The organism is Alcaligenes sp. Me129, assembly GCF_050487245.1.
Classification (GTDB): domain Bacteria; phylum Pseudomonadota; class Gammaproteobacteria; order Burkholderiales; family Burkholderiaceae_B; genus Alcaligenes; species Alcaligenes phenolicus.
This window is the reverse complement of the sequence record NZ_JBKQGX010000013.1, coordinates 57,672-115,342: the sequence shown is the minus strand read 5'-3', so window position 1 is coordinate 115,342 and position 57,671 is coordinate 57,672. Positions and strand designations below refer to the sequence as shown.

General features: G+C 57.2%; 49 protein-coding genes (2 of these 49 cut by a window edge). 29 read left to right on the top strand and 20 right to left on the bottom strand.

Annotation, left to right across the window (positions count from 1 at the left end):
- The 3 genes from ACLPGZ_RS14090 to ACLPGZ_RS14080 all read right to left on the bottom strand — a co-directional run.
- Positions 1-243, bottom strand: the 5' end (the start) of a protein-coding gene (locus ACLPGZ_RS14090; protein WP_239054535.1) for a hypothetical protein. 342 nt of this gene lie to the left of the window's left edge; 243 of the gene's 585 nt are visible here — the first part of the coding sequence; it begins with the start codon at positions 241-243; its stop codon lies beyond the left edge, outside the window.
- 120 nt (positions 244-363) lie between these two features.
- Positions 364-1,530, bottom strand: coding sequence for an MFS transporter (locus tag ACLPGZ_RS14085; protein ID WP_115633956.1), 1,167 nt, complete (start codon positions 1,528-1,530; stop codon positions 364-366).
- Between the two features lie 62 nt (positions 1,531-1,592).
- On the bottom strand, positions 1,593-2,108 hold the full coding sequence (locus ACLPGZ_RS14080) for a MarR family winged helix-turn-helix transcriptional regulator (RefSeq protein ID WP_060186383.1): 516 nt from the start codon (positions 2,106-2,108) through the stop codon (positions 1,593-1,595).
- A gap of 158 nt (positions 2,109-2,266) precedes the next feature.
- Here ACLPGZ_RS14080 and ACLPGZ_RS14075 point away from each other — a divergent pair, with 158 nt between their 5' ends.
- Entirely contained in the window at positions 2,267-2,791 is a 525-nt protein-coding gene (locus ACLPGZ_RS14075; protein WP_239054536.1) for a DinB family protein, read from the top strand.
- Between the two features lie 175 nt (positions 2,792-2,966).
- Here ACLPGZ_RS14075 and fauA read toward each other — a convergent pair whose 3' ends face one another.
- The 3 genes from fauA to ACLPGZ_RS14060 form a co-directional block, all read right to left on the bottom strand.
- A complete protein-coding gene (gene fauA / locus ACLPGZ_RS14070; RefSeq protein WP_239054537.1) occupies positions 2,967-5,165 on the bottom strand; it encodes a TonB-dependent alcaligin siderophore receptor FauA in 2,199 nt (732 codons plus the stop codon).
- Between the two features lie 106 nt (positions 5,166-5,271).
- A complete protein-coding gene (locus ACLPGZ_RS14065; protein WP_203145856.1) occupies positions 5,272-6,447 on the bottom strand; it encodes a Bcr/CflA family efflux MFS transporter in 1,176 nt (391 codons plus the stop codon).
- 147 nt (positions 6,448-6,594) lie between these two features.
- Positions 6,595-7,539 carry a helix-turn-helix transcriptional regulator gene (locus ACLPGZ_RS14060; RefSeq protein WP_239054538.1) on the bottom strand — a complete coding sequence of 315 codons (945 nt, stop codon included), beginning with the start codon at positions 7,537-7,539 and terminating at the stop codon, positions 6,595-6,597.
- 265 nt (positions 7,540-7,804) lie between these two features.
- Between ACLPGZ_RS14060 and fdnG the strand changes: the two genes are divergently transcribed.
- The 5 genes from fdnG (at position 7,805) to ACLPGZ_RS14035 (ending at position 14,525) form a co-directional block, all read left to right on the top strand.
- Positions 7,805-10,897: a formate dehydrogenase-N subunit alpha gene (fdnG, locus tag ACLPGZ_RS14055; RefSeq protein ID WP_429641570.1), complete on the top strand. Its 3,093-nt coding sequence runs from the start codon at positions 7,805-7,807 to the stop codon at positions 10,895-10,897.
- Positions 10,894-11,808, top strand: coding sequence for a formate dehydrogenase subunit beta (gene fdxH / locus ACLPGZ_RS14050; RefSeq protein WP_115633962.1), 915 nt, complete (start codon positions 10,894-10,896; stop codon positions 11,806-11,808). Before fdnG ends, fdxH begins: the two co-directional genes overlap by 4 nt.
- Positions 11,792-12,445 carry a formate dehydrogenase subunit gamma gene (locus ACLPGZ_RS14045; RefSeq protein ID WP_203145569.1) on the top strand — a complete coding sequence of 218 codons (654 nt, stop codon included), beginning with the start codon at positions 11,792-11,794 and terminating at the stop codon, positions 12,443-12,445. The genes fdxH and ACLPGZ_RS14045 overlap by 17 nt, the downstream gene beginning before the upstream one ends.
- On the top strand, positions 12,442-13,314 hold the full coding sequence (gene fdhE, locus ACLPGZ_RS14040) for a formate dehydrogenase accessory protein FdhE (RefSeq protein WP_268380171.1): 873 nt from the start codon (positions 12,442-12,444) through the stop codon (positions 13,312-13,314). Before ACLPGZ_RS14045 ends, fdhE begins: the two co-directional genes overlap by 4 nt.
- A gap of 305 nt (positions 13,315-13,619) precedes the next feature.
- Entirely contained in the window at positions 13,620-14,525 is a 906-nt protein-coding gene (locus ACLPGZ_RS14035) for an alpha/beta hydrolase (RefSeq protein WP_115633965.1), read from the top strand.
- Between the two features lie 51 nt (positions 14,526-14,576).
- Here the strand turns inward: ACLPGZ_RS14035 and ACLPGZ_RS14030 are convergent, their stop codons facing one another.
- The 10 genes from ACLPGZ_RS14030 to ACLPGZ_RS13985 all read right to left on the bottom strand — a co-directional run bounded on the left by ACLPGZ_RS14030 (position 14,577) and on the right by ACLPGZ_RS13985 (position 25,781).
- The gene (locus ACLPGZ_RS14030; RefSeq protein ID WP_268380173.1) at positions 14,577-16,328 is read right to left on the bottom strand and encodes a DUF4153 domain-containing protein; all 1,752 of its coding nucleotides are present in this window, start codon (positions 16,326-16,328) and stop codon (positions 14,577-14,579) included.
- Between the two features lie 193 nt (positions 16,329-16,521).
- Positions 16,522-17,226 (bottom strand): RES family NAD+ phosphorylase, encoded by a 705-nt coding sequence (locus tag ACLPGZ_RS14025; RefSeq protein WP_226349017.1) that lies wholly within the window; start codon positions 17,224-17,226, stop codon positions 16,522-16,524.
- Positions 17,219-17,893 carry a hypothetical protein gene (locus tag ACLPGZ_RS14020; RefSeq protein WP_239054544.1) on the bottom strand — a complete coding sequence of 225 codons (675 nt, stop codon included), beginning with the start codon at positions 17,891-17,893 and terminating at the stop codon, positions 17,219-17,221. Before ACLPGZ_RS14020 ends, ACLPGZ_RS14025 begins: the two co-directional genes overlap by 8 nt.
- 319 nt (positions 17,894-18,212) lie before the next feature.
- On the bottom strand, positions 18,213-19,367 hold the full coding sequence (locus ACLPGZ_RS14015) for an iron-containing alcohol dehydrogenase (protein ID WP_021446920.1): 1,155 nt from the start codon (positions 19,365-19,367) through the stop codon (positions 18,213-18,215).
- 11 nt (positions 19,368-19,378) lie between these two features.
- Complete coding sequence (locus tag ACLPGZ_RS14010) at positions 19,379-20,041, bottom strand: ABC transporter ATP-binding protein (RefSeq protein ID WP_083053200.1); 663 nt, start codon at positions 20,039-20,041, stop codon at positions 19,379-19,381.
- Positions 20,031-20,780, bottom strand: coding sequence for an ABC transporter ATP-binding protein (locus ACLPGZ_RS14005; protein ID WP_009459230.1), 750 nt, complete (start codon positions 20,778-20,780; stop codon positions 20,031-20,033). The genes ACLPGZ_RS14010 and ACLPGZ_RS14005 overlap by 11 nt, the downstream gene beginning before the upstream one ends.
- Positions 20,777-21,763 (bottom strand): branched-chain amino acid ABC transporter permease, encoded by a 987-nt coding sequence (locus tag ACLPGZ_RS14000; protein WP_021446921.1) that lies wholly within the window; start codon positions 21,761-21,763, stop codon positions 20,777-20,779. Before ACLPGZ_RS14000 ends, ACLPGZ_RS14005 begins: the two co-directional genes overlap by 4 nt.
- The gene (locus tag ACLPGZ_RS13995; protein WP_031232688.1) at positions 21,760-22,656 is read right to left on the bottom strand and encodes a branched-chain amino acid ABC transporter permease; all 897 of its coding nucleotides are present in this window, start codon (positions 22,654-22,656) and stop codon (positions 21,760-21,762) included. Before ACLPGZ_RS13995 ends, ACLPGZ_RS14000 begins: the two co-directional genes overlap by 4 nt.
- Before the next feature lie 252 nt (positions 22,657-22,908).
- Positions 22,909-24,207: an ABC transporter substrate-binding protein gene (locus ACLPGZ_RS13990; protein ID WP_009459234.1), complete on the bottom strand. Its 1,299-nt coding sequence runs from the start codon at positions 24,205-24,207 to the stop codon at positions 22,909-22,911.
- Between the two features lie 98 nt (positions 24,208-24,305).
- Positions 24,306-25,781 carry an NAD-dependent succinate-semialdehyde dehydrogenase gene (locus ACLPGZ_RS13985; protein ID WP_009459235.1) on the bottom strand — a complete coding sequence of 492 codons (1,476 nt, stop codon included), beginning with the start codon at positions 25,779-25,781 and terminating at the stop codon, positions 24,306-24,308.
- A 310-nt stretch (positions 25,782-26,091) separates the two neighbouring features.
- Between ACLPGZ_RS13985 and ACLPGZ_RS13980 the strand changes: the two genes are divergently transcribed.
- The 3 genes from ACLPGZ_RS13980 to ACLPGZ_RS13970 all read left to right on the top strand — a co-directional run bounded on the left by ACLPGZ_RS13980 (position 26,092) and on the right by ACLPGZ_RS13970 (position 29,375).
- A complete protein-coding gene (locus ACLPGZ_RS13980) occupies positions 26,092-26,880 on the top strand; it encodes an IclR family transcriptional regulator (protein WP_031232690.1) in 789 nt (262 codons plus the stop codon).
- 337 nt (positions 26,881-27,217) lie between these two features.
- Positions 27,218-28,618 carry an ATP-dependent RNA helicase DbpA gene (gene dbpA, locus ACLPGZ_RS13975; protein WP_428993894.1) on the top strand — a complete coding sequence of 467 codons (1,401 nt, stop codon included), beginning with the start codon at positions 27,218-27,220 and terminating at the stop codon, positions 28,616-28,618.
- A gap of 310 nt (positions 28,619-28,928) precedes the next feature.
- Positions 28,929-29,375, top strand: a complete 447-nt coding sequence (locus tag ACLPGZ_RS13970; protein WP_239054546.1) for an OsmC family protein — start codon at positions 28,929-28,931, stop codon at positions 29,373-29,375.
- A 45-nt stretch (positions 29,376-29,420) separates the two neighbouring features.
- Here the strand turns inward: ACLPGZ_RS13970 and ACLPGZ_RS13965 are convergent, their stop codons facing one another.
- The gene (locus tag ACLPGZ_RS13965; RefSeq protein ID WP_009459251.1) at positions 29,421-30,374 is read right to left on the bottom strand and encodes a LysR substrate-binding domain-containing protein; all 954 of its coding nucleotides are present in this window, start codon (positions 30,372-30,374) and stop codon (positions 29,421-29,423) included.
- Between the two features lie 385 nt (positions 30,375-30,759).
- Here ACLPGZ_RS13965 and hcaE point away from each other — a divergent pair, with 385 nt between their 5' ends.
- From hcaE to ACLPGZ_RS13905, 12 genes are all read left to right on the top strand, one after another.
- Positions 30,760-32,118, top strand: coding sequence for a 3-phenylpropionate/cinnamic acid dioxygenase subunit alpha (gene hcaE, locus ACLPGZ_RS13960; protein ID WP_009459253.1), 1,359 nt, complete (start codon positions 30,760-30,762; stop codon positions 32,116-32,118).
- Positions 32,115-32,663: a 3-phenylpropionate/cinnamic acid dioxygenase subunit beta gene (hcaF, locus tag ACLPGZ_RS13955; RefSeq protein ID WP_035272051.1), complete on the top strand. Its 549-nt coding sequence runs from the start codon at positions 32,115-32,117 to the stop codon at positions 32,661-32,663. Before hcaE ends, hcaF begins: the two co-directional genes overlap by 4 nt.
- A gap of 28 nt (positions 32,664-32,691) precedes the next feature.
- Positions 32,692-33,012 (top strand): 3-phenylpropionate/cinnamic acid dioxygenase ferredoxin subunit, encoded by a 321-nt coding sequence (gene hcaC, locus ACLPGZ_RS13950; protein WP_060186504.1) that lies wholly within the window; start codon positions 32,692-32,694, stop codon positions 33,010-33,012.
- Positions 33,009-33,824 carry a 3-phenylpropionate-dihydrodiol/cinnamic acid-dihydrodiol dehydrogenase gene (hcaB, locus tag ACLPGZ_RS13945; protein ID WP_239054547.1) on the top strand — a complete coding sequence of 272 codons (816 nt, stop codon included), beginning with the start codon at positions 33,009-33,011 and terminating at the stop codon, positions 33,822-33,824. Before hcaC ends, hcaB begins: the two co-directional genes overlap by 4 nt.
- Positions 33,824-35,110, top strand: coding sequence for a 3-phenylpropionate/cinnamic acid dioxygenase ferredoxin--NAD(+) reductase subunit (gene hcaD / locus ACLPGZ_RS13940; RefSeq protein ID WP_115633970.1), 1,287 nt, complete (start codon positions 33,824-33,826; stop codon positions 35,108-35,110). The genes hcaB and hcaD overlap by 1 nt, the downstream gene beginning before the upstream one ends.
- A 14-nt stretch (positions 35,111-35,124) precedes the next feature.
- A complete protein-coding gene (locus ACLPGZ_RS13935) occupies positions 35,125-36,072 on the top strand; it encodes a 3-carboxyethylcatechol 2,3-dioxygenase (protein ID WP_203145563.1) in 948 nt (315 codons plus the stop codon).
- A gap of 32 nt (positions 36,073-36,104) precedes the next feature.
- A complete protein-coding gene (locus ACLPGZ_RS13930) occupies positions 36,105-36,959 on the top strand; it encodes an alpha/beta fold hydrolase (protein WP_088450650.1) in 855 nt (284 codons plus the stop codon).
- A gap of 1 nt (position 36,960) precedes the next feature.
- Positions 36,961-37,758 (top strand): 2-keto-4-pentenoate hydratase, encoded by a 798-nt coding sequence (mhpD, locus tag ACLPGZ_RS13925; protein ID WP_429641564.1) that lies wholly within the window; start codon positions 36,961-36,963, stop codon positions 37,756-37,758.
- 25 nt (positions 37,759-37,783) lie between these two features.
- Positions 37,784-38,728, top strand: coding sequence for an acetaldehyde dehydrogenase (acetylating) (locus tag ACLPGZ_RS13920; protein WP_203145562.1), 945 nt, complete (start codon positions 37,784-37,786; stop codon positions 38,726-38,728).
- Between the two features lie 17 nt (positions 38,729-38,745).
- Positions 38,746-39,780, top strand: a complete 1,035-nt coding sequence (gene dmpG / locus ACLPGZ_RS13915; RefSeq protein WP_115634055.1) for a 4-hydroxy-2-oxovalerate aldolase — start codon at positions 38,746-38,748, stop codon at positions 39,778-39,780.
- 142 nt (positions 39,781-39,922) lie between these two features.
- Positions 39,923-41,167: a 3-(3-hydroxy-phenyl)propionate transporter MhpT gene (mhpT, locus tag ACLPGZ_RS13910; RefSeq protein ID WP_268380181.1), complete on the top strand. Its 1,245-nt coding sequence runs from the start codon at positions 39,923-39,925 to the stop codon at positions 41,165-41,167.
- 362 nt (positions 41,168-41,529) lie between these two features.
- Positions 41,530-42,150, top strand: a complete 621-nt coding sequence (locus ACLPGZ_RS13905) for a hypothetical protein (protein ID WP_238441753.1) — start codon at positions 41,530-41,532, stop codon at positions 42,148-42,150.
- A 42-nt stretch (positions 42,151-42,192) separates the two neighbouring features.
- Here ACLPGZ_RS13905 and ACLPGZ_RS13900 read toward each other — a convergent pair whose 3' ends face one another.
- Positions 42,193-43,365 (bottom strand): fimbrial protein, encoded by a 1,173-nt coding sequence (locus ACLPGZ_RS13900; RefSeq protein WP_081055412.1) that lies wholly within the window; start codon positions 43,363-43,365, stop codon positions 42,193-42,195.
- Between the two features lie 366 nt (positions 43,366-43,731).
- Here ACLPGZ_RS13900 and ACLPGZ_RS13895 point away from each other — a divergent pair, with 366 nt between their 5' ends.
- The 6 genes from ACLPGZ_RS13895 to ACLPGZ_RS13870 all read left to right on the top strand — a co-directional run bounded on the left by ACLPGZ_RS13895 (position 43,732) and on the right by ACLPGZ_RS13870 (position 54,634).
- A complete protein-coding gene (locus tag ACLPGZ_RS13895; RefSeq protein WP_009459276.1) occupies positions 43,732-44,295 on the top strand; it encodes a fimbrial protein in 564 nt (187 codons plus the stop codon).
- A 67-nt stretch (positions 44,296-44,362) separates the two neighbouring features.
- The gene (locus tag ACLPGZ_RS13890; RefSeq protein WP_429641560.1) at positions 44,363-45,118 is read left to right on the top strand and encodes a fimbrial biogenesis chaperone; all 756 of its coding nucleotides are present in this window, start codon (positions 44,363-44,365) and stop codon (positions 45,116-45,118) included.
- Between the two features lie 129 nt (positions 45,119-45,247).
- Positions 45,248-47,923, top strand: coding sequence for a fimbria/pilus outer membrane usher protein (locus ACLPGZ_RS13885; RefSeq protein ID WP_429641558.1), 2,676 nt, complete (start codon positions 45,248-45,250; stop codon positions 47,921-47,923).
- 26 nt (positions 47,924-47,949) lie between these two features.
- Complete coding sequence (locus ACLPGZ_RS13880) at positions 47,950-50,712, top strand: ATP-binding protein (protein ID WP_239054549.1); 2,763 nt, start codon at positions 47,950-47,952, stop codon at positions 50,710-50,712.
- Positions 50,713-50,808: 96 nt separating this feature from the next.
- The gene (locus ACLPGZ_RS13875) at positions 50,809-53,952 is read left to right on the top strand and encodes a hybrid sensor histidine kinase/response regulator (RefSeq protein ID WP_239054550.1); all 3,144 of its coding nucleotides are present in this window, start codon (positions 50,809-50,811) and stop codon (positions 53,950-53,952) included.
- Between the two features lie 22 nt (positions 53,953-53,974).
- Positions 53,975-54,634, top strand: a complete 660-nt coding sequence (locus ACLPGZ_RS13870; protein WP_035272032.1) for a response regulator — start codon at positions 53,975-53,977, stop codon at positions 54,632-54,634.
- A gap of 32 nt (positions 54,635-54,666) precedes the next feature.
- Here the strand turns inward: ACLPGZ_RS13870 and ACLPGZ_RS13865 are convergent, their stop codons facing one another.
- Positions 54,667-55,665, bottom strand: a complete 999-nt coding sequence (locus tag ACLPGZ_RS13865; RefSeq protein ID WP_082453639.1) for an EAL domain-containing protein — start codon at positions 55,663-55,665, stop codon at positions 54,667-54,669.
- A 160-nt stretch (positions 55,666-55,825) separates the two neighbouring features.
- Entirely contained in the window at positions 55,826-56,944 is a 1,119-nt protein-coding gene (locus ACLPGZ_RS13860; RefSeq protein WP_081055408.1) for a fimbrial protein, read from the bottom strand.
- A gap of 402 nt (positions 56,945-57,346) precedes the next feature.
- Between ACLPGZ_RS13860 and ACLPGZ_RS13855 the strand changes: the two genes are divergently transcribed.
- Complete coding sequence (locus tag ACLPGZ_RS13855; RefSeq protein ID WP_003803240.1) at positions 57,347-57,529, top strand: hypothetical protein; 183 nt, start codon at positions 57,347-57,349, stop codon at positions 57,527-57,529.
- On the top strand, positions 57,522-57,671 hold the 5' end (the start) of the coding sequence (locus ACLPGZ_RS13850) for an amidase (RefSeq protein WP_137431185.1). Its footprint extends 1,263 nt past the window's final position; 150 of the gene's 1,413 nt are visible here — the first part of the coding sequence; its start codon is at positions 57,522-57,524; its stop codon lies beyond the right edge, outside the window. Before ACLPGZ_RS13855 ends, ACLPGZ_RS13850 begins: the two co-directional genes overlap by 8 nt.

Here is a 57,671-nt window from a genome sequence, read left to right as displayed (position 1 = left end):
TTCAGCGCTGGGCAAGGGCCGATCCACCAGGTCCAAAGAGATATGCGCAAAGCCCTTCAGCCGCCCGGACTCAGACACTACAGAGCTGAAGTGCTCACCTTCCAAACCTGAATTTCGACCATCTTCACGCTCATAACGAGTCAATACAACGGCTTCACCATCCACGCTGACAGCCCGCTGGGCCACTTGAACGTAAGCCTCAGGAACAAAGGCGGCAGCCGGATTGTTGATTGTGGTACTCATGACATTCTCCGTAGTAGAAAGACTGTTCTGTGTCTGCACAGGAAAAGCCCAGGCAGCTTGCAACGTTGCAACAGCAAGCACAGCAGAAAGGGGAAGACGAACTCGCATCGTTGTGAACTCCTAGTTGGAAAAAACGGCGTAGATCGCGCAGATGGCCAATACACCGGCAAGCAGCAAATAGGTGCTGGCCAAAGTCATATCCGCAGTCTGTTGAGCCAGCCATGGCCCCAGACTTGCGCCAATAAACAGCACAAAGGTGTAGAGCGACACGGCCAATCCCCGCACCGAGATATCGCTGACTGCTGCCACTCGGGCAATCAGGCTAGGAACGCTGATGCCCAGCCCGGCCACAAACAGGAAACTGGCACCCAGCAAAGCCATCAGGTGCTCTTCCCCTGCCCATGCACTCAAGGCCAAGCCAGCAGCGGCACACGCTAATCCAGAGCATAAGGTTCGCTGAGGCCCTAGCTTCGGCATCACGACAGCCACCAGCAGGGGCATCAAAAAAGCAGGCGCCACCACAGCCCGTGTCATCAAAGGAGACATTCCCAACTGCGCAAATTGCATCCCGAGCTTGCTATCCAAAGTCATGTAGAAAGCAACGAAACACATCAGCAGGAAGAATGCAGGCAGGTAAACACGACGCAGTCGTGCATCAGCCAACAAGCCACCTATGGCTTTGTAATTGCTGAAAAATCCGCTTAAGCCTTGGCCCGCCTGCATATCAGCGGGTTTCTTCCACAGGCACCAGGCCGTCAAGGCGAATACAAGACACAGCGGCCAAAAGGCAGCCGCCAGCCCCCAAGGTCCAGCAACCAGTCCGCCATAAATCTGCCCCAGCAAACCAGCGGAAAGAAATGCCGTACTCATCCAGGCCACACTCCACACCCTTTGACGTGGGCTACCCCGCTCTGCCAGATAGGCAATCGCTACGGGAGGGAAAGAAGAAGCCGCCAAGCCCTGCAACACACGGCCGACCATTAGGGACCAGGAGGTACTTGCTACGGCCAGCACCACCGTCGCACCCACCAGGGCCAGCAGGCCTGCGACCATGACATTGCGACGCCCCACTCGATCGGACAGGGGACCAAAGATCAGAAACCCGGCTGCGTAGGCAAACCCAAAACTGCTCACCATGCCCGTCGCATCAATGCCATGGCTTTGCTTCAAGACTCCAAGAATGGGCAAAGGCAGGTAAAGCAGCGAAACAACCGCTAAAGCGCAGACAACCATCAAGGCACGCAAACCTGTCCCGACAGCTTGCGGATCACTAGCAGATACTTTCATGATAAATGTTCTTAGCTGTTATACAGCAAGCTACATATTTATTTAAAAAAAACGGCCGACAATCAACCGCCGCTTGTCTTGGGCAAGATGCCTTGTTGATTGAGCTTGAGCATCAAGCGCACAAGCACATCGCGTTCTTGCGCGTCGAAATGACTCATCAGCTCAGCAACCCACACATAGTGAGCCGGCAAGGCTTTACCCAAAACCTGGGCCCCATGCTCTGTCAGGCGAACCAACCAGGCACGACGATCCTGAGGGTGCTGCTCCCGATCACATAAACCGGCAACTTCCATGCGATCAATAATGCGAGTCATCGTCTGCGACGTAACCGACACCCCATCTGCCAGCGTGCCTATGCTCAAGCCATCCGGATTGCGTTTGAGCAGAATCAGCACAAAAAACTGTGTCTGCGACAAACCGGAAGTGCGATCAAGATTGGCCTCAAAAGCCGACAACATTTCACTGGTAGCCGAAGCCCAGATAAGCCAAGCCTGCAACCCATCCACATCCGGGTTGCGGTACTCGACGCCCATCTTTACCAGAGTGTCGTAGCTAGGAAGGTCCTTGAGTTCAAACATCGCGCTGCCACATAGTTATCATGGCTGAAATGTAGCTGACTACTTATATTTGGGTCAAGTGAATTAATGAGGCACAAGTCTGAAGAAGCAGATCCGTCTTGATCCATACTTCCTTTTAATCAAATAATCCTTGTACTGAACCTTGGCCTGGAAAAAACATGACACCCCAAACCGCCCCCCGCATGGCATCCTACAACAGCCAGATGAACCGCCGTCTTTACGATGCGGCGGCCAGTCTTTCAGCGCAAGACTTGTATCAGGAACGTAAGGCTTTCTTCGGTTCGCTGTTCAAGACCATGATGCACATTGCGGTGGGGGACACCGTCTGGCTGCACCGCTTTGCCGAGCATCCTGATGCTCACGCCTTGCGCGAGCAAATCGGCGTATTTGCCAAGCCACGCGCACTGGACCAGCAGTTGTTCGACACCTTGGCGGAACTGGATCAGTACCGTCACAAGCTGGACCGGATCATTATTGATTGGGCCGCCACGCTGACACCGGAGCAACTGGGCCAAACGCTACGCTACAGCAATATGGCGGGCCAGAGTATGGAGAAGGATTTTGCGCTTTTAGTGACGCACTTTTTTAATCACCAGACTCACCATCGCGGTCAGGCCAGCACCTTGTTGTATCAGGCAGGTGTCGATATTGGGGTGACTGATTTATTGGCTTTGGTGTCCTGAGTTTGTAGCCCGCAGGCCTCAAAGCAGACCGACAGCGCTGTACTTGTAGCTCAAGGACTACAAGATCTCGGTGTCCGAGATGCAGCAAGCAACCTATCCGCTTCCAATAAAAAAGCCTGCTTGGCGATGACAAGCAGGCTTTTGCATCAGGCTCTACTGCCTGCACCTTTCTCTCTTAATACTGCGCCCGCAAGGACAGCATCACGTTCTGGGGCGCCCCATACCAGCCCTGGTTATAAAACCCGATCTGCGAGTAGTACTTCTTGTCGAACAGGTTGTTCACGTTCAGCGTGGCGGACATGCGCTTGTTGAAGTCATAGCGCGCCATCAGGTTGACGATGGCATAGCTGCCCTGCTCTACCTTGACCACTTTACGGCCCGGTGCGGTCGCATCCTGGTACATGCGGTTTTGCCAGTCGATACCACCACCCACTGTCAGCCCTTGCCAATCGCCCTGCAAGCGATAGGTGGTGTAGAGCTTGAACAAAGTACGTGGTTTGCTGGTGTTGATGGGTTTGCCTTGTGCATCCTTGGCCGTGAAGGTCGTCAAGCTGCTGGCCAAGTTCCAACCGGGCATCAACTCCCCGCCCAGCTCCAGCTCGATACCTTCTACCTTGGCTCCCGACACGGGGCGATAGGCGGGGGTATTGGGCGGCGCGCCGATCACGTTATTGCCAGTGGCTTCGGCCAGATTGTCCTGGCGAGTCTGGAACACGGATACCGCCCCATTCAAGCGGCCATCCAGCCAGGCAGCTTTCAAGCCCAGTTCATAGCTTTTACCCGTGATGGGAGCCAGAAGATCACCCTGTTCGTTGCGGGCGTTCTGCGGTTTGAAGATTTCCGTATAGCTGGCGTAAGCCGTGTAGGTGTCGTCAAAGTCGTAGATCAAGCCGGCATAAGGGATGAACTCATTGCGGTTGCGATACTGGCGTTTGGCACCAAAGTAGGTCTGGTCCGTCTCCCAGTTACTCAAGCGTCCACCTACCATCAAGCGCAGATTATCCATCAAGGAAAAACGCCCTACGGCATAGGCACCAGACTGTCTGTTGTTCATGTCATCCGCCTGGGAGGGCTCGCCTGACCACACGGGTTCGGGCACGCGGCCCGGCTGATAAAAACTGCCCGCATCCGGCAAAGGTGCCAGGGCGCGATACTGCGGGAAGGAGACACGGTCCTGGGACATCATCCAGCCCACAGAGAACTCATGCTCTTTACCGAACAGCTCGAAGGGGCCGGACAAAGAGGCATTGAATGCCTTGCGACGCACATCCCCCTTGTAATAGGAATAGGAGTTAGCGGTACCCAAGCCGGTTTCCCGATCCGGGTAGCCGCCCCGGAAAATCTGTTTCATGGATGCATCGGTGTGCGACTGGTTATAAGTCAGGCGCAGCTTCAGCTCATTGGCGAACTGATGGCTTAAATCCAGAAAGCCCGTGGTGGTGTCATTCTCGATGCGCGACCAGTCCGTATTGTTGGAAACAGAGCGCTTGAAGTCTGTGCGCGAACCATCGCTATAGAACAGCGGAAAACCACTGCCAAAGCCATTGTTCGAGCTGGACTGATAGGCCACTCCACCGGTCAACTCCATGCCGGGCATCAGGTCAGCCGTAATCACGCCATACAAGGTGCGCGTCTTGGTGTCCTGCAAACTGGTGTAGCTGTTGGCCTTGCCATAAGCACCCACAATACGCCCGCGAATACGGCCATCTTCGGTAATAGGTGTGGAAACATCGGCATAACCACGGGCAAAGTCCCAGCTGCCTACGTCCACGCCCCCCGATGCCGCAAAATCACGCAAGGGACGCTTGCGTACATAGTTGACCGAGGCCGAGGGGCTGCCGGCCCCCGTCATCAAACCTGTCGCACCGCGTACCACTTCAACCCGATCAAACACCACCAGGTCCAGATTGCTTTCACCAAAAGCCCAGGGCGAGAGCACAGGCTGGGTCCAGCCATCAAACTGATAGTTATCGATGCCAAAACCACGCGAGGAAAAGGAATAACGGTTGGTATCGCTGCGCGTCACGGAAATACCCGGGGCGCTTTGCAGGGCATCGGCCGTTGTCTGCATACCGCGATCTTCCATCATCTGGCGGGTCACCACGCTGACCGACTGCGGTGTTTCACGAATGGACAGTGACAAACCCGTGGCTGTGCTCATTGCCTTGGTGGTGTAGGACTGGCTGGTTTCGGTCACCCCCGGATCTCGATTGCCTTTGATCGTAATTGTGGACAGCTCCACGGGAGATTGATCAGGAGCCTTGTCCTGTGCCCAGGCTGGGCTGCCCGCGGCCGCCAGCAGCATGGCGGAGCGAGTAAGAGGTGTCAGCAAACGCACTCGCAGGCGAGCAGAGCTGGAAGAAACGGCAAACATGAAGGTGGATCTCAGCAAAGGTTTTAGATGCGAACAATTATCATCTTCATGTTTTAGAGCGATGTATTCATAAACGCAAAAACGCTATGCCAAACATCAGTCCTGCCTATGACACGGCCCGATCTGCACGCTTTTGCAGCCAAAGCCAGGCGACAAGGCTGGCAACTACGGCCAACAGCATCGCGGCCGCCATGCGCACAGGCTGCCCGTAAACCCAAGGTACGCACCAGCCACTGACCAGGGAAAAGGTAGCCATCTGACAAAACCCCAGCAAGGAAGCCGCCAGCCCTGCGCGTGCGGGAACCTGCGCCAAGACCTGCATGGTCAACACCGGAAACAGCATGGCCAGCCCGGCGGCAAAGAATGCCGGCAACCCGACCGCCCACAGCAACGCGGGTTCTGCAGCACGTGCCAGGTAGGCGACATAGGCCAGGCAGCTCCCCAGCATCAAGCCATAGGCACAAGTAATCAGCTTGCGCGCTTCCCAAAGACGGGAGAGCTGAGCTGAGGCCAAGGCTCCCGCGCTGGCCCCAATCACCAAGGGCACGAACAAGGCCGCAAACGCGGTCTCGGGCAGCTTCAAGGTATGGGTAATGAAATCAGGCGCGGCACCAATCAAAAATGCCTGCGCACCGATCAACAAGCTCAAAGCCAGGCTCATCCCCATAAAAGGGATATTGCGCAACAAAAGCCATAGCTCGACCCGCAACTGCGACCAGACCAAAGGCTGACGTCTGGACGTCGGCAAGGTCTCTGGCAGGCGCAGCGCACACAAGCAAGCCGCCAGCGCGGCCAATACGGCCAGCATCCAGAACACCGAGCGCCAGCCCAGATGGGCGATCAACTGCCCGCCCACAATCGGCGCCAGCGCGGGCGAGACATTGAACACCAGCACGATATAAGAAAATGTGCGCTGCGCTTGCTGCCCCTGATAGCAATCACGCACCATGGCCTGCCCGATGACCAAGCCAGCTCCGGCGGACAAACCCTGCAAGACACGGCCCGCCAACAAGAACGAGAAGCTGGGCGCTACAGCCGCCATCACAGAACCAGCCACATAAACCAGCAAGGAAACCAGCACCACTGGCTTGCGTCCCCAGGCATCGGAGAAGGTACCGTGCAAGAGCAACATGGCCGCATACGCAGACATATACACACCCAGGGTCTGCTGCACGCTGTGTGGCGGCACATTGAATTCCTGTTCCAGAGCGCTGAATGCAGGTAAATAGGCATCAATGGTGGCCGGTGCCACGCAGGCCAGCAGGCCCAACATCAAAACCATCAAGGGATACGGAGGAAGCAGGAAAGGCGGCACAGTCAAATACAAAAAGAAGCGGCCCACAAGGGGCAGGGTCTTTCAGCATGAGCGATGCAAGCACCGTCGGGGAATGCGCAACGCTTGAAGAGCTTTGGGCAATGACGGGACAGCCTAGTTCAATTCGCTGGGTGAGATGCCATAGCGCTCACGGAATGCCGTGGCGAAGTTGGTGGCATGGCGATAGCCTACATAGTGCGCTGCCTGCTGTACGCTCCAGCCTTGTGCCAGATACTCTCGCGCCAGTTCCAGCCTGCGCTCACGCAGCCAGCCAAATACCGAGCATTGATAGACCGCCTGAAACTTCACCCGCAAAGTGCTGGGACTCATGCAGGCCAGTTTGGCCAGATCTGCCAAGGTGTAGTCCTCGCCAGGCGAATGGTAGAGGCGCTCTCTGACACGTTCGAGCAATTGCCGGTCGCGCGCGGAGACGGGGGAATCTTTTTCTGTTTCTCGGGCCAGGCCATCCAGCGCATGAGCCAGCACTTGCAAGCTGACCCCCTCCAGCAACAGATTGTGCAAGGTGCCCTGCCAGGGACTGTCTATCAACTGATCGATCGCGCTCAACAAATGCGGGGGCACCGCCCAGCGTTGCAATCGTATCCGCGAAGAACCCATGACGTTGGCCAGCATCTCTCCCAAGGGCGAATCAGCCAAGCTGTCAGGCGTATGTAAAGTGATGTTCAAGCCACGCAGGCGCTGCCCAGCAGGATGAGTTCCTGTCATGGCCACCGCGTCCGCATGTGCAATGGTGGCCCCACTTTGAGCCATCATGCTGACCGTTTTCTGGCTGGCGAGCTGAGTCTGCGCCCGACCCTGCAACATGACAATGGCCGAGAACTGCGGCGCGGCCAAAGAGGTCGCCTGGTATTGGTGGTGAGTGATGATGTCTGAAAGCACCATCTTCATGCCGGGCCGGACCTCGTATTCCTGCACGCGCCCTTCGGCAATACAAACCTGCTCCATGTCCTGCTTGGGACCGTTGTAATCCGGCAAGCAATAGCGAAAACCCGTCGGACTACCGAGTCGGTCAAAGTCCGATACCGTAAATCTGATCATAGGAGTGTGGGAGCAAGCAGCCCGAGCCAGGCCCGCAAATAATTCTTTAATGGCGCGGATGGCAGGAAAGAGTGAAATAGGCCACATGAGAATAGCACACATTCTCAATTATATGGCGACTTCCACATTCCCCTTTATGCCACAACTATTGCCTTTTCAAGGACCTATATGCCAATAGCCGGGCACCCTATAAGCATGCTGCTATAATCCGCCCCGGCAATTAGTGATCCTTTTGCCACTACCTTTTTTGCAAGAAGAATCCTTCATGAATAACACCGTGCCAAGTTTTGGTCGGCGTCAATTTCTCAAAATTCTTGGTGCTGGGGCAGCTGCGCTGTCAGCTACCGCGATGGGACTTTCGACAGCCGCCGCTCAAGTTCCTGCAGCCGTCCGGCCCTACAAACTGCTGCGCGCCAAAGAAACTCGCAACAACTGTACGTACTGTTCAGTCGGTTGCGGCATCCTCATGTACTCCATGGGCGATGGCTCCAAGAATGCGAAACCCCGTATCTTTCACATTGAAGGCGACCCGGATCACCCGGTCAGCCGTGGCTCGCTCTGCCCGAAAGGCGCAGGCCTGCTGGACATGATTCATTCCAAGAACCGGCTGCTGCACCCCGAATACCGGGCGCCCGGCTCCAAGGAATGGGTCAAGATCAGCTGGGAAGACGCTACGCGACGCATTGCCCGCTTGCTGAAGGACGACCGCGACGCCAACTTCATTGCCAGGAACGAGAAAGGTCAGGTCGTGAACCGCTGGCTGTCCTCAGGCTTTCTGGCCTCCTCGGCAGCCTCCAACGAAACCGGCTTGCTGGACTTCAAGTTCACTCGCGCTTTGGGCATGCTGGGTATCGATTGCCAGGCGAGGCTCTGTCACGCCCCCACCGTCTCGGCCCTGGCCCCCAGCTTTGGGCGCGGTGCCATGACCAATCACTGGGTGGACATCAAGAACGCCAACGTGGTGATCGTGATGGGCGGCAATCCCGCCGAAGCCCACCCGGTCGGTTTCAAATGGGTGATCGAGGCCAAGATCAAGAACAAGGCCAAGGTCATTGTGGTGGACCCGCGCTTTAACCGCACGGCGGCCGTGGCGGACATCTTCTCGCCCATCCGCGCTGGCTCGGACACCGCCTTTTTGATGGGTATGGTGCGCTGGCTGCTGGAGAACGACAAGATTCAGCACGAGTACGTGCGCTCTTACACCAACGCCTCCCTGATCGTGCGCGACGACTTCACCTTTGACGAAGGGGTGTTCTCGGGCTTCAACCCGCAAACCAAGGTGTACGACAAGTCCTCCTGGACCTATGCGGTGGACGAGAACGGCGAAGTGATGCGCGACATGAGCATGACGCATCCACGTTCCGTGCTGCAGCTGTTGAAAGCCCACGTGGACCGCTACACGCCCGAAGTCGTGGAGAACATTACCGGCGTCAAGCAGGCCGATTTCCTGCAGATTGCCGAAATCATTGGTTCCTGTTCGGCCAAGAACAAAACCCTGACCTGGCTGTATGCGCTGGGCTGGACGCACCACACGGGTGGCGCACAGATTATTCGTGGCGCTGCCATGATCCAGCTTTTGCTGGGCAATATCGGCATGGCTGGCGGCGGCGTGAACGCCCTACGCGGCCACTCCAATATCCAGGGCTATACCGACCTGGGCCTGCTGTCCTTGCGTGTGCCAGGTTATATGAACCTGCCCTCGGACAATCAGCAGACGCTGGCGCAGTATCTGGAAGAAACCACGCCCAAGGATGTGTTGCCCGGTCAGGTGAACTACTGGAAAAACACACCCAAGTTCTTCATCTCCTTGCTGAAGAACCTGTACGGCAAGCACGCCACGCCAGCCAACGATTTTGCCTTTGACCTGCTTCCCAAGTGGGATCGCAGCTATGACATGCTGGCCTACTTCGACATGATGTATGAAGGCAAGGTCAACGGTTACTTTGCGCAGGGCTTTAATCCGCTGGCCGCGATGCCGGACAAGAACAAGACGTCCAAGGCTCTGTCCAAGCTGAAGTTCCTGGTTATTGTGGACCCGCTGGTCACCGAGACCTCGAACTTCTGGCGCAATGAAGGCCAGTTCAACGACATCAAGACAGAAGAAGTGATGACGGAGGTGTTCCGCCTGCCATCGAACTGTTTTGCTGAAGAGGACGGTTCCATCGTGAACTCGGGCCGCTGGTTGCAGTGGCACTACGCCGGGCAGCAACCTCTAGGGCTGGCCCGTCATGACCCCAATATTCTGGGCGAAATCATGATGGAGTTGCGTCGCCTGTACGAAGAGGAAGGCGGTGCCTGTCCCGAGCAGGTTCTGAGCATGACCTGGGACGCCGATACTTATCACGACCCACACTTCCCGCATCCCGAAGAAGTGGCCAAAGAGGCCAATGGCTATGCGCTGGCTGACGTGTTCGACGACAACGGCAAGCAGATCCTGCGCAAGGGCCAGTTGCTGGACAACTTCGCGCAACTGCGCGATGACGGCACCACGCAAAGCTACTGCTGGGTATTTGCCGGCTCCTGGACGGAGAAAGGCAACCAGATGGCCAATCGGGACAATACCGATACGGGCCTGGGCAATACTCCCGGCTGGGCCTGGGCCTGGCCGGCCAACCGGCGCATTCTGTACAACCGTGCATCCATGGATGAGATGGGCAATCCCTGGGATCCCCAACGTCAAATCCTGCATTGGGATGGCAAGCAATGGACCGGGGCCGATATTCCGGACTTCCCGGCCAACCTGCCTCCCGGTAGCCCTGCTGCCCCGTTCATCATGCTGCCCGAAGGTCTGGGCCGCCTGTTCTCGGAAAAAGGCATTAATGACGGCCCCTTCCCGGAGCATTACGAGCCGGTAGAAAGCCCGATTGCCAAGAACCCGCTGCACGAAAAGGTGACACACAACCCAACGGCACGGATTCTGTCCAATGATGCCGAGCGCATGGGCAACCGTCACGACTATCCGTATGTGGCCACCACCTACTCCATTACCGAACTGTTCCGCCACTGGACCAAGCATTCCTATCTGAATGCCATGTTGCAGCCTGAACAGTTTGTGGAAATTGGCGAGCAACTGGCCGCTGAAAAAGACATCCGTCACGGCGACACCGTCAAAGTCACCACCAAGCGTGGCTACATCACAGCCAAGGCCGTGGTGACCAAGCGCATGCGGACCCTGACCGTTGCGGGTCAGGAAGTGCAGCAAATTGGTATCCCCTGCCATTGGGGCTTTGAAGGTGAAACCCGCAAGGGCTTTCTGGCCAATACCCTGGCCCCCGGCGTAGGCGATGCCAATACGCAAACACCGGAGTTCAAAGCCTTTCTGGTCAATGTCGAGAAAATGAAGGGAGCCACGGCATGAATTCGCAAAACATAGTGCGCCGTTCGGCCACCAACTCGGTCACGCCTGCGCCGCAGGTGCGTGATCACCAGATGGAAGTCGCCAAGCTGATTGACGTGTCCATCTGCATTGGCTGCAAGGCTTGCCAGGTCGCCTGCAATGAGTGGAACGACTTGCGCGGCCAGGTCGAGGAAAACGTCGGCGTGTACGACAACCCTAGCGACCTGAGCCCCGACAGCTGGACCTTGATGCGTTTTACAGAGCACGAGGACGAAGCCGGCAAGCTGGAATGGCTGATACGCAAGGACGGCTGCATGCACTGCGAAGACCCCGGCTGTCTGAAAGCCTGCCCGGTTCCTGGTGCAATTGTTCAATACGCCAATGGCATTGTGGATTTCCAGTCCGATCTGTGTGTGGGCTGCGGTTACTGCGTGGCGGGCTGTCCTTTCGACGTACCGCGTATCTCCAAGAAGGACAACAAGGCCTACAAATGCACGCTGTGCTCGGACCGCGTCACCGTGGGCCAGGCACCCGCTTGCGCCAAAACCTGCCCCACCGGCGCAATTGCGTTTGGCTCCAAGCAGGAAATGAAAGATCTGGCCTTGAGCCGTATCGAGGACCTGAACGAGCGCGGTTATGAAAACGCTGGCCTCTACGACCCGCAAGGCGTAGGTGGTACCCACGTCATGTACGTGCTGCAACACGCGGACGATCCCCAGCGCTATGCCGGTCTGCCCAAAGACCCGCACATCAGCTCGGTGGTCGGTGGCTGGAAAGATGTGCTCAAACCCGCTGCAGCGGTGGCAGGCGCCGTGGCTGTCGCAGGGATGGCAGCACACTTTATTGGCGTAGGCCCGAACAGTGTTGACGAGGACCACGAGGACACAGAGGCAAAGGCATCTGAAGGAGGCGATCATGGCCAAGAAAAATAATCTTGTTCTGCGCACCAAATTCCCCGAAAGACTGTGCCACTGGGCAGTGGTGCTCTGCTTCTTTCTGGCCGCAACGTCAGGGCTGTCCTGGTTTTACCCTTCTTTTTCCTGGCTCAGTTCCTTCCTGGGCACACCGCAACTGGCCCGCGTCCTGCACCCTTTTCTAGGGATCGCGGTTTTCGTCGGCCTTTGCTATATGTTTGTGCGTTTTGTGAAGTACAACTTGCCAGCAAAAACTGATCTGATCTGGTTCCGTAATGTCAAAGGCGTGATCCTGAATAACGCCAAACAGCCTTTGCGTATCGGTAAATACAATGCCGGTCAGAAAGTGCTGTTCTGGCTGATCATGCTGTCCATCGTCACGCTGCTGGTATCGGGCCTGATCATGTGGCGCGCGTACTTTGCCGAGTTCTTCAGCATTCCCGTGTTGCGCCTGGCCATCCTGATCCACTCGGTCGCCGGAATTGGTTTGATCTTGCTGATTCTGGGCCATATCTATCTGGCGATCTGGGTGCGCGGCTCCATCACCGGCATGGTGACCGGCTATGTCTCCAAAGCCTGGATACGTCATCACCACGACCGCTGGCATGATGAATTGCAGGCTGCAAAAAAAGATGCGAAGGAAGGCAAGGCATGAACGAAATCCCTATCGTCCGCTCCGTGCCGTCGGAAGCCTCCACCCGGCATTTTGATCCCATCCTGCGGCCCGAACTGCACGAGCTGTACACCGCCCGCGCAGCCCGTCTGCGCGAGCTGGCTCAAGGCCATGAGCTTGAGGCCTATCTGCAGCTGGCTGCCGATATTGCTCAGGCACAGGCCCAGGTTTCGGAACAAGCCCAATCGGATGCCGATGCCGTCGATCCTGTTGCCATTGCTCGTCAGGGTGCCTGGACAGCGCATCTGGACGCCCTGCTGGAGCAGCTTGCTCCCAGCGCCTCGCCCGCTATCAGCCCTCATCTGGATGCGCTGCGCGCCATGAGCACCCAGGCACGTCGCGAGGCAGGCCTGGCCTTGGCACAAAACCAGTTCGACGCCGTCTCCCAGGCACTGGCTCCGTTTTTATGGGCCGCCTTGTCTCTGGAAGTTGCCCTGGCCGCACGAGCTCTTCCCTTGCCTGCAAACAGCAAGGAAGAGTCTGCCAGTTGTCCGGTTTGCGGTGGCGCCCCTGTTGCCAGCCTGATCCACAAAGGCACGCGCCAAGGCTTGCGCTACTTGCACTGCTCCCTGTGCGAGTGTGAATGGCATATGGTTCGTGCCAAGTGCACGAACTGCGCCGACGCCGGCGATCTGGACTATCTGAGCTTTGAAACGACCGAGGCGGTCGTCCGTGCAGAAAGCTGTGGTCACTGCCATAGCTATCTGAAAGTCATCTCACAGGAACGCGATGCGGCAGCAGAAAGCGTCGCCGATGACCTGGCCAGCCTGGTGCTGGACGATGCTGCGACCGGAGAAGGTTATGGTCGCACGGGCTTGAACCCCTTCGCCTTGCCCGATCAGGCCCTGTAAAGAAACGCCCGGACTGGCCCAATGCTGATCCGGGCTTTTTATATATCCGTTTCGCTACCCGCCTCACACTCTGTGCCAAGCACACTCCATACCCTCCCCTCGTGGCTGCACCATCACAAGAACTGGCAGCCAAGCCCTGATACCGATGTGCAAACTCCAAATAGCCAGCAATGGGTCATCGACAGCAGAGCATTAGCGCCCTCATCATATAGATACGATTTGTAGTCCGGATATTTGTTTTCTACCAGTCGGCACACCCTATAATCAAGAATGATTCCTGTTCAGCATTCTATATTCCGACCCTGATGAAGACCTCCCTGCCCCGCTTTCTGATCAGTGCCGCCACGCTCTGCCTGGCGTTCACACTTCCCTCCCACGCCCAGCAAACCCAGCGCCCCTGGAACGAGGCAGCCGGTCCCTCCATCGTGGACCAGCAACAAAGCCTGTACCGCTTCGAGACGCTGATCATGTCCTCGGAAGACGGCAAGCGGCACTACAAAATACAGATAGGCACCCCGAACCGCCCCGCCCCCGCACGCGGTCATCCGGTGATTTATATGGTGGATGGCAATGCCGCCATGGCCAGTATTGATGTGGACGACCTGAAAGCCATCAGCGCCTTGTCTGCCCCGGTCCTGGTTGCCATTGGCTACGACACCGAAGCGCGCCACGATGTGATTGCCCGCGCCTTCGACTACACGCCTCCCGTTACGGAAAACGGCGTCAGCAAACCTGTGGAAGTACGGGGCCGTTCAGGCGGCGGTGCAGATATTTTTCTGGACTATATAGAAACCCACATCAAGCCTGCCGTGGAAGAACGCGAGCCTATTGATCGCTCCCGCCAGACCCTGTGGGGCCACTCTTACGGCGGCCTGTTCGCCTTGCACACCCTGTTCACCCATCCTGATCTGTACCAGCGCTACGTGGCGGGCGATCCCTCCCTGTGGTGGTATGACGGGATTCTGGTCAAGACGGCTCAGGCTTTTGATACAACGCTGGCCAAGGACAAGCGCATTGCCATCATGGTGGGCGGGCAGCGCCGCAGTACCTCCATGAGCAATGCTGCGGCTCAATGGTCCGCACAGGATATGGCCAAGCATTTGCAGGATGCAGGGCTGAACGTCAGCTACGAAAACTTCAGCGACTTGAACCACGGGCAGATGCTGGCCGCCTCCTTGAAGCCTGCTCTGCGACTTGCGGCCCAGCCGTGATGCCTTCAAACCAAAGGCATCACCACTGATCGCTCTATCAGCGCCCTGCCCTCAAGGGCGCTGAGCTGCACCTATAAAGCCGCCGTCCGGCAACTTCAAGACACTGAAAGGCGCGGGCTCAATGACCGCTCCCTTGGCGTGAATGCCATCAATGACGGCGCCCATATTATCCAGCGACAAACCGGGCGTGAAAGCGGTCGCCTTCTCCCATTCCCCATTAGCGGTCTGCACAAAGACAGCACCATTATTCATGGGGTTGTTGACCGACAGAACAATTGCTTCGTCTCCCGCTTCGCCCTGCAACAAATCCACAAATACCAGCAAGCAACCGGCGTGGTTACCCGGAGTTCGAGTCTCGCAAGCCTTGGCCAGATAGGCGATGTCCCAACCTGGATAGGTTTCGATAAAGGACTGACGTAAAGGATGGTCAGCCGGAGAGCTGGGCAAGGAGCCCAAGAGCATCTGCCGCGCCTTGTCCTCACCGATGTCCCAGACTTCGAGCTCTTGATCCGGCACAGCCTCCTCAGGCTTATCCTCGGACTTCCCGACCAGCAAGTTCTTCTCAACCACATAGTCCACGGCCTTTTGCCCTGGCAGTCCCCAATACATTCTCATTTCCGTATCCGGGAACTCATCCGCGCTTAGCGTGCCGGCCTCCAGCCGGGCCACTTGCGAAGCCGCCGAGATCGCTTCGGGAGAGCCGATGCGAAGCAGCCAGATAATGGCCAGCACTATCAGGGCCAACGCCATCCCCACATTCGAACGGCGTACTCGCGCCATCCAGTGTTGAGGGTGGCAGGCAGCCCAGAAGTAACTCAAACCATAGCCCGCTGCCACCAGCGCTGCTGTCATGACCAGAACACGACTGGGGGTCCAACCATATTGAGCAACCCGCGCCCAAATCGCCCACAAGGCAACGCCTGCCAGCACGGGCATGACAAAACCCAGTAAACGGGCCGAGGCGCGCAATAAAGGGTTTGCGCTGGCATTCGTATCCTCGTCCGCAACAACAGAAGACACCAGAGTCGACGCCCCCAGAACAGCCGCCACGCACAGGGCGGCCAGTGGCAAGCCCTCACCCGTACGCCAGGGCAAGGCGACGATGAACACCACCATCACCACCAGCAAAACAGGGGTCAGCAAACGCAGCAGTTTCAGCAACAGAATGGGGGACAGATAGCCACCATCCGAGTCCGAGGCCAGAGCCAGACCGGCTCCCACCAAAGCACCAGACACCACAGCCGCAACCGTGGGTTCCAGCAGAACATCCCCTAACAGGGTGATGCCGACAAAGCTGAGCAACATATGGCACGCCATCAGCACGCCCCAGGCCAGGCCGCAGAAGAACAATGCGACGGCCCAGGAACACACCATGGACCAACTCAGCTCGAACAGGCGACGGTAATCAGCCCAATCGCGTGGACGCTCTACCAGAATGGCAAGAAATGGCAGAGTAATAGTCGCCAGCAGCCCCATTGCCACCCACATCTGCGGTGCCCGCCAAAAAAGGGCGACCTCAGCATATCCCCCTTGCGCCTGCAAGATCAGCGCCGCGCTGGCCACTCCCAGCCCCAGGGACACCAGCAAGGCCTTGCGCACAGAAATGTGCATCAGCAAGGTGAAAGAGGCCACCCCAAAGATTCCCACCGCCAACAGCAAGGACACCCAGATATGCTCACGCGGCGCGGGCGCCATCATCAGATTGCTGAAGGCCACCCATTCAAGCAGGCCCAGCACTGCACCGGCCAGACATAAAGTCAGCGTCCGCCGGTTTTGTAAGGAAGAAAGTGAGATCGCGGTCATGGAGAGTAAAAAGCAATCGATTCAACAATGACAGCAGATGGAAGAACACCATTGCTGACGGCGTCAGGACATAGGGTGATAAGCCATGTCATGCCCTGCGAAACCCGGCTAGTTTAGTACGCTGAAGGGCCCACTTTCTGTCCCGGACAGAACTGCTCTTGTAAGCAGACGTTAGGTCTGAAATATGGGCGGCTTACACGCGACCTGGAACGATCAGCACCCCGATCCGTTCAGCCAGATCCAGCACGGCATCGTAGCTGGCCGGGTCTTCGCTCAAGCTGTGGGATGGGCCTTGAGGCTTCAAGGCGCTTTTGGCAATGCGGTCCCCAAAGAGCATCACGGCCCGTGCCGAATCATCCTGCCGGGACACCCAGCACAAGCCTTGGGCCTGCGGACATTGCCGATAAATCGCAGCAGCCCACAAACGGGTTGCCGGATACTGATCTTTTTCGGTGTCGATCAGTTGCTTGCGTGTCACACCCAGTTTCCTTAGCGGGACACTGGCCAGATCGACCAGAACCAAAGGCGCATTCAGCAGCACGGTGGAATGCACCTGCCCCAGCAGCTTTTTCTTGTCATAACTTTTAAAGCCAGCGGCGTGCGGCACGTCATGAAAGACGGTTTCCATCATGGCGCAATCGCGGCTGGTGCCACCGTACAAGGTGGGAATGGCCCTGCCCTTCTCATCCTGAATTGGACTGAAACGGGCATTGCCCTGCATACCTGGGTTGAACTGGGTCGCCAAATACTTATCTTGATGAACGCGATGCAATAACTGCCCTTTGGGCCACTCCATCAAGGTCAAACGCAGCTCACCACCTGGAGCGGAGATTGCCGATCCCCCCTCCTGCGGAATGTGCTTTTTATCAGCGGCCGCGGGCGACGCTGGCTCAGCCATGAGCCACGGCTTGTACTTCGTCTTGAGCAGCGGCAATGACCTTTTCCGGTGCAGACATCAACAAGTCCTGCGGCCGCTTGCCACCCAAAAAGCTGTTGCTGGACATGAACCAGTAGGCCATGCCCCAGCTATCTTTATGCCCGGCCAGAATCTCCAGAACCTGAGCCAATGGTTTGGCAGGACGGAAGCTGGTAGCCGGGTCCAGGCCATAGCCAGGAAAGTAATCCGCGCCACCATGATTGATGGCAAAAATCTGCCCCTGCTTCTTCCACTTATTAGGCTGGGCGCTAGGGTTGCGGGTGCTTAAGCCCGCCAGTTGCGCCACATCAGCAGCACTAAGCCAATCCCCGCTTTCCAACACCGCGGTGCGGGCCTGAACCAACATGGCGGCTTCTTTCAGCAGACGGGGCGATGGTGGCGTGCGGGGCACCAGCACTTCAGCCAGACGCTCCAGCGACTCCTTGTCCTGCCGCTCCTGCAAGACCTCGAACATGGACGAGGCTACATTGGTGAAGTTCTCTGCCAAAGCCTTGAAAGCGGCGGGTTTGATGTGATCGAAAGCCAGCACCAGCACTTGTTCTGCCTTGGATTTGCCCAAACTTACCTTAACCTCTTTGGGCGTACCCACCAGGGTCGAGACGCTGGGACTACTTACCAGGACGCTCATGGATAGACTCCTTGAAGGTTATTTATGATGATTAATAATAGCATAACCCTGATAATCCAAAAACCGACCTGTACAAGCAGGCAGCCTAGCCTCAGCTACGTCCTTATCGCTCGTTCTGACACGCATCAGGCAGACGCGGCACCGCTGCCCTGCCGCATAAAACGGAACTCGCGCCATCAAGAAGCTTAACTCCCCATTCCTATTTCTCTTCCCTATCTCTATTAGCGTCGTTGCAGCCCCCCATTGAGCAGACGAAAAAAAAACCTGAGCCGGCACAGCACCGGACTCAGGCAAAAAGGTTTCCGCTGTTAGCGGTCTATCAGAACGCGGCGCTGTAAATAGCGAATGCGTCGTCTTCAGTCACGTCGCGGGGGTTGTTGCCCAGCAGACGGGTTTGTTTCATGGCTTCCTGGGCCATACGGCGCAGGTCGCTTTCCTTGATGCCGACTTCGCGCAATTGGCGCTCGATGCCGGTATCAATGGCGATCTGTTCCATAAAATTGATGAAGGCTTCGGTCTTGGAGGCCTCATCACCCTGGATGCCGGGGATCAGCACTTCCGCCAGTTCGGCATACAGCGGGGCTGCGGCCGGGGCGTTAAAGCGCAGAACGTGTGGCAGGACCAGCGAATTCGACAAGCCGTGTGGCACGTGGAAAATACCGCCGATCGGGTAAGCCAATGCGTGTACGGCACCCACGGGAGCGTTCGCAAAAGCCTGACCAGCCAGCGTGGCACCCAGCAGGATGTCCTGGCGAGCCTCGGCATCCTGGCCGTTGCGACAAACGTGCACCAGCTTGCTGCCAATCAGACGAAGAGCTTGTTTGGCCAGGTTGTCCGACAGCGGGTTTTTCAGAATACGGCTGGTGTAGGCCTCGATGGCGTGCACCATGGCGTCGATACCCGTCGCCGCAGTGATACGCGGTGGCAAGCCCAATGTCAGTTGCGAGTCCAGAATGGCCAGATCAGCGTACAGCTCGGGCGCCACCACACCGGATTTGGTGGTTTCGCCGGTGGTCACGATGGAAATAGGCGTCACTTCCGAGCCTGTTCCCGCCGTGGTCGGGATCTGCACCAAGGGCAGGCGCGAGCCGCGCACATTATCAATGCCGTACATCTCTTGCAGGGGCTGGTCCGAAGCCAGCAGGACAGCCAGCAATTTGGCCACGTCCATGGACGAACCGCCACCCAGGCCAACAACGATTTCCGTTTTGGCCTGGCGAGCGCGCTCGGTTGCCTGCAAAACAATGTGCTCTGGAGGATCGGCAATAACATCGTCAATCACTTGCACGGTCCAGCCGTTGGCTTTCAGATCAGCCAGGGCAGGATCCAGCAAGCCGCTTTCGTGCAGGAAACGGTCAGTCACCAGACAAACGCGTTCTTGCGAGTAGCGCTTGCGCAGGATCTGACCGAGCCGGGCAGCGGCTCCGCTTTCAACATAAATAGCGGGGGTGGTTCTGAACTCGAATGCCGACATGGGCTTTCTCCTTATGGTATGGCGGGCTGCGGTACTTCGATACGGCCGCGGTCCATCCGGTAGGTGTAATCAATCACATTGCCTGCGTGCTGCAAGTCAGCACCGGACAACAAGGCACTGAAGCCCTCTTTGCTCAACTCGCCCACCACTTCTGCAATACGCTTGGACAGCGCAGGAGCAACACCTTCAAAAGGCTCGTCCAGCAAAAGCAGCTTGTCAGCCGTCATCAAGGCACGGCCAATGGCGACCAGCTTTTGTTGACCGCCCGACAATTGCAGGGCGCGGCGTGGGCCAAATACTTTCAACTCAGGAATGATGCGCCAGACGCGATCCAGACGCTCTTCAATGTCCTGGGACTTCAAGGCCCAGGCGGGCAGGCGGATGTTCTCTTCCACGCTCAGCTCGGGGATCAGCTTGCGATCCTCGGGGGCAAAACCCATGCCCAGGCTGGTGCGACGGTAAGCGGGCATCTTGGCCAGTTCCTGACCATCAAACATGACCGAGCCATTGTCCACGGCCAGCAAGCCCATCACGGTGCGCATCAGCGTGGTTTTACCCGCACCGTTACGGCCGGCCAGACCCACGATCTGGCCTTGGCGCACTTGCAGGTTCACCTGGCGCAAGATGCTGGTGGGGCCAATACGTACATCCAGATTTTTGACATCAAGCAGCATTATCGGCCTCCTGTTTATTGCGTCCCACCGGCTCGCCGATGATGTATTCACGGACCTGCTCATGAGCCAGCACTTCGTCCGGAGTGCCGTTGGCCAGAATGGTGCCGTCGTAGAAAGCCAGCACGCGATCGCTGTAGCGACGCACGATTTCCATATCGTGCTCCACAAACAGAACCGTCACGCCTGCATCACGAACCACTTTCATGACACGGTCCATCACTTCAAATTTCTCGTCACTGGCCACACCACTGGTAGGCTCGTCCAGCAACAGCACTTTAGGCTGGGCCACCATGGCCAAAGCAATGTCCAGCAACTTGCGAATCCCTTCAGGCAAGGTGCCTGCCTGGGACTGGGCGAAGGCGCTCAGACCGAAACGCTCCAGAATCGCACTGGCTTCGGACAAGGGCTGCTTGGCCACCCCCAGGGCAATTTCCACGTTTTCCAAGGCGTTCAAGGAGGTGAACAGCTGAGGAATCTGGAAAGAACGGGCGATCCCCATGCGGGTCACTTCCCGGGGTGGCAAACCCGTGATCTCGCGACCGGCAAAAAAGATATTGCCGGAGTCCGGCTTCATGTAGCCGGTCAACATGTTCACGAAGGTGGTTTTACCTGCGCCATTGGTACCGATCAGGCCCGTAATGGTTTGCGCATGGATATCAACGGTCATATCGCGCGCAGCGTGGACAGCGCCAAACTGCTTGCACAAACCTTTAGCAGAAATCAAGGGTGACTGACTCATGAGCGGGCCCCTGTCGGTGAAGAAGAATCGTTGGAGGTAGCCGCTGCATTGCGACGGTTCAGAATACTGATCAGGCCACCGGGCAAGAACACAATCAGGGCCAACATGCTGACACCCATGACAATCTGCCAGGTGTTAGGAGCATATTGATAAGCCAGTGTGCGGATCAGTTCCAGGCTCAGCGCACCCAGGAAAGGTGCGTAAGCGTTACGAGTACCGCCCAGCACAGCAATAAAGATGAACTCGCCCGAGGTGGTCCAGAACGCCAGTTCAGGGTCCACGTGACCGATGCTCAGCGAGGACAAGGCACCTCCCAGACCAGCCAGAGCCGCCGCCAGCACGTAGCTCAGGTGAATATTGCGGTAAGCCGAAGCACCCAGGTATTCAACGCGAATTTCATTGTCCTTGATGGCTGGTCCCAGACGACCGGCACGGCTGCGCAGGAAACCTTGCATGGCCCACAGCACAAAACCCACCAGCACCACGGTCAGGACAAACACGCCTGGACGCGAGAGGGTTTCAGCAAAGGCACCCCACATGAAGGAAGGCGCGTGCACGTTAAAGCCGTCACTGCCACCCAGGCTGGGGTTACGCACCAGCAAGCCGTACATGATCATGGACAGGGCCAGGCTCAGCATGGCGAAGAAAATATCGCGGTAGCGAGCCAGCAAAAACCCCAGAACCCAGGCCAGCAGCGCAGCGCAAGCAGCGGCAAATGGCAGCAGGATCACGGCTTCACGCCAGTCCAGGTAGTTCATGGCCATACCGACACCATAGGCGCCGATGCAGTAGTACAAGCCTTGACCAAAAGAGGCCAGGCCGGAGCGCAGCAAGAGCACCACGCCCAGGGCAACCAGGCCCTTGGCCAGCGCCACCGTGATCAGAAACTGCCAGGATGGCAGGCCAAAGCCCACAATCAGGGCGGCCACCGTAATGACCAGGGCAATCATGCCCTGCTTAAGCGTAATGTTGGTCTTGTTCATATCTTTCGGGCCTCGGCGGCAGCAAACAATCCTTTAGGACGGACGGCCAACACCAGTGCCATTACCGCGTAGATGGAGAAGAGTTCGATTTCAGGCCAGTAATGCACGGCAAAAGAGCGCACCAGGCCCACAATCACAGCGCCCAGAGCAGCACCAGGCAAGGAGCCCAGACCACCGATCACGACCACGGCGAAAGCCATCACGATGACTTCCACGCCCATGCCGGGAGCGACAGAGATGGTAGGAGCCGTCAGCGCACCACCCAGGGCGGCCAGCGTGGCACCAGCAATAAACGTCAGCAGGAAGTAGCGTTGCACGTTAATGCCCATGGCCTGACTGACTTCGCGGTCATGAATCACGGCCAGCAAAATGCGGCCTTGACGCGAATACTTCAGGAACAAGGTCAGGAACAGGCCAGCCAGAATGGCTGCAACAACAATCACAAAGCTGTAGGTGGGGTAGAACAGGTCGCCGAATTCGACGTTACCCAGCAAACCATAAGGTTCGGCGATCACATAAGGATCCACGCCCCAGACCAGCTTGACGGTATCTTCCAGGATCAGGAAGACCGCGTAGGTAATCAGCAAAGAGACAACAGGTTCTTCTTGGTAGAAGAAGCGCAGCAGGCCATATTCAATGACCAGCCCCAGCACCAGACCGGCAATAAGCGCGGCCAGGATCAGCATCAAATAGCTGCCGTATGGGCTTTGATCGGTGGAGAGCCACTGCGTCACCATGGTGACAGCGGTATAGGCGCCAATGGTATAGAGGCTGCCGTGGGCCATGTTCAGGATCTTCATCACACCATAGATCAGCGTGAGTCCGACCGCGACCAGAAACAGCCAGGCGGCGTACATGATGCCATCTATTAGGGCAGCAGAAAGAAGAGACATAGTCGGTTTCTGTGGAAAGGGAATAAAAAATGCCACCACGCCACAAGCTTGGTGCGCTTCTCCTTGGGGGAGGAGCCTTTACCTCGCAAGCAACTGGGCGGTAATGCACATACCACTGCGACGCCTTCGGTGTCCCCCTTACAGGGAGCCTTAACCTTGAGAGCGGCCCGGCGGTAAAAACCGGACATGCAAAAAACGGTCTTGCATGCCCGGATTGTCAGGGCAGCGTCCTTTTCAGGACGTCTGCTCGGATCAGTACTTCAGACCACCCTTGATCCAGTCGATGGACTTCACGCCTTCGGGTGGAGTGACTTCTTCAGGTTTGAAGTGACGCAAGTCGGTGTAGCTGATCACGCCTTTATCGTTTTTCACCACGCCCAAGGTCGTACCTTGAACAGCCTGGTGACCTTTACCCAAAGACATGGTCACGTCGCCCGATGGGCTCTCGAAGGTCAGGTGCTCGAATGCAGTAACCACTTGTTCGGTGGAAGGGGTTTTGCCTTCGTTGGCAGCCTGGGCTTTTTCGTAAGCCGCTTTCAGACCCAGCAGAGTTTGCGTCATCTTGTAGGACGGGTAGCTAGGATCTGCATTGAACTGTTCGCGGTAGCTGGCACGCAACCAACGGTTCAATTCATTGTCAGGAGCGAAAGCAGCGTGCGGGCCGCGAGCACCGATGATGGTGCCAGTCGGGATCTGGTTATTGGCACGGTGTGTTGCCGTTTCACCGGCGGTCAGCACGGTCAGGGTGTTGCGGAACAGACCGCGTGGCAGAGCCTGCACCACGAAGCCCTCCAGATCACCACCCCAGAAGCTGGAGTGAATCACTTCAGGACGGGCAGCCATCAAGGACGAGATTTCGGCGTTGTACTGACCAGCGCCCAGCTTGGGCATTTGCGAGGTCTTGGCTTCTACACCGGGCTTGAGGGCTTGCAGTGTGCCTTCAAAGTCGTGCCAGGCGTCCTGGCCCCAGGCGTAGTTCTGGTTGATACCGGCGTAGCTCTTCAACTCGGGGTTGCGCTCCAGCACAAAGCGGGCAGCAGCCACGTTGTCCATGGTGGCGTGAGCCACCGGACGGAACACGTATTTGTAGCTGGCATCTTCAAACAGACGCGGTGTGCCGCAGTCGAAAATCAGGGTCAGTTTTTTCAGCTCTTCAGCAACGGGGGCCACGGCCAGGCAATCACCCGAGGAGATGTAGCCAACCACGATGTCCACGTTCTGTTGCTGAACCAGGTTGCGGTATTCGCTGACCTGTTTGGCGGTGCCGCCGTTCTCGTCAATGAAAACCAGTTCAATCGGTGCGCCACCCAGACCCTTGGTGTTGTAAGGGGCAGGAACTTTACCTTCATTCAATTGGGCAGCCGTCAGTTCAGCGGCATTTTTGGCTGGAACGCCAAAAGGACCGGAAGCGGCGCCGGACAAGAAAGTCACCACACCAATCTTGATGGGTTTGACATCATCAGCGTTGGCAGTCGTGCTGGCCATCAGGCCAGCGGTGGCCAGTGTCAGGGCCAAAGTCAATTTTCGTGGGGTTGCAGACAGGATAGACATAGCGTCTCCTTTATTTAGCTTATTGTGGGGTTCTGCTGATGGGGTGCTCTATATAAGAGCGGCCCCCTTCGCTGCGCTGAGCGCGGGCATGTATCAACTTACAGCTGCTGGCACATGTATTTGATTTCCAGGTACTCATCGATTCCGTAACGGGAGCCTTCGCGACCCAGACCGGATTGCTTGACGCCACCAAAGGGAGCCACTTCGTTGGAAATCAAACCGGTATTGACGCCAACCATGCCGTACTCCAGCGCTTCGCCCATGCGCCAGGCACGTGCGTTGTCGCGGGTGAACAGGTAGGCAGCAAGACCATATTCGGTGTCATTGGCCATCGCGATCGCTTCGGCTTCGTCCTTGAAGCGGAACAAAGGCGCCACAGGGCCAAACAATTCTTCGCGGGCCACGCGCATGGCCGGTGTTGCATCACCCAGCACGGTGGGCGAGAAGTAGGTACCGCCCAGAGGATGAGGCTGGCCACCTTGCAGAACGCTGGCGCCATTTTCAACGGCGTCGTCAATCAATTCGCGCAAACGATTGACGGCTTTTTGCTCGATCAAAGGACCTTGCTCCACGCCCTCTTCCATACCGTTGCCCACTTTCAGGGCAGCAACCCGTTCGCTCAGGGCTTTGGCAAAGCGATCGTAAATACCGTCTTGCACCAGGAAGCGGTTGGCACACACACAAGTCTGACCGCTGTTGCGGTACTTGGAGGCCATGGCGCCTTCGATGGCGGCGTCCAGATCCGCATCGTCAAACACGATGAACGGGGCATTACCACCCAGTTCCAGCGACAGACGCTTGATGGTTGGAGCACACTGCGCCATCAACAAACGACCCACTTCGGTGGAGCCGGTAAAGGACAGCTTGCGCACAATGGGGCTTTCCGTCAGAGCGGCGCCCACCACACGGGATTGACCGGTGACCAACTGGAACACACCAGCAGGGATACCCACGCGCTCGGCCAGTACGGCCAGCGCCAGGGCAGTCAGGGGAGTCAGGTCGGCAGGACGAACAATAATGCTGCAACCGGCGGCCAGAGCTGGCGCTACCTTGCGGGTAATCATGGCCGCAGGGAAGTTCCAGGGAGTGATGGCAGCGCACACACCGACAGGCTGCTTGACCACCACAATGCGTTTGTCCGCTTGGGGGTGGCCGACCACGTCGCCATATACACGCTTGGCTTCTTCGCTGAACCATTCCACAAAGGAAGCGGCGTACAGCACTTCACCACGAGCCTCGGCCCAGGGCTTGCCCTGTTCCATGGTCATGATGGTGGCCAGGTCGTCCGCGTTGGCAACCAGCGCATCGAACCAGGCGCGCAACAGCTTGGCACGCTCGTGCCCGCTACGTGCCTTCCACTCGCGCTGGGCCACTTCAGCATCGCTGATGACCGCTTCGATTTCCGCTGTGGCCAGGCTGGCGACATTGGCCAGGCACTCACCCGTAGCAGGATTAAGAACGGCGAAGGTATTGCCATCGCCTGCCGAGACCCAACCCTGAGCGGTCCAGGACTGATCTTTTGCCAGGCTGGGATCCTTCAGTTTGCTAATCAATGATGCCGCGATATTGTTCATTATGCTGAACCTGTTTCTCTTATAGTGAACTTGGTAGAATTATAGGAGCCGAAAAATCGCGACGTCAACGAATCGGCTTACGGGTTTACCCGTAGAACATCAGTCACCGTATTTTTTGTTTTGGGGCATTTGAAGGCACAATGTAGAGTTGGCATCCCGACAGCAAATCTGGCCTAATTCAGGGCCTGTACGCCTGGTCTGTAGGCTGATTGCCCTATGAGATGCTTCTGGCTGTGCTGACAGAACCCTGCCCCTGTTCCCAGAGTTCAGCCCTGTCCATCCGGGCTTATTGGACTTCCTGTGTGTCGTTATGGAGTTAGTCGTAGTGGAAGAGAAGAAACTGGTTCCGGCTGTAGTACGTGCAGTCACCGTGCTGGACGAATTGGCGGCCTCGCCGGAGCCCCTGTCATTTACGGACCTGGTCAAACGCCTGGGTATGCCCAAAAGTTCCTTGTATGGTCTGTGCACCACCTTGCTGGATCTGCACCTGATCCGTAAGCTGGAAAATGGCAGTTTCACCCTGGGTACACACGTGATGGGCTGGGCCAATGCCTTCCTGTCTCAGCTGGATCTGACGCAGGAGTTTTTTGCCGCTTGGGACGATATGCGCGTCCTGCCCGAAGAGACCATCACCCTGTCCATTCTGGATGGCGAAGACGTGGTCTACATTGCCTGCCGCAACGGAACCCGCCCGCTGGGTTTCACCTTCCGTGCCGGGATGCGCTTGCCTGCGGTCTATACCGCTACCGGCAAAGCCATGCTCAGCACCTTGCCGGGATCGGAGCTGGAGCAGGCCTTGAATCACCCCTGGCCCGAACCGCTTACCGTGCATGGCCCGCGCAGCAAGGAAGACTTGATGGTGGAATTGAACGATGTGCAGCGCCTGGGATACTCCGTGGACGCCTGTGGCGTACGCGACGGCATGCACTGCTTTGGAGCTGCCGTGTTTGATTCCAATAACCGCGCTGCCGTGGCCGGAGTGGCCGTCAGCTTGCTGACCCAGGAAGCCGATGAAGCAGCCCAGCGCCGTGCCGGTGAAGCCATGCGCAAGCTGGCTAATCGCCTGTCAGAACGCCTGGGGGCGTCGCGCAAGGCATAAGCTTTTTCCAGCCTGCACAGCACGTTATAAAAACAAGGGGCGGCATCAGCAGCCCCTTTTTGTTTGAATTATTTCTTGATCCAGAAGGCGGTAGCGGCATCTACCCTGAAGTTTGTTTATAAAGCGCAGGCCTATGAACCCTGGCCTGGGCTGTCACCCCCGCCAGGCCTTGCAAGAAAACCAGTAAATCGCAGGAGCCCCCTGCACTGCCAGCCCTACTTGCTTGCTTGCTTGCTTGCTTGTCAACATCCAATCATCTTCCCCGCTTTCTATTTCCCAGCGATCGGCCCGCAAACGGTAAACTGTCGCTAAATCCTTTATTTTGCAGTCCTTTTTGATGTCACCCATCGTGCCCCATACCTCTTTCAGTACCCTCCCCCTTCTGCCTGCCTTGCTTGAAACCCTGGATAGCCTGGGTTTTGAAAAAATGACGGCCATTCAGGAACAAAGCCTGTCCTTGATTCTGCAAGGCCGCGACCTGATCGCCCAAGCCAAGACCGGCAGCGGCAAAACCGCCGCGTTTGGCCTGGGTCTGTTGCAAACCCTCAACCCCAGCAAGCTGACTCCGCAAGCCCTGGTGATCTGCCCCACGCGCGAGCTGGCCGATCAGGTCACCACGGAACTGCGTCGTCTGGCCCGCCAGATTCCTAACGTGCGCATGCTGACTTTGTGCGGTGGTGTGCCTTCACGTCCGCAAACCGAAGCCTTGCGCAACGGTGCGCACGTGGTGGTGGGAACGCCGGGCCGTATTCAGGACCATCTGGAGCGCGGCAATCTGGACTTGTCCGCCCTGAAAACATTGGTCCTGGACGAAGCCGACCGCATGGTGGATATGGGCTTTCACGATGACATCGTGGCCATTGCCTCGCACTGCCCACCACGCCGTCAAACCCTGCTGTTCTCGGCCACTTATCCGGAAAATATCCGCAAGCTCAGCGCCCGCTTTCTGAAAAACCCTGCAGAAGTCAAAGTGGAAGCGCTGCACGATGCCAGCCAGATCGAACAGATCTTTTATGAAGTTCATCCTGAGCAACGTCTATCTGCCGTGGTGACCCTGCTGGAGCACTTCCGCCCCGCCTCTACCCTGATTTTCTGCAACACCAAGATGCGTTGCCAGGAAGTGGTGGAAGAACTGCAATCCGAAGGCATCCAGGCCCTGGCTCTGACCGGCGACCTGGAACAACGTGATCGCGACGAGATTCTGGTGCAGTTCTCCAACCAGAGCTGTGCCGTGCTGGTCGCGACCGATGTGGCGTCACGCGGTTTGGACATTCAGAATCTGGGGGCCGTCATCAACGTAGACGTCACCAAAGACAGCGAAGTGCATATCCATCGCGTGGGTCGGGTCGGCCGGGGTGATCAGAAAGGCCTGGCCCTGAATCTGGTCTCGCGCAGCGAACAGCGCTGGGTGAAGTTGATCGAGGAGTTCCAGGGCAGCGAAGTGAAATGGAGCAATCTGAAAGGCTTGCGCCCTCAGTCCAAAGAGCCGCTGCGCGCACCCATGATGACGCTGGAAATTCAGGGTGGCAAAAAAGACAAGCTGCGCCCCGGCGACCTGCTTGGTGCCCTGACCCGCGATGTGGGCCTGAAAGGCGAGCAGGTTGGCAAGATTGCGATTACCGATGCCCGTTCCTACGTGGCGCTGGACCGCAAGATTGCACGTCAATACTTTGACCGAATTGCCAACGCCAACATCAAAGGCCGACGCTTTCGCATGCGCTTTGTAGAAGATAAATAAATAGGACAGCGACAGTCCCTGAACCAAGGACCGGCAACGCCAGCACCATAACCTATTGGAAGCAATAGCCAGTGCCGTTGCCGAGTCTGCAAGCAGCAGCTCGTGCCATACCAGGCAGTTATTAGCTTAGGCAGCTAATTATCAAAATAAATGCCGCAGCCAAAAAAAATATATAAACTACCTTTCAAGCCCAAAAGCGCCGCACGCTCCCACCGGAGCACACTAAAGCACACCCTTATCCAATTTTAAAAAAGGGACAGAAGCCTGGAATCATTAGCCAATTAACAAGCTATAAGCAAAAGGAACAGCCATGAGCAACCACGTTTTTTCTGCAACCGCAACGTTAATAGACCAACTAAAGATTGAATGCACTTCCAGGGATTTTTCCATTGTTCTGGATGAACCCGGCAAGAGAGATAATGGCAGCGGCGGGATGACTCCCCTGGAGGCCCTGCTTTCAGCAATTGGCGCCTGTAAATGCATTGCTGCAAAAAGCTTTGCAAAGAGTCAAAAAATTGACTTAATCGACATCAAAATCGAGATGGACGGTGAAATAGACACAGATGGCTTCTACGGGATCAATAAAGAGGCCAAAATGGGATTTCATAAAATTACGTGCAAATACTATATCCAGGCCAATAACAATGATGAAGAAATAGAAGAATTCGTCAATTTCATTGAAAGAACCTGCCCAGTTCTGGACACAATAATAAATACGCCTGAACTGTCAAACGAGATCCACATTATCAAACAGTAAGATAGAGCCCGTATTTTTGAAAAACGCCCTCGCCTGTATGTGCAACTACATACAGGCGATTTTGCTGGGAGCCAGTTTCAAATGACTGGCAGCCGAGGGGCCCGAACCGTGCCAGCGAGCCAGCTCCCGTATACGTTCTATCAGGCTGACCGCAGCCTCGCTCATGCAGCCAGTATCTCGTGGATAGGCCATCAATAATTCACAGCGCGGGCCGCCACCGATCAAGGGGCGCGACACCACATTCTTGGGCATGAAGTATTCCGCGTAGGTAGGCAGCAAGGTATAACCCAGGCCAGCAGCGACCAGATTAATACTCATCAGGGGGTTGGCCGAGTTATAGGTGTGCTCGGGCACCACTTTATGATGAGCCAGATAGCGGGCCAGCACATCGTGCATGGAGCGGCCATAGGAACGATCCACCGCAATCATGGGCAAGCGATTCAGGCGTGCCGGCGGGATCAGACTATAAGCCTCCAGGCTATGCCCCTGAGGCAGATACACTCGCAAGGGCTCATCCAGCACCACTTCGCTGAACACATTGGTGGCGCGCACCGGGCCGCGCATGAACCCCAGGTCCAGCTCGCCACGCGCCAGCGCTCCCTCCTGCTCATTGGAAGTCAGGCTGCGCAACACTACATCGACCTGAGGAAAGGCTGCGCGAAAAGCGGGCAGCACTGCTGGAAAGATACGCACCTCGGCCGCGGGCACAAAGCCTATCGTCAGCACTTCCCGCGCCTGCGAGGCCGCCTTGCCGGCTCGCTGTACGGCCTCCTCCACCTTGTGCAGGATCTCGCGCGCGTCATCCAGAAAAATCACACCTGCTTCGGTCAATTCGACTTTACGGCGCGTGCGGTTCAGCAAGGGATAACCGATCTCTTCTTCCAGATTTCGGATCTGCTCGCTCAAGGAGGGTTGAGAGGTATACAGCCGCTCGGCAGCACGGGTGAAATTCAACTCTTCCGCGACTGCAACGAAGTAACGCAAGTGTCGCAACTCCAAGTTTGTCTCCTGTCAAATTGATCGTTCCCTGCCCGGAACGTACCCGCACAGCGTTGGACGCAGCCTGCTGTGAGGACCAAAACAAGCCTTTCTTTTAGGCACTATTGTCGCCGCTCCCACGCCCTGAAAAGCAGACCCAATCTTCAATGCTGCAGCGCAGCAATCATAGCTAGCGTAAACCCTAGGTGTCGCCAAAGCCGCATCAATACTGGCCTGAAACCGAAACCCACATGCAAGCAAGGGGTTTTAGAGGGACTTATCGGGTTTGCCGATCACCCGATCTAAAGCAAGTATTGGTCGGATTCATTTCAAGCTTCTACATTTTGCCGCTAGCGACAAAAACCTGTTTTGCAAAAGCACGCATTGCAATAGCGAGGAGCAAACGATGGGAATCAACCCTGAAAAAATCGAAGCCTTGGTCGATGCACGTAATGGACGCGTCACCCCCTCCATTTACACCGACCCGGATATTTATGAGCTGGAGCTGGAGCGCATCTTTGGCCGCACCTGGCTGTTCTTGTGCCACACCAGCCAGATTCCCAAAGCGGGAGACTTCTTCAATACCTATATGGGCGAGGACCCGATCATCGTGGTTCGTCAGAAAGACGGCTCGATCAAGGCCTTCCTGAACCAATGCCGACACCGCTCCATGCGCGTCTCTTATGCAGACTCGGGCAACACCAAAGCCTTTACCTGTCCCTACCACGGCTGGAGCTACGGCACCAACGGCGATCTGGTGGATGTACCGCTGGAGCCGCGCGCTTATCCGCAAGGCTTGTGCAAGGAAAAGTGGGGCCTGCAGGAAGTAACCCGCGTCAAAGTATACAAAGGCCTGGTCTTTGGCAATTGGGACGCCACAGCGCCTGATCTGGAAGAGTACATGGGCGACATTGCCTGGTACCTGGACGGTGTGCTGGACCGACGCGAAGGCGGCACTGAAATCATCGGTGGTGTTCAGAAATGGACCATCGAATGCAACTGGAAATTCCCCGCCGAACAGTTTGCCTCCGACCAGTATCACGCCCTGTTCTCGCACGCCTCTGCCGTGCAAGTGCTGGGCCAGAAACCCGGTGACGAGGACAAGGCTCTGGGCGCCGGACAAACCGCACGCCCGGTTTGGGAAACCGCCAAGGACGCCGTCCAGTACGGCCAGCGCGGCCATGGCAGTGGCTTCTTCTTTACCGAGCAGCCTGACGCCAACGTGTGGGTGGACGGTGAAGTCTCCCAGTACTTCCGCGACACCTATGCCGAAGCCCACGAACGCCTGGGTGAAGTCCGCGCCCTGCGCCTGGCCGGTCACAACAATATGTTCCCTACCCTGAGCTGGTTGAACGGCACCGCCACACTACGCGTCTGGCATCCCCGTGGTCCTAATCAGGTAGAAGTCTGGGCCTTTTGCATTGCCGATGCAGCCGCTCCCGACGATGTAAAAGCCGCCTTCGAGCGCAGCGCTACCCGCGCCTTCGGTCCCGCCGGTTTCCTGGAACAGGACGACTCCGAGAACTGGGCTGAAATCCAGAAAATCCTGCGTGGCAAACGCGCTCGCGGCACGCAACTGTGCATGGAAATGGGCTTGGGTAACGAAGGGCTGCGCAGCGATGGCGTACCCGGGGTGACCAATTACATCTTCTCCGAGACCGCCGCCCGTGGCCTGTACAAGTACTGGGCCGACCTGATGGTGTCCGAAACCTGGGATGAAGTACTGGAACGCAGCCGTGCCTACGAAGAGGAGCTGGTGAAATGAGCGCCGTCATTCAAGAGCCAAGCCAAGCTGCCATCGTCGACATGCAGCTGCATCACGAGATTGCCGACTTTTTGTACCAGGAAGCCGAACTGCTGGATGACTGGCAGTTCCGTGACTGGCTGGACCTGCTGTCCGAGGATGTGCACTACCACATGCGCAGCACGACCAATGCGCAAACCCGCGATCGTCGGCGCAGTGTGCAGCCACCGAGCACCTGGATCTTCAACGACAACAAGTTCCAGCTGGAGCGCCGCGTCGCACGTCTGGAAACCGGCATGGCCTGGGCGGAAGAGCCACCCTCCCGCACCCGTCACTTTGTGAGCAATCTGCGTATCCGCCCAACGAGCGATGGCCAGGGCTACGAGATCCGCAGCAACTACATCCTGTACCGCGCTCAGAAAGAACGGGATGAGACCTGGTATGCCGGCAAACGCATTGATTGCGTGCGCCGCAGCGACAACCGCTTTGGTTGGGAGCTGTATGAACGCGAAATCGTTCTGGATCAGGTCGTCATTACCTCCCACAACTTAAGCGTTCTGTTCTGAACCCGCTTATTTTCCGATGTTGATTGATATGACCCGCATTACTGCATGTGAAACCGGTGCGCTGGCCGATGGCGAAGCACTGAAGATAGACACCCCCGAGCGCCAGATCGCCTTGTTCAATATCGCTGGCACCTTCTACGCCACGGACGACCGCTGTACCCACGGCAACGCGTCCATGTCCGAAGGCTATGTCGAGGACGACGGCACCGTGGAGTGCCCCTTGCACGCTGCCCGCTTCTGTCTGAAAACGGGCGCGGCACTGTGCCAGCCCGCCACGGAAGCGCTGCGTACCTATCCGGTCATCATCAGCGAAGGCATGGTCTATATCGATCTGGAGGCCCAGGCATGAAAGGCTGGCTTGAAAACGAAGTCGCACTGATCACCGGAGGCGGCTCCGGCCTGGGCCTGGCTCTGGTGGAACGCTTTTTGAAAGAAGGGGCCAAGGTGGCCGTGCTGGAACGCTCGGCAGAAAAATGCGCCCAGCTGGAGCAGCACTTTGAAGGCAAGGTGCTGGCCATCCAGGGCGATGTGTGCAGCGCGGCCGACAATCAAAAGGCCGTGGATGCCACAATGGCCCGCTTTGGCAAGCTGGACTGCTTTATTGGCAATGCGGCCGTCTGGGATCACGGCGCACGCCTGATCAACACCAGCATGGAGCAATTGGACAAAGGCTTTGATGAGCTGTTTGCCATCAACGTCAAAGGCTATCTGCTTGGGGCCAAAGCGGCCGCCGCCGAACTGGTGAAATCCTGCGGCAGCATGATCTTTACCTTGAGCAACTCCGCCTTCTACGCCGAAGGCGGTGGCCCTTTGTACACCGCCAGCAAGCACGCGGCGGTCGGTCTGATTCGTGAACTGGCATTCGAGCTGGCCCCCAAGGTACGCGTCAATGGCGTGGGCCCTTGCGGCATGAAAACCGATCTGCGCGGACCGCAGGCTTTGGGTCAGCAAGACACCCGCATCATGGACTCACGCTCGCCCGATGCAATCAAGGCCATCCTGCCCCTGCAGTTCTTCCCCGAACCAGAAGAATTTACCGGCCCCTTTGTGCTGCTGGCATCACGCCAGAACAACCAGACGCTGACCGGCGTCATGATCAATGCTGATGCGGGCCTGGGTATCCGGGGCATCCGCAATGTGGCTGGCGGTCTGGAGCTGTGATGCAAGCACCACATATCCTCATTATTGGAGCTGGGCAGGCCGGTACCACAGCAGCCGCTGAACTGCGCAGCCGTGGCTTTCAAGGCTCGATCACGCTGGTCGGTGATGAGCCTCATCTGCCCTATGAGCGTCCGCCGCTGTCCAAGGACGCCTTGCTCAACCCCGAACAGGCCCAACTGACACTGCACCCCGCAAGTTTCTACCAGGAACAGAATATCGATCTGAGACTGGGCGTACGTGCTGTGGCCATTGATGCTCAAGCTCGTCAGGTCAGTCTGTCCAATGGTGACAGCCTGAACTACGACTCGCTGCTGTTGGCCACCGGTGCGCAGGCTCGACGCCTGCCCGAACTGGATGCCTTGGGTTCTGTATCGCATGTGCTGCGCACCCTGGACGATGCCCATCGCATTCGCGCCCAGATCAAACCCGGTAGTCATGCACTGCTGGTAGGGGCTGGCGTGATTGGTCTGGAGCTGGCCTCCAGCCTGGTCGCCATGGGCGCAACTGTCGAGCTGATCGACCCGGCCACCCGCATCATGTCGCGCAATGCTCCCGAAGTCTTGAGCGATTACTTGCTCAGCGTCCATCAAGCGCGTGGCGTCCACATTCATCTGGGCACCCATGTCGAGCATGCAAGCCTTGAAGCTGAACAAAAAATTGCTTTGACACTCAGCAACGGCAAGACACTGCGAGGTGATCTGCTGATTTACGGCGTAGGCGTCACCATAGACACCTGCCTGGCTGACAGTGCCGGGCTAAATACCGAGCAAGGCGCCGTGGTCATTGATGAGCATGGCCGCAGTTCCTGCCCAGGCATTTATGCCGCCGGCGACACCACCGTTCAGATCGGACTGGATGGCCGCTGGCAGCGGCAGGAAACCTGGGAGAACGCCAACCGCCAGGCCGTGATGGCTGTGTGCCACATGCTGAACCAGGAACCCGCCAAAGCCACTCCCTCCTGGTTCTGGACCGACCAATGCGACCTGAATATTCAATTCGCCGGGGAGATGCAGGCGGCTCATTGGGTCCTGCGTGGCTCACTGCAGCAAACGCCATTTGTGCTGATCGGCCTGGACCCGGAAGGTGCCATCTGTGGCGCCATCACCGTCAACCAAGGTCGCGACATGCGTCCCTTGAAGGAATTGATTGAACAAAGAGCCATCTTGCCATTGGAGGTCTGGGCCGATACCACCCAGGCCCTGCGCAATCTGGCCAAACAGGGGGCGAGCCTTGCGCTTGCCGCACAAGCCGCGGCTCCATGCGTCGCGGCCCCTTCACACTCATAAAACAGGAGACCGGGATGCAGGCACATCTGGAGTGCTTATCGCACACCCCCTTGCTGGGTCATCACGACCCGGCACAGGCCGTGCTGGACGAAGTCTTTGCAGTACAAAAAGCCGCCCGCGAGCGCATTGCCGCCTTCAAACCGGATTTGATCGTGCTGTTCACGCCCGATCACTTCAATGGTTTTTTCTATAACGTCATGCCCAGCTTTTGCATCGGCACAGGCGCCCATGCGATTGGGGATTTTGGCAGTCTGGCCGGGCGCTTGAACGTGCCCTTTGAGCTGGCTACCGACTGCGCCACCCATGTCATCAATAGCGGTGTGGATGTGGCGATTTCGCACGATATGCAGGTCGATCACGGTGCTGCCTATCCGCTGGAGCATCTGGTAGGCAGTCTGGATCAGTACCCGGTTATTCCGGTGTTCATCAACTCGGTAGCGGCCCCCCTGCCCACGTTCAAGCGTGCACGCCTGCTGGGTGAAGCCATCGGTCAATGGGCCCGTTCTACCGGAAAACGCGTGCTGTGGCTGGGTTCCGGCGGGCTGTCCCATCAGCCACCCGTGCCCGTTTACGCCGAAGCGCCCGAACCCGTGCGCCGCTCCCTGGATGGCGAAGGCTACACCCTATCGCCCGAAGCCCGTGCCGCTCGCACCCAGCGCACGATTGATGCTGGCAAGGCTTTCACCCAGGACCCCTCGGTGTTGCATCCGCTTAACCCCGAGTGGGACCAGAACTTTCTGGATCTGCTGCAAACGCAAAGCTATGCCCAGCTTGATGAGGTCGCCAACGACGCGGTCTCCGCCCTGGCAGGCCGCAGCGCCCACGAAGTCAAAACCTGGGTAGCCGCCTTTGCCGGGCTGTCGGCCTATGGCCCTTACGAAGCAGGCCATCGCTACTACCGCGAAATTCCCGAGTGGATTGCCGGTTTTGGCGGCTTGTCCGCCCATCCCAGCAAGAACTGAAATCCACCACAACAAAACATCAGGAGATTGTCATGAGTCTTAATGAAGCTGATTACAGCCGTTTCGCGACCGTGGTCGAGGAAGGCAAGGAACTGCGCATTCACTACAACGATCTGGGCCAGGGCGAACAGACCGTCGTCATGCTGCACGGCTCGGGCCCCGGTGCAACCGGTTGGGCCAACTTCAACCGCAATATCGAACCCCTGACCCAGGCCGGCTATCGCGTCTTGCTGATTGACTGCCCCGGCTGGGGCAAGAGCGACTCCATCGTCAACAGCGGTTCGCGCTCGGATTTGAATGCCCGTGTCGTCAAAAGCATCATCGACCAGTTGGGCATAGCCAAGATTCACATGCTGGGCAACTCCATGGGCGGACATAGCTCGGTGGCCTTTGCCCTGACCTGGCCCGAACGCGTGGCCAAACTGGTTCTGATGGGCGGCGGCACAGGTGGCATGAGCCTGTTCACCCCCATGCCCAGCGAAGGCATCAAGCTGCTGAACGGCCTGTACCGCGAACCTACGCTGGAAAACCTGAAGCGCTTTAACAATGTCTTTGTGTTCGATGCCAGCGTCCTGACCGAAGAACTGCTGCAAGCCCGTCTGAACAATATGCTCAGCCGCAAGGATCACCTGGAAAACTTCCTGAAATCCCTGGAAGCCAACCCGCGCCAGTTCCCCGATTTCAGCCCGCGCCTGCCCAGCATCACCGCCCCCACCCTGATCATCTGGGGCCGTCAGGACCGTGTCGTTCCTTTTGACACCGGCCTGCGCTTGCTGGCGGGTATCCCGAACTCCGAGCTGCACGTCTACAACCAATGCGGCCACTGGGCGCAATGGGAACACGCCGAGAAGTTCAACCAGCTGGTGCTGGACTTCCTGGAGCGTTGAGATGAGCGAATCATCCATTGAACTGCTGGACACGCTGGCTGCCCGCCTGCGCCAGGCCGAACACAGCGGTCAGGCCATTGAACCGATTCGCGCTCTGATCGGTGAAGACAATGCCCAGGCCGCTTACGACATCCAGCGTATCAATATTGCTCGTGGCGTAGCGCAGGGACGCCGCCTGACGGGCCGCAAGATCGGTCTGACCAACCCCAAGGTGCAAAAGCAGTTGGGCGTGGACCAGCCCGACTTCGGCGCCCTGTTTGCCGACATGGCCTATGGCGATGGCGACTCCGTCCCCTTCGAACGTGTATTGCAGCCCAAGATCGAGGCCGAAATCGCCCTGATTCTGGAGCGCGACCTGTCCCACGCCGACACCAGCTTTGCGGATGTCGCCACCGCCGTAGGCTGGGTCATGCCTTCTTTGGAAATTGTGGGCAGCCGCATCGAAAACTGGGACATCCGCTTTGTCGATACCGTGGCCGACAACGCCTCCAGCGGCCTGTATGTGCTGGGCGGACCCGCCCGTCGCCTGGATGGTCTGGACCTGCGCGCCGCCCGCATGACTCTGCTGCGTAACGGCGAAGCGGCCTCCAGCGGCAGTGGTGCCGAGTGCCTGGGCCACCCCTTTAATGCAGCCGCCTGGCTGGCCCGCACCCTGGCCAAACTGGGTGATCCGCTCAAGGCCGGGGATGTCATTCTGACCGGCGCTCTGGGCCCCATGGCGCCGGTGGCCAGCGGCGATCACTTTGAAGCCGTGATCGAGGGCATAGGCTCGGTATCGGTCACCTTCAGCGCAGGCTAAGTCCTCTTTGTTCGGAGTAACACACATGACAAACCCCAAAATTGCCGTCGCCATTATTGGCTCGGGCAATATCGGCACCGACCTGATGATCAAGGTACTGCGCCAAAGCAAATACCTGAGCATGGGTGCCATGGTCGGTATCGACCCCAGCTCGGACGGCCTGGCCCGTGCGGCACGGCTGGGCGTGCCCACCACCCATGAAGGTATTGAAGGGCTGTTGAAGCTGCCCAACTTCCAGGACATTCGTATTGTGTTCGATGCCACCAGTGCTGGAGCCCATGCCCGCCACAATGCGCTGCTGCAAGAACACGGCATCAAGGTGATTGACCTGACGCCTGCCGCCATTGGCCCGTACACCGTGCCCGTGGTGAACCTGGAAGACAATCTGGACGCGCCCAACATCAATATGGTGACCTGCGGCGGACAGGCCACCGTGCCCATCATCGCGGCCATCTCGCAAGTCACCCCCGTGCACTATGCGGAAATCATTGCCTCCATCTCGTCCAAATCCGCAGGTCCCGGCACACGCGCCAATATCGACGAGTTCACGGAAACCACCAGCAAAGCCATGCAAGTGGTAGGCGGCGCACAGGTAGGCAAAGCCATTATTGTGCTGAACCCGGCCGAGCCCCCGCTCCTGATGCGCGACACCATCTACACCCTGACTGATCCGGGCAAAGAGGCTGAAATCGAGCAATCGGTTGAAGCTATGGCAGCCCAGGTTCAGGCCTATGTGCCCGGCTATCGCCTCAAGCAAAAAGTGCAATTTGACCTGATCCGGGAAGACCAGCCCATCAATGTGCCCGGTCTGGGCTTGCGCTCCGGTCTGAAAACGTCGGTCTTTATCGAGGTGGAAGGTGCGGCCCATTATCTGCCCGCTTACGCAGGCAATCTGGACATCATGACCAGCACCGCCCTGGCCTGTGCCGAGCGTCTGGCACAAACCCGCTTGCTGACGCAGGCCGCATGATTAGCAAGGACACGAACATGGCACACGATTCACAAAAAAAGCTTTTTATTTCCGATGTGACCTTGCGCGACGGCAGCCACGCCGTGCGTCACCAGTACAGCGTGCAGAACGCCATCGACATTGCCCGTGCCCTGGACCAGGCCAAGGTGGACTCGATTGAAGTGGCCCACGGTGACGGGCTGTGCGGCTCCAGCTTCAACTACGGCTTTGGGGCGCACTCTGATCTGGAGTGGATCGAGGCAGTGGCCTCGGTCGTGCAGCACGCCAAGATTGCCACCTTGCTGCTGCCGGGCATTGGCACCATTCATGATCTGAAAGCCGCCTACGACGCCGGCGCACGCATCGTACGCGTTGCCACGCACTGTACGGAAGCGGACGTCAGCAAGCAGTACATCGAATACGCCCGCTCGCTGGGCATGGATGCCGCCGGCTTTTTGATGATGAGCCACATGACCAGTCCGCAGCATCTGGCCGAACAGGCCAAGCTGATGGAAAGCTACGGAGCAACCTGCTGCTATGTGGTCGACTCGGGCGGTGCCTTGAACATGAACGATGTGCGCGAACGCTTCCGGGCCTTCAAGGATGTACTCAAGCCTGAAACCCAGACCGGCATTCACGCCCACCACAACCTGTCCCTGGGCGTGGCCAACAGCATTGTGGCCGTTGAAGAAGGCTGTGATCGCATTGATGCCAGCCTGGCAGGCATGGGCGCCGGTGCCGGCAATGCACCGCTGGAGGTCTTTATTGCGGCTGCCGAACGCATGGGCTGGAACCATGGCACCGATCTGTACACCCTGATGGATGCCGCCGACGACATTGTGCGCCCTCTGCAGGATCGCCCGGTCCGCGTGGACCGTGAAACCCTGGCCCTGGGTTATGCCGGTGTCTACAGCAGCTTCTTGCGCCACAGCGAAGCCGCAGCCAACAAGTACGGCCTGAAAGTCGTGGACATTCTGGTCGAACTGGGCAAACGCCGCATGGTGGGCGGACAGGAAGACATGATCGTGGACGTGGCCCTGGACTTGCTGCAGCGCCAAGGCGCCACAGCCTGATTCCGAGACTCTAAAAAAAAGTTCTACCCCCGCTCAGCGCTGCCTTGCCGCGCAATGAGCGGGTTTCTGCACCCTGAATTCGGGGCGGGCAGGGGGCAGAAGCAACAAGAAAAACGTCCCGGTCAACCGAGGAGACATAGCAATGACACATACTCAAGGCCGCAGACATGCGGTCATCACCGTGGCGATCTGCTTTCTGATCGCCGTTATCGAAGGCATGGACATCCAGGCCGCTGGTATTGCCGTGAAAGGCGTAGCAGCAGAGTTTGGTCTGGATAAAACCTACCAAGGTTATTTTCTAAGTGCGGGCATTCTGGGGTTGCTGCCCGGTTCGCTGATGGGCGGGCGCTGGGCCGATAAATACGGTCGCAAGGCCGTGCTGATTGCCTCGGTCGCCATCTTTGCCCTGTTTACCTTGTTCACCGCCTGGGTCAATAGCCTGGCCATCCTGTTGATGGTGCGCTTTCTGGCCGGAGCCGGTCTAGGCGCGGCCATGCCCAATCTGATTACGCTGGCTGCCGAATCCGTCAAACCAGAACACCGTGCCCGTGCAGTGGGCATGATGTATGCGGGCATGCCTGTTGGGGCCGCCATTCTGTCCCTGGTCGCCGCCTCCAACTTTGGTGAAAACTGGAAAAACATCTTCTATCTGGGCGGCCTGCTCCCCCTGTTGGTTATTCCTGTCATGGTATGGTTCCTGCCCGAATCACGCGAGTTCCTGCAGGCTCGACAAAGCCCTGCTGTCGTTCAAGGACGCTTCCAGGATCTGTTCAGCAATGGTCTGGCCACCCGCACCCTGCTCTTGTGGGTCAGCTATTTTTTCACGCTGATGGTGGTCTACCTGATGCTGAGCTGGCTTCCTTCCCTGTTCCAGGAACTGGGCTTTAGCCGCAAGGAAGGCAGCACAGCCCAATTCTGGTTCATGATCAGCGCAACCGTGGGCACCGTCTTGTTAGGGTATCTGACCGACCGCTGGCACAAAACCCTGGTTATTGCACTGATGTACGGCGGTATTCTGGCTGGTTTGTTAAGCCTGAACGCCGCATCCGGCCTGACGCAGATGTATTGGGCTGCCGCACTGACGGGTGCGTTTGTGATTGGTTGCCAGGGCGTCTTGTATGCCTTTGGCGGTATTGTCTACCCTACTTCCGTACGTGCCACTGGCGTCGGCACCGCTGCAGCCGTTGGCCGTATCGGCGCAACGCTGGGTCCAACCCTTGCAGGCATGTTGCTTAGCCAGGGGTATGGAGCCGCTGGCGTCATCAGCTCGGCAATTCCCTGCATTATTGTTTCAGCCTTGTGCATGCTGCTGGTAGTCCGTCAGATCAGTCAGGAGCAGGCAAGAGCATCCGGCAGCCCCGCCCTGCCAGCCGCTGGAAAAGCTTGAGAACAGAGCCAATTGCAGCTTGGAATCCAGCTGCAACCTGAACACCAGCCCTCCTGGAGTCAGCCCTTGCATCAAGGGCTGCGTTCTACCTGGAAGACGCACCCCACACATACGTAGTTCCCCAAGCTTGAATTCGTCTTCAAGCTTGGGGGCTGCTCGGGGGGACTGCCCCCTTCTTCAGCGATTTCCGTCTGTGCAATCCACCTGGCCTCACTGGTGGCAATCCCCGACAAGAATGAAAACAAGAATAAAGAATGGCGGGATACAATGGCCGGCTGCTATTTGGCAGCCGAGATTTTTATAGCCAGGCTTGGCGCTGCAGCAGAAAACAACAAGGTGCCTGGCCCTGCACGGAAACACGGATGATGGACACAGTAATTCTTCTTCTGGTCGCCGCAATAGCCCTGCACTTTGTGCGGGCACGGTATCAACGCGGACGCATTATCTTGCTGGGTCGCCACTTGAGCAGCTTCCAGCTGGAACGCCATATGGAAACGCTGACGGAAGGCTATACCCGCGCGATTGGCGAACAGGACCCCTCACGCCAACTGCAGGTGTTGGAGATGTTTGCCCAGACCGAAAACGCGGTAGCCACCCAGATTCAATCCCTGGCCGACCTTCTGCAAAAAGAACCAGCAGAAAACACCCGAGTAGGCATGCTGCCCTTTTGCGTGCCCTATGCCGAACGCATCATCCCCTCCATGACGCGCGACTTCCGCCAGCTATTGCAGATTCATGCTGCCGGGCTGCGTCATATGGTGGACAACCCCGAACAGCTGGACCCAAAAAGCCGGGCCTTTCATCTGTCCGCCGAGCTATACCTGTTTCAACACAGCTGCCACTGGTTCTGCAAATCCCGAACAGTGGCAGATGCACGCCTGCTGGCACGCCATAAGGTGACACATCAAAAGGTGCTGGAGTCCGTGTCCACCCAAACCCGCAATGCCTATTTACGCTGGCAGGAACCCGCCACCAGCAAATAAAAAAAGCGGAGCCCCTTGGCTCCGCTTTTTTCTTCCTGCGTATCAGGGATACACAATCACAAAAGTTGCAGCCGCTTCCAAAGGCCCCGGTCTGACATCTGATTCGGTTTTATTGGGCAGCCGTACATACTGAGCGGTAAAACCGGTAGACAGTACAGCACCATCCGTCAGAGCCGGCCCTACAGAAGGCGCATAACGCGACGGCACCCAGGAGCCTGAAGGCGCAGGACCAAAAGGCAGGGGGTCAGATTCACCGCGATGAAACAAACGTATCCCGACTGCCGGATTGCTTGAGAGCAAATAATTTTTATTCGTTGCACTATCCCTGGTGTCGGTGAAATAGATATTCAGTTTGGTGTCTTTGGTACAACCCGTTCCCTCAATCAAGAAATGGGCTTGCCCTGACGCACCTGAAGAGCGACTTGCACCTGCAGGCACAATCTGACCGGGATCAACGGGTCCCAGAACCACATTTTGAGTCAAGGTACTGGTCGAGAACTTACAGCTGGGCAAGGCAGGTTTGGGCAACTCAGGCACTTGCACGGTGCCGGTCAAAGCCGCCATGGGGTCCACGAACCCATTAATACAAAGCTGTGCATTAGCCGTGCCCTTTTGATTGGCTGTCATAACAAGGACTTTATTGGCTTCAGTAAAGGTCAGTTTGCCGCCTTTATATACCTTGTCATCAATAACCACCAGTTCAAAACTGTAGAACTGGGCCAGCGTGTAACTGGCCGTTGTTCGCGCTCGTAGCACAGAAATCCACGGGCTACTGGAAATAATCGTTCCCTGCGGAGCACTTGGTCCGATTGGCGTCAAAGAGACAGTGGAGGCGTACCCCGCCCAGCGAACGACCAAACCCAACCCTGGCATCCCACTCAAGGGAACTGCTTGATAAGCGTTATCCACTATCTGCCCGCTTGCATAGACATCCACTGTTTCGCCGTGGGCAATGGGCATGTAGTACTCAGCATAGGCAGACGTACGCCCTACAATATCGCCATTTTTAAAGACGGTGCCGCTAGGGGCCATGCTCCAGCTTGAGCGTGCCGTCAGGTCTCGGGACCTGAAACAGCTCGTTGACTGAGCCTGGACCTGGCCCATCCCGACAAGCAAGGCAATGGGCAGCATCAATGCTTTAGCCCACACGAATCGCTGGCGGGAAAACTCCTGTTTCCTGAATATACGGTTCCACATATCACGCATCTCATTCATCAAAATTCGTTTCCAACCCCTATCGGGGCCAATTAATGATGAAATTTTAAAAGCGCAGTCTATTCAATTATTTAAGATTATTCCTAGAGTTATTTCTCCGCTCTTAATTGATACTCAAACCCAATCAAGCTTAATCGTCAAGAATTGCAAACCAAGCAAACAAGCCACTTGACAGAACAAAACAATTAAAAAAAACATTCTCAATTAATAGGACTGCATTTTAAGAATAGTCCTAAATCTTTTCCCCGATTGATTTCCTAAACTTCAATTGTGCCCAAACAGAGCACACTCCTGGGAACCTTAGAGCGCCCCAAGGCGTACAACAAGGTTGCTTCGTTTGTCCAACAATCGGAAGTCAAATCAATCATGAAAAAGATCCTTTTCGGCCTCACTATCCTTTCCGCTTTTGCTGCTGCCGGTGCTCAAGCCGAATCCACTATCGGTGCCCGCGGCAACATCAACTTTGTAGGCAGCATCAACGCTGACAGTTGCACCGTGCGTTCTCCTGGTGCTTCCAGCTCCGGTGCCAACATGCTGGTCGATATGGGCCCTGTGTCGGCCAAGACTCTGGGTACGGAAGCGACGCCCGCTACCTCCGCAGGCGGCATCACCTCGATCTCCAAGAACATCGATATGCAGATCGAATGTGCCACCGGCACCAAAGTTGAGCTGAAGCTGGCTCCTACCGCGACCTCCGGCAAGGGTATTGCTGTCACTGGCGGCGCCCAGAACGTGCAGATCATGCTGGTCAGCGACCAAACCATTCTGGACTTCACCAGCGGCACCGCCAAGCTGGAAGCTCCTTACGCTGACGGCGCCATCAACATTCCTCTGACCGCCTACTACACCCGCAAGGCCGGTGCTGAAGTTGCTGATGTTGTCGGTGGCCAAGCCAACGCGACCGTTGCCTACGAGCTGTCTTACGAATAAGACTGCCTGAACCTCTGGCGAAGGGTGATCCCTTTCGCCAGAACTAACCCCTCAAGGAGAATGAACCATGTCCATCTTAACTTTCAAGAAACTGGCTTTTGGATGTCTGGCCCTGAGCGCTGCGCTATTGAGCAACCAGGCCCAGGCATCCATCTCCTTGAGCGGTACCCGCCTGATCCTGCCCGAGAAGCAGCAAGAAGCGTCCATTGTGGTTCGCAACGACAATTCGCCCATCCTGGTTCAGTCCTGGCTGGAAACGAATACCGATCACGATCAAGCAGAACTCCCCTTTGCCATTACCCCTGCACTGGTCAAAGTTGCCCCTAACGGCCAGCAAGTGATGCGTGTGCTCTATGCCGGTGGTGATCAGGGCCTGCCTCGTGACCGCGAAACCGTGCTCTGGCTGAACATCCAGGAAATCCCGCAACAAAGTCCCGGAGACAATCAGCTGCAGATAGCCATTCGCCAACGCATCAAATTATTTTTCCGTCCTGACGGCTTGCCCGGTTCGGCCGCCCAGGCCCCTGTCGATTTGCAGTGGTCCGTGGTCAACGCTCAGGGCGCACCTATGCTGGAGATCCACAACCCCAGCGCTTACCACGTGTCCATGTCCACCCTGCGCACTGCCAAGGGCCAGGAAATGGAAGACCCCGGCATGATTGCCCCTGGCCAGACCCGTCGCTTGCCCTTGGGTCGCTCCGGCGCACAAGACACCTTGCAGTTTCGTGCGATCAGCGACTACGGCAGCGCCGATCCCTATGAAGTTCGCCTGAACGGCCAAAGCAAAGTTCAGGCCCGCGCCTTGAGCTCGGACACTCCGTAAGCCGGCGGCACGACCCGCCACCCACTCCCCGCTTCTCACGTCTGACCCTTTCGGCTACTGGCACCCGGCCAGTAGCAGGAGCCCTTGCACGTCTTCAAATCGTCAATCACGCCCCCTGGGTGCAGAGTCATGTTCACAAAAAACCATCTGTTCTGCCATCGCGTTCATCCCATCAGCCGCCAGCCACTGGCCGCGTTGCGGATTGCCTTGCTGCCCTGCATGGTATTTGCAGCTTGTGCTGCCCAGGCTCAGACGACCGCCTCCGTTACCGTGCCCGCTCCCGAAGAAAACAAGACAGAGCCCGTACAAGTTGCTGCTCTGGATAGCGGCGATTCCATGGCATTTAACATGGCCTTCCTGCAAGGCAACGCCTCCACCGCCGACTTGCGCACCCTGCTCTCGAGCAGCAACGTCGCTGAAGGCGTACAGCGCGTGGACCTGTACGTGAACCAGCAGCGTACCGGACGACGCGACATCACCTTCAAACGCAACCCGCGTACGGACGAAAACGAGCCCTGCTTTGACCAGGAGATGCTCGAGCAGATCGGGATTGATCTGAGCAAATTGCCCGCTCCCGTGTCGGCCGAGTCCACCTGCTTGCGTCTGCCCGAAATTGTGCCTGACGCCACGGTGGTCTACGAAAGTGCCCAATTGCGTCTGCTGCTGAGCATCCCGCAGATCTACCTGAGCCCCAGCAAACGCGGTTATGTTGATCCTTCTTTGTGGGACGAAGGCCAGACAGCTGCCTTTGTGAACTACGGAGTCAATGTGCGCCGCGATCAAAGCAAAGGCATGTCCGCCACCAACCACCTGAGTGCAGACCTGCGCCTGGGTGTGAACATCGGCCCCTGGCGCATACGCAACAACTCCTACTACACCTCGGGCACCAATCGTTCCAGCTCCTTTACCAGCCAGAACACTTATGCCCAGCGCGATATCGTGTCCCTGAAAAGCCAGTTGCTGGCCGGGCAGACGTATACCCGCTCGCCCCTGTTTGACAGTGTGCGCTTTATGGGTGTGCAGATGCTCTCGGACGAGGCCATGCGCCCCGACAGCGAGCAGGGCTACGCGCCGGTTATCCGTGGCACGGCCGAAAGCAATGCCACGGTCGAAGTACGCCAGAACGGCTATGTAATCTACACCACCAACGTCGCCCCCGGTCCTTTCGCCATCAGTGACCTGGCGCCCTCGGGCTCGAACGGTGATCTGGAAATCACCATTATCGAAGCCGATGGTTCGCGTCGCATCTTGCGCCAGGCATTCTCTGCCCCGCCCTTGATGGTGCGTGAAGGCCGCCTGAGCTATGACATCGCCGCCGGTCAACTGCGCCTGAACGACGAAATGCAGGAGCGTCCCCACTTTGTCAGCGGCTCCATGCTGTATGGCGTCAGCGCCAACACCACCCTGGCCGCCGGGGTGCAGGTCTCCAAAGACTTCAATGCCTATTCCCTGGGGGTCGGCATGAACACCCAGTTGGGTGCGGTCTCGCTGGATGCGACCCGCTCCACCAGTCGTGTCCAGGGCCAGCAATCCCAGGGCACCAGCATGAACCTGCGTTACAACAAGTTCATCGAGGCTACGGGCTCGAATGTGTCCATCAATATGCGTCACGACTTGAGCCGTGGCTATCGCACCCTGTCCGATCACGTCACCGCTACAGAAGCGCCAGCGCACTTGCGTCTGTACGGTCAACGTGACTCGCGCCAGCGCATCGATGCCAATATCAGCCAACCTGTAGGTGGTGGCAATCTGTACCTGAGCGCTTCCTACAACAAGAACTGGGAGAACAACTCCTCCAATAGTTTGTCGGTGGGCTACAGCAACCATTTCGGCAAGGTGAACTACAACCTGTCGTACACCCGTACCCGTAACCTGCAGTCTTCCTTTGGTCCTTCGCGCTCGCACGACAACGCAGTCATGCTGACCTTGAGTATCCCTCTGGGCAGCGGACCAAATGCGCCACAAAGCTTTACCACGGTCAGCCATGACAATAGTGGCAATGCCGTCCAGGCTGGTGCCAGCGGTCTATTGCCTACCGAGCGCGAGATCAGTTACGCCGTTGCAGGTGGCCGCAGTGCTGCCGGTGAAAGCAGTGCCTCGGTCAACGTGGGAACAGCAAGCTCTTTTGCCCGCATGAATGCCGGCTACTCCTATGGTAGTCAGCACAGCTCCGGCAACTTCTCGGCCAATGGTTCGATTGTGGCGCATAGCGGCGGGGTGAACCTGGGTCAGGCTCTGGGCGAGACCATCATGCTGGCCAAAGTAGAGCCGCCTGTAGCCGGGGTAGGCGTATCCAGCCACGCAGGTGTCAAGACCGGCTCGAACGGCTACGCCATCATCCCCAATGCCACCCCCTACCGCAGCAACCACGTCAGCCTGGATACACGCAACGCCCCGCGCAATGCCGAATTCGACAACGCCGTGCAGCAAATCGTCCCTACCCGCGGTGCGGTTGCCCTGGCTACTTTCAAGGCCGAAGTCGGTTACCGCGTACAGTTTGAATTGCGCGATGAGCAAGGTGCAGCGTTGCCCTTTGGCGCCATGGTGCGGGATGCCGCCGGCCAGCAACTGGGCATGACCGACCCGCGTGGCCGTATCCTGACCATGGTCTCCCCTGAACAAATGCGCGGCTATCTGGATATCAGCCGTAATGGTCAGCTGTGTCGCGCCCGCTACGAGCTGGCCGAACAAGCCGAAAGCCTGAACTATCAATTGCTTCGCCTGAACTGTGTCAAGCGTGAACCCGATCCCATGCTGCCCGGCGATCTGGCCAAACAAGGCGCAAGCCAGGACGGAACAGTATGAGGCCCGTTCAGCTAAGAGGCAGCCCCATGCGAGAGAACCTGCCCTGCATGCAGGTTCCTCGCTTTCCCAGCGTCTTGCTGGGTGCCTTGTCCTTAATCCTTATCCTGTGTGCCTCCTTGGGCACCGGGGCATATCTGTATGCATCGGCTACGCACCTGATTTCCGAGTATCGTCGGCAACTGAACGGTGCTGCCGACCACGCCCAATTATTTTTTGACCAGCGTGAGGTCCTGCTGCGCGCCGTGGCCGCAGCAGCGGTTTCTCCCGACACCGTGCAGCTCTCGTCCAATAGACAAAACCTGGAAACGCTCGACACCCCGAATAATGGCTCAGCCGATCACTACGTCTTTTTACTGACGCGCCGCCATTGGAATGCCATCCATCGCACAGGCACCTTGCGATACAGCGAGCTGGATCCTGCCCGAGACTACCGTCTGGAGCGCGACGGCCAGCGCCGGTTCTGGGAACCACAGGTGGATGCGCTAGCCACACGCCTGAACACCATCAATAAACAGCCTCACGCCCGGCAAGTTCCCGTGCTCTGGCTACACCAGGACAATGACTCTTTCTCGCAGTTGGTGGCTTACACCCCGATAGACAGAGAAAACCGTCAGGGAGCCTGGTTGGGTCTTGAACTGAACAATATCGACCGCGCCCTGACCTTGACGCCACCACCACCTGGCACGGAATACATTTTGTTCGATATACGCGGGCAAGCTGTTTTGTACAGCAGCTCCCCGCCTGATGCGTCCGAGTTGCGCTGGGTTCAGCAGGACTACTTTGGTTTTGACGGCAAAGGCTGGCCCAAACATATCATCCTGAGCAAATCCATTGGGACGGGCGGCCTGCGCGTACTCTACGCCCTGCCCACCAAACAGTTATTGCACGATGGCCGCAATGCCTTGATCACGGCCTTGCTGACCCTCACCGTCTTTACCACCGTTGTTCTGGTCGGCGCTTGCCTGATACGGAGGCGCTTGTTGCTGCCTGCGCGCCAGCAGCAACAAAGCCTGGTCGATAGCGTGTCCTTGAATCGCAAGCTGGTTGCCATGGCTCCTGTCGGCCTGGCCCTGGTCGACGCTCAAGGTGAAGTGGTTTTTCAAGAAAACCTGCAGGCACGCACCTGGATGCAAGGTGATGATCAATGGCGTACGCGCTTACCCGGTGAGCATGAGCCCAGCACATGCACCGACGTTACCCTGAAGGACGGGCGCAGTGTACGTGTCCATGCCATCAGCTTGCATTACCGCGGACAGCCCGCGGCTCTGTGCTCCATTATTGACGTCACCGCTGAAAAAGCCGAAGAGGCTGCCCTGCGTCACTCCCGCCAACTGGCCGAGAACGCCAACATCGCCAAAACTCAATTCCTGACCACCATGAGTCATGAAATCCGCACGCCCCTGTACGGAATTCTAGGGACGCTGGAGCTCCTGTCTCTGTCCGAAAAGCAGCAACACCCTTCGCCCTATCTGGACACCTTGCGCCGCTCGGCCGAAACACTGTTCCGGGTAGTGGGTGAATCGCTGGACCTGTCTCGTATTGAAGCGGGGCACGTCACCCTGGAACCGCGCGAATTCTGTGCGCAGGAGCAGGTGGATGAAACTATTGCAGCGTTTGCTGCAACCGCACAAAACAAGGGCTTGCTACTGTATTCCATCACCCCTGTCAGGGCCCTGGTTCCCACTATTGGTGATCCCCTGAAGATTCGCCAGATTCTGAGCAACCTGATCAGCAATGCCATCAAGTTCACCACTTCTGGTCATGTGGTGCTGCGTCTGCATACTGAACCCCAGCCGGGCAACCGCCTGTCACTGCGCTTTCAGATTACGGACTCCGGACAGGGCATCAGTGCAGAGGTTCTGCCCAAACTGTTCCTGCCCTATTTCAGCCTTAACGAAGGTGGTGCCAACAAGCAGCCTGGCACGGGTCTGGGCTTGCCCATTTGTCAGCGCCTGGCCAGCCTGATGGGCGGCTCTCTGTCCGTGGTCAGTGAACCGGGCCTGGGCACCAGTATCACGTTCGAAGTGATTCTGCCTGTGGCCTCCCCGCCCGGCACAGCTCCGGCTCCCGAGTCCAAATTAGCATTCCGCCCCGTCTATGTGACTGGAGACATCCCGGAAATCGTCTCCAACGTCAGCAAATGGCTCCGTCATTGGGGTGCCTATGCCCTGCCCTACACCGGGCAAGTCGCCAAACCGGGGGCCGTGCTGGTGCATAGCTGGCCGTCTTTTGCCACCAGTACACCTGAGTGGACAGGCCGCCAGGTCATGGTTCAACCCAATACCCAGACCCAAACCCCTCAAGCCGATAATCCTGACTGCTTCTACACTGCCTCGACCGCCATGGAACACATCATGCAAGCGGTGCAGCAGGCTCAAGCGCTCGATTGCGCGCCTCAGCCGACCAAAGAGACATTAAAACCCTCCGTACGCCCCCAACGTGTACTGGTCGTGGACGACAACCCGGTTAACCGGCAAATTCTTCAGGAGCAATTAACTTTGCTGGGCTGCACGACTCATCTGGAAGCCAGCGGCGAAGCCGCCTTGACACTGGCAAACAAAGATCAATTTGATATTGTGTTTACAGACCTGTTCATGCCCGGCATGGACGGCTACTCTCTGGCCCGCGCCTTGCGTTCGGAAGGCTACCAGGGACGCATTATTGGCATTACCGCCAATGCCATTTTGGATAAAGACAAAGAATGGTCAGCCGCAGGCATGAATGCCCTGCTGATCAAACCTCTGCCCATGGCCGCCTTGCGCGATAGCCTGCAGCCTCCGACCCTCTAAACCAGCCCGACCAGCCACAAATGCTACGTCGCTACCGCGGCGCAGGGCGGTATGATACGGCAGGAATTGCCCAAATCGGCGACCTCACGGAGAACCATGGCCAACTCACCTTTTAATCGTATGACGCGGCGCTCGCGTGGACACACGCGACTATTGCTTAGCGTTATTCCTGTCTCCTTCGTTTTGCTGGGCGCTCTGGTCGTAGGCGGCCAGCATTTTTTCAGCCAGGAGCGCCATCGTCTGAAATCCGATTTCGCCGTGACGGTGGCCTATATCCACGAACAGGAACGATTTTTAGCGCAGCTCAAGGCAGATGCCGCCAAACTGCAAGCCGGGCCGGAGCCAGAACCTCCACCGGTAGAAAGCGGCCGTTCCGTGAGTATCTGGCGGCCAACAGCCAGCGTCTCGTTTTCCATGATTTGCGAACAGCACTGCCGCGCCCCCAAAGAGGCCTACGGAACCTTGGGGGCTGATCTGGCCGACAGCTTTGCGTCCTTTTGGGCCAGATCCTATTTTCCGTCCGGCTACCTGTTCCTGTTCCATCCCGACATGGAAGACAGCCTGAGCATTCCGGAGCTGGAATCCTCCCGTACAGATACGGTCCTGCCTATTGCGTCGCACAAAGAAGCACGCGACCACGTCCAGCCCTGGAGCACGCCTTTACCCGGTCCACAAGCAGTGAAGTGGGTTTCCCTGCCCGACCACCCCTTGCATATGCTGGGCATCATCCCGGTTGCCTTGCCCGGACTGCCCGTACCTGGTGCAGACCCGGCCCGATTCCAGGCCATGAGTCTGTTTGACAAAGGCAGGCTGCGGGAATTTTTCAATCAGTCCGAAGCGCCTGTCGGGTATCGATTCTGGCTGCACCATACCCAGCAGGGTTTGCTGATCGGTAAAAACGACTCCCCTGATTTGCAGCACGATGGTTTTAGCATCAGCTGGCGGGGCCTGGCCTTTCAAATGAGCGATCCCTCCGGCACCTGGACAGGGCGCTACCTGATCAGCCCCAGTCAGTTGCTGGACAGCACATGGGTGCCCCTGGGCACGGTCGTATTTTTATTGCTGAGTTTGCTGGGCGGCATGGCTTATGCCCGCTGGTACGGGCGCCGTGTGGTGGAGCCAGCACGTCAGGCCCAACGTGCACTGCTGGAAAGCCGGGACTTCAACCGCAGCATCATTGATACCTCGCCGGTAGCTCTGTGCGTGATCAGCAAAGAAAAGCGGCAGATTATTTTTGGCAATGCCCAGGCACTGGAATGGCTGGGGCTGGATGCGGGGGATGTATTACCTGAACAGGCACCGCTAGCCTTGGCCCTGAACACCTTGCAGCAACAGGGAGCGCAGGCCACCGAAGGCAAAGTAGATTTAGCAGACGGACGTAGCCTGCATTTGGCCTGCGCACCCAGCCGCTACCATGAGCAGGACGTTCTGCTGTGTGTGTTGATGGACCTGACGGCACAAGAAGAAATCCAGCGTGAACTGGAACGCGCGCGCGCGGCCGCCGATGAAGCCAGTACGGCCAAGTCCGCTTTCCTGGCCACGATGAGTCATGAGATTCGCACGCCCCTTTACGGCGTTTTGGGCTCCCTGGAGTTGCTGTCCATGACCGAATTAAATAGCCAGCAGCATCAACAGGTAGACCGAATTCAAGGTGCCTCGCACCAGTTGTTGCAGATCATCAGTGACATTCTGGATATCAGCCGGATTGAAGCGGGCCAGACCCATGTGCAGTCGGTACCCCTGGACCCGATTGCTTTGGTCCAGGATTGCACTGCCACCTATACCGCCATGGCTCAGCAAAAAAACCTGCTGCTGTTTTGCCATATAGACCCGGATGTCCCTTCCTGCGTCCTGGGCGATCCTCTGCACATACGTCAGATTCTGAGCAATCTGATCAGCAATGCCGTCAAGTTCACTCAGGCAGGGCACATTATTGTGCGACTGCGTCTTGAGCAGATTGCCCACGGAAAAGCCCAATTAATGTTTCAGGTGGCTGATAGTGGCGTGGGCATTGAGCACGAACGACAGGACAAGCTGTTTACCCCCTTTTATGTCGCCCATGCGGGCGAGCACACTATACGAGGGGCAGGCTTGGGCCTGTCCATCTGTGCCCGTCTGGCCGAACTGATGGACAGTCAGATTCAGTTAACCAGTGAACCAGGACTGGGCAGCAGTTTCTCCTTTACGCTGAATCTGGACATAGAGCCCAAAGAGACCCAAACCCGCCCTGCCCCGAACCTGCATGGCATGAAGCTGCATGTGCGAACACCCCATGCCGAATTGTCCGAGTCGATCTGCAATTGGCTTATCCGCTGGAATGCCCAGGCACAAGCCCTGCTGCCCAGCGACTCCCTGACAGGCCAGGCCGAAGAGATCTTGCTGGATGTGATGATGCCCGGCAGCCAGCCGGTACCTCATTGGCTCGGCTCCTACCTCAGTGTCTCGGCACGCGATGGCAGTAGTACCTTGCCCGAGGCGGATGGCACCAGTCCCGAAAGCATCGCTCGTTCCCTGGAGCGCTGGCAGACACAACAACATGCCACGCCGGCACAAATCCTGGAGTCCACGCCACCCGCCAAAACAGCGATCAAGCCCCCCAGCCGCCCAGGCCTGCATGTGCTGGTCGCTGAAGACAACCCGCTCAATCAGGCGACCTTGCGTGAACAGCTGGAGCGTTTGGGATATCAGGTAACCCTGGCTCAAGATGGCGAAGAGGCCTTGAGTCTGTGGGATGACAACAACCATGATTTGCTACTGACAGACGTCAATATGCCCAATATGACGGGCTACGAGCTGGCACGTCATCTGCGTGCACAAGGCATGAATGCACCCATCATTGGCATTACCGCCAACGCCATGCGCGACGAAGCCCAGCGCTGTACGCAAAGCGGCATGAACGCATGCCTGGTCAAGCCCATGAATCTGGCCACCTTGAGCAGTCTGCTGGAATCGTTAGCTACCTCACCTGTGCCCAAACGCTATCGGGACATTTTCCGCAGCACCATGAGCAAGGATTTACAGACCCTGGAACAAGCCCTGCATGAGCAAAACGCGGCGCAAAGCCAGGCCGTCCTGCATCGCATGGCTGGAGCTCTGGTGGTAATGGGTCTGCATGAAATCGCGGACAGAGTGAAAGAACTGGAACAGAATTTCAGGCAAAATACTCAACAAACTGAAACACAAGTTCATACAGCCGCTGCCGTGTGCCAGGCACTACGCGAGCTGATTGAACAAGTCTAGCAAAACAGGCAAGGAAACCCGAATGCCCGCCATTCAGAAACTGCGCGTCATCATTGCAGACGATCACCCATTGATTTTGATGGGGATACGCGAGCTGCTGGGCCGCGATATCAACCTGAGCGTTGAGGCCGTAGCTGCCAGCCCCTCGGAGCTGGTCGAGCACCTGCAGAAAAACCAGCCCGATACCATCATTACCGACTACTCCATGCCCGGCGATGAGCAGTATGGCGACGGGATGCGCTTCATTTCTTATCTACGGCGCCACTTTCCCGACGTCAAACTGATTGTGCTGACCATGGTGTCCAACCCCATGATTATTTCTTCTTTGTACGATGCTGGCGTACAAGGAGTTGTCCTCAAACAGGACGAGCTCTCTGAAGTCCTGGTCGCCCTGCACTTGTTGCGCCAAGGCGTGAAGTACTACCCGGCCAATTTCAAGCAAGATACGCCCAAAGACGTGCTGACCAGCTCGGTACAGGAACGCCTGGAGTCCCTGAGCCCCCGGGAATTTGAAGTCCTGCGCCTGTTTGCCATGGGAGACTCCATCAGCGCCATTGCTGAACAATTAAACCGCAGCATCAAGACTATCAGCGCCCAAAAAGCATCGGCCATGCGCAAACTGAACGTGCATAACAACCAGGACCTGATTGCGTTCTGTACCCAGAACAACCTGTTCTCCTGAATACGCACAAGGCAGGGCCGTGCATGCCTGATTCATGTCGCCCAACGTTGACGCATCCACATATCCAGCTCAAAGGCGGGTGTGGGTTTGGCGAACAAATAGCCTTGGGCATAATCACAGCCCATTTGTCGTAAGCAATCCAGATCCTCCTGCTGCTCTACTCCTTCGGCAGTAACACGCAGGCCACGCTGCTTGGCCACCCGGATCCAGTCTTGTACCTGTTCGCTTTGCTCGCGACTGTGCGCCAAGCCATTCACACTTTGCCGGTCCAGTTTGAGTTCTGAAAACGGGGCTGACATCAAACGTTCCATTGAGCTGTAGGCCACCCCGGCATCATCTTGCGCCAGCCCAAAGCCCATCGCTACCAGGCGTGAAGCCCCTAAAAACAAGGCGCAGGGCGTTCGGGTGTTGGAGTTTTCCAGCAACTCCAACGTAATCTGGCTGGCCTGCCCCTGCTGTTCCTGTACACAGGCCATCAGACGATCTGGCAGGCTGACATCATCAAGCAAATGAGTAGGCAGGTTCACTGCCACAGGCACCGACAAACCCTGACGACGCCAATAGGCCTGCAAACCTAGAACCTCTTGCAGCATATGCAAGAGCAAAGCCTCGTCCAGGCCATGCTCACTGAACCAGGGCAAAAATACATCGGGTGACAAGACACCCCATTGAGGGTGACGCCAGCGCGCCAGAGCCTCCAACGCAACCAACTGCTGGGACTGCACCGAGACCTTGGGCTGCAGCCACGCCTGAACCTGCTCCTTTCGCAAGGCATCGAGCAAAACGGCCCGCGTAATCAGCATCCCGCCCTGTTCAGGCTGAGCGCACCCGCTACGGCCCGAAAAGCCGTAAGGCCGGACTAGGCGGCTGCTCAAGGCCTTGCTGTCTACCGGAGCTGCGCTTGCTTTAGCAGAACGCCCGACAGCGGGGACAATGCGCCGGGGCATCCACAAGCCGGACTCCGAGCGAGGCTGACGAAGCAAGTTCATCACCATCGTAGGTGGCATGTGAGAAGTGGATGGTGCGAACATGAATGTCCCCGGCTAACAATGAACAGACTGGAATTTCCAGGCCAGAATCGATAACTGAGATCGTAAGATTTCCTGCGGGCTAATGGCCTAGGAATAGTCTGAAAACCCCAGCCCTTGCCAGTGCAGCCCGCTCTTTGTATGAGCGGATGCCCTTACAGGCCTAGTCATACATGAACGTGACCACGGCCTCGGCCTGCAAACTGCCTGGTGTTACCGTGCCGCTTTGCACATTGGGCAATTGCACATACTGGGCGGTGATAGGCAAATGCATATCAGATAAAGAGCTGCTTGTTGGCCCTTCCACGACGGGGGGCCGGTCCGGCAAAGTAGAACCCACAGGCGCAGGACCAAACTCGATTGGCTGCTGGCTATCCCGGTGATACAGACGCACACCAACCGACGGATGTGAAGAGCGCAAATAATTCTTGGGCTCCGAACTGGCACGAGTATCGGTAAAAAAGGCCTTGATCGTGGTACCTACCGGACAGCCGCGGCCTACCAGTTCAAAGTTCTGTTCAGCGATCCTCCCCTCGCTGCGACTGCTGCCATATGCGGCCAACTGCGAGAGGGTGATGGGCGGCATGGACACCACCCGGTTCAGGTCAGCCGACGAACAGGTGGGTGCTGGTGGTTTGGGCATTTCGGGAATTCCGCCCCCTTTTACCAAAGGCCCCATAAGATCAAGGATCCCATTAACGCAAATTGTGTTTCTGCCTGCCGAACTAGTCCGAGAAACAAAAGCAGTAACTGCCTGCTCATTAGTGACCTCAAGCTTTCCACCTTTATATTTTTCCGCGTCGATCACCACGATTTCGTATTTGAAATAATACGAAATCGTGTAACTTTTTGGGCCTTCTCCGGTCAACATCTTCCCCATATAAGAAACAGAAACCGGGGTTCCGTCAGGACGGACAGAGGACGCAGTAAACGCGTAAAGACTATAAAATCCATTCCAGGAAACTCGTACTCCCACACCAGGTGTCTTGGGCATAGGAATAGCGTTATAGGGGTGATTACCACCGTTCACTCCCCCCGCATCCACACTGGCTTTACGCTCTTTTGACGAATAAAAGAATGTCGCGTTTGTCAATGCTGATGCTATTACCTGACCGTTATAGAATCCATTTCCATAAGGCTCGACTTTCCAGTCATATAAATTCAAATCCGTATTTCTTAGGCAATCCTCACTAGCTTGAGCAACAGCATTCACGGAAAAGCAGGTAAAAAAACCGGCTACCAGTATTGAACACAACTTGCTTTTGCATTTTTTATTTCTCATGGGATTACCTTTTTTTAAATAGGCATGTAAAAAGACCCAGATATAATTTCACCCATTCATACCCCAACAAACCATAAGACTATTCCGATAGTGCTTTTTACCTACTGTCTGAATCTGTGAATCAAGCCGGCTAAAGCGCATAGATCAGAGGCCGGAAAGCTGCAAAATCGACGAGCTTTTCCCGTCCTCGACGTCCTCTGGTAAACCCCAGTATGTTTAGGCATCAATATTTTGTAGATTGAAAAAGCAGACATCTGAGTCTGCCAAAACACATGCATGCGCTGCCAACGTTGCCAGCGACATGCAGGCAATAAAGCCTCACTCCCTGTCACCAGGGGTGGGGCTTTTTTTGTGCGCGTCATTGGCGCATGCACGGTTTTGAAAACGATAAGGAGAGGACAAATGACTGTAAGTGTCAAAGACACCCTGGCTGCAAAAGGAATACACCCCAGTCCCGAACATCTGGCCAAGCTGGAGACCAAATGGCGCGAGATTCAAGCCATGAAAGGCAATCTGGAAGGTATTGCCATTGACGATGCCGACCTTGCTATCAAACACCTGGCCGGAGGGGATCACCATGAATAAGGAATTGCTTGAGCTAAGCGTCATTGAACTGGCGGACAAACTGCGCAACAAGGCTGTTTCTCCTGTCGAAGTGACCGACAACCTACTGGCCTACATCGACGAGTCGAACCCACAGACCAACGCCTACATTTCCGTCACCGCC

What these genes read in the sequence shown, in the direction of transcription:
- ACLPGZ_RS14035 (WP_115633965.1), top strand. Translation starts at nt 13,620, where the DNA reads ATGAAGACCTCCCTGCCCCGCTTTCTGATCAGTGCCGCCACGCTCTGC.
- ACLPGZ_RS13900 (WP_081055412.1), bottom strand. Translation starts at nt 43,365, where the DNA reads ATGAATGAGATGCGTGATATGTGGAACCGTATATTCAGGAAACAGGAG.
- fdnG (WP_429641570.1), top strand. Translation starts at nt 7,805, where the DNA reads ATGAATAACACCGTGCCAAGTTTTGGTCGGCGTCAATTTCTCAAAATT.
- ACLPGZ_RS13935 (WP_203145563.1), top strand. Translation starts at nt 35,125, where the DNA reads ATGCAGGCACATCTGGAGTGCTTATCGCACACCCCCTTGCTGGGTCAT.
- ACLPGZ_RS13970 (WP_239054546.1), top strand. Translation starts at nt 28,929, where the DNA reads ATGAGCAACCACGTTTTTTCTGCAACCGCAACGTTAATAGACCAACTA.
- ACLPGZ_RS14025 (WP_226349017.1), bottom strand. Translation starts at nt 17,226, where the DNA reads ATGGCTGAGCCAGCGTCGCCCGCGGCCGCTGATAAAAAGCACATTCCG.
- ACLPGZ_RS14030 (WP_268380173.1), bottom strand. Translation starts at nt 16,328, where the DNA reads ATGACCGCGATCTCACTTTCTTCCTTACAAAACCGGCGGACGCTGACT.
- ACLPGZ_RS13920 (WP_203145562.1), top strand. Translation starts at nt 37,784, where the DNA reads ATGACAAACCCCAAAATTGCCGTCGCCATTATTGGCTCGGGCAATATC.
- ACLPGZ_RS14060 (WP_239054538.1), bottom strand. Translation starts at nt 7,539, where the DNA reads ATGATCAGATTTACGGTATCGGACTTTGACCGACTCGGTAGTCCGACG.
- fdhE (WP_268380171.1), top strand. Translation starts at nt 12,442, where the DNA reads ATGAACGAAATCCCTATCGTCCGCTCCGTGCCGTCGGAAGCCTCCACC.
- fauA (WP_239054537.1), bottom strand. Translation starts at nt 5,165, where the DNA reads ATGTTTGCCGTTTCTTCCAGCTCTGCTCGCCTGCGAGTGCGTTTGCTG.
- ACLPGZ_RS13995 (WP_031232688.1), bottom strand. Translation starts at nt 22,656, where the DNA reads ATGTCTCTTCTTTCTGCTGCCCTAATAGATGGCATCATGTACGCCGCC.
- ACLPGZ_RS13985 (WP_009459235.1), bottom strand. Translation starts at nt 25,781, where the DNA reads ATGAACAATATCGCGGCATCATTGATTAGCAAACTGAAGGATCCCAGC.
- ACLPGZ_RS13905 (WP_238441753.1), top strand. Translation starts at nt 41,530, where the DNA reads ATGATGGACACAGTAATTCTTCTTCTGGTCGCCGCAATAGCCCTGCAC.
- ACLPGZ_RS13990 (WP_009459234.1), bottom strand. Translation starts at nt 24,207, where the DNA reads ATGTCTATCCTGTCTGCAACCCCACGAAAATTGACTTTGGCCCTGACA.
- ACLPGZ_RS13880 (WP_239054549.1), top strand. Translation starts at nt 47,950, where the DNA reads ATGCGAGAGAACCTGCCCTGCATGCAGGTTCCTCGCTTTCCCAGCGTC.
- ACLPGZ_RS13875 (WP_239054550.1), top strand. Translation starts at nt 50,809, where the DNA reads ATGGCCAACTCACCTTTTAATCGTATGACGCGGCGCTCGCGTGGACAC.
- ACLPGZ_RS13870 (WP_035272032.1), top strand. Translation starts at nt 53,975, where the DNA reads ATGCCCGCCATTCAGAAACTGCGCGTCATCATTGCAGACGATCACCCA.
- ACLPGZ_RS14015 (WP_021446920.1), bottom strand. Translation starts at nt 19,367, where the DNA reads ATGTCGGCATTCGAGTTCAGAACCACCCCCGCTATTTATGTTGAAAGC.
- ACLPGZ_RS14075 (WP_239054536.1), top strand. Translation starts at nt 2,267, where the DNA reads ATGACACCCCAAACCGCCCCCCGCATGGCATCCTACAACAGCCAGATG.
- ACLPGZ_RS13855 (WP_003803240.1), top strand. Translation starts at nt 57,347, where the DNA reads ATGACTGTAAGTGTCAAAGACACCCTGGCTGCAAAAGGAATACACCCC.
- ACLPGZ_RS14080 (WP_060186383.1), bottom strand. Translation starts at nt 2,108, where the DNA reads ATGTTTGAACTCAAGGACCTTCCTAGCTACGACACTCTGGTAAAGATG.
- mhpD (WP_429641564.1), top strand. Translation starts at nt 36,961, where the DNA reads ATGAGCGAATCATCCATTGAACTGCTGGACACGCTGGCTGCCCGCCTG.
- ACLPGZ_RS13890 (WP_429641560.1), top strand. Translation starts at nt 44,363, where the DNA reads ATGTCCATCTTAACTTTCAAGAAACTGGCTTTTGGATGTCTGGCCCTG.
- ACLPGZ_RS14010 (WP_083053200.1), bottom strand. Translation starts at nt 20,041, where the DNA reads ATGCTGCTTGATGTCAAAAATCTGGATGTACGTATTGGCCCCACCAGC.
- ACLPGZ_RS13865 (WP_082453639.1), bottom strand. Translation starts at nt 55,665, where the DNA reads ATGTTCGCACCATCCACTTCTCACATGCCACCTACGATGGTGATGAAC.
- hcaD (WP_115633970.1), top strand. Translation starts at nt 33,824, where the DNA reads ATGCAAGCACCACATATCCTCATTATTGGAGCTGGGCAGGCCGGTACC.
- ACLPGZ_RS13930 (WP_088450650.1), top strand. Translation starts at nt 36,105, where the DNA reads ATGAGTCTTAATGAAGCTGATTACAGCCGTTTCGCGACCGTGGTCGAG.
- ACLPGZ_RS14065 (WP_203145856.1), bottom strand. Translation starts at nt 6,447, where the DNA reads ATGGTTTTGATGTTGGGCCTGCTGGCCTGCGTGGCACCGGCCACCATT.
- hcaF (WP_035272051.1), top strand. Translation starts at nt 32,115, where the DNA reads ATGAGCGCCGTCATTCAAGAGCCAAGCCAAGCTGCCATCGTCGACATG.
- ACLPGZ_RS14020 (WP_239054544.1), bottom strand. Translation starts at nt 17,893, where the DNA reads ATGAGCGTCCTGGTAAGTAGTCCCAGCGTCTCGACCCTGGTGGGTACG.
- fdxH (WP_115633962.1), top strand. Translation starts at nt 10,894, where the DNA reads ATGAATTCGCAAAACATAGTGCGCCGTTCGGCCACCAACTCGGTCACG.
- hcaB (WP_239054547.1), top strand. Translation starts at nt 33,009, where the DNA reads ATGAAAGGCTGGCTTGAAAACGAAGTCGCACTGATCACCGGAGGCGGC.
- ACLPGZ_RS14000 (WP_021446921.1), bottom strand. Translation starts at nt 21,763, where the DNA reads ATGAACAAGACCAACATTACGCTTAAGCAGGGCATGATTGCCCTGGTC.
- hcaE (WP_009459253.1), top strand. Translation starts at nt 30,760, where the DNA reads ATGGGAATCAACCCTGAAAAAATCGAAGCCTTGGTCGATGCACGTAAT.
- hcaC (WP_060186504.1), top strand. Translation starts at nt 32,692, where the DNA reads ATGACCCGCATTACTGCATGTGAAACCGGTGCGCTGGCCGATGGCGAA.
- ACLPGZ_RS14085 (WP_115633956.1), bottom strand. Translation starts at nt 1,530, where the DNA reads ATGAAAGTATCTGCTAGTGATCCGCAAGCTGTCGGGACAGGTTTGCGT.
- ACLPGZ_RS13860 (WP_081055408.1), bottom strand. Translation starts at nt 56,944, where the DNA reads ATGAGAAATAAAAAATGCAAAAGCAAGTTGTGTTCAATACTGGTAGCC.
- dmpG (WP_115634055.1), top strand. Translation starts at nt 38,746, where the DNA reads ATGGCACACGATTCACAAAAAAAGCTTTTTATTTCCGATGTGACCTTG.
- ACLPGZ_RS14045 (WP_203145569.1), top strand. Translation starts at nt 11,792, where the DNA reads ATGGCCAAGAAAAATAATCTTGTTCTGCGCACCAAATTCCCCGAAAGA.
- ACLPGZ_RS14005 (WP_009459230.1), bottom strand. Translation starts at nt 20,780, where the DNA reads ATGAGTCAGTCACCCTTGATTTCTGCTAAAGGTTTGTGCAAGCAGTTT.
- ACLPGZ_RS13980 (WP_031232690.1), top strand. Translation starts at nt 26,092, where the DNA reads ATGGAGTTAGTCGTAGTGGAAGAGAAGAAACTGGTTCCGGCTGTAGTA.
- ACLPGZ_RS13895 (WP_009459276.1), top strand. Translation starts at nt 43,732, where the DNA reads ATGAAAAAGATCCTTTTCGGCCTCACTATCCTTTCCGCTTTTGCTGCT.
- ACLPGZ_RS13885 (WP_429641558.1), top strand. Translation starts at nt 45,248, where the DNA reads ATGTTCACAAAAAACCATCTGTTCTGCCATCGCGTTCATCCCATCAGC.
- mhpT (WP_268380181.1), top strand. Translation starts at nt 39,923, where the DNA reads ATGACACATACTCAAGGCCGCAGACATGCGGTCATCACCGTGGCGATC.
- dbpA (WP_428993894.1), top strand. Translation starts at nt 27,218, where the DNA reads ATGTCACCCATCGTGCCCCATACCTCTTTCAGTACCCTCCCCCTTCTG.